The sequence below is a fragment of the Pantoea sp. SYBGC1 genome (genome assembly GCF_057197005.1).
Map to the genome: position 1 here is coordinate 283,179 of NZ_JBXUNM010000001.1, position 55,242 is coordinate 338,420.

General features: G+C 56.3%; 52 protein-coding genes, 1 tRNA gene, 1 other RNA gene and 1 other annotated feature (1 of these 55 cut by a window edge). Of the genes, 38 read left to right on the forward strand and 16 right to left on the reverse strand.

What is annotated here, in order from left to right:
• The 12 genes from AC2CF9_RS01365 to spy all read left to right on the forward strand — a co-directional run.
• On the forward strand, positions 1-936 hold the 3' portion of the coding sequence (locus tag AC2CF9_RS01365) for a methyl-accepting chemotaxis protein (RefSeq protein ID WP_484556432.1). The gene continues 744 nt to the left of window position 1, outside the view; only the last 936 of its 1,680 coding nucleotides appear in the window; its start codon lies off the left edge, out of view; its stop codon occupies positions 934-936.
• Between the two features lie 103 nt (positions 937-1,039).
• A complete protein-coding gene (cheR, locus tag AC2CF9_RS01370) occupies positions 1,040-1,915 on the forward strand; it encodes a protein-glutamate O-methyltransferase CheR (protein WP_039384010.1) in 876 nt (291 codons plus the stop codon).
• Positions 1,912-2,961: a protein-glutamate methylesterase/protein-glutamine glutaminase gene (locus tag AC2CF9_RS01375; protein ID WP_150017401.1), complete on the forward strand. Its 1,050-nt coding sequence runs from the start codon at positions 1,912-1,914 to the stop codon at positions 2,959-2,961. The genes cheR and AC2CF9_RS01375 overlap by 4 nt, the downstream gene beginning before the upstream one ends.
• 39 nt (positions 2,962-3,000) lie before the next feature.
• Positions 3,001-3,390, forward strand: a complete 390-nt coding sequence (cheY, locus tag AC2CF9_RS01380; RefSeq protein WP_039384013.1) for a chemotaxis response regulator CheY — start codon at positions 3,001-3,003, stop codon at positions 3,388-3,390.
• Between the two features lie 9 nt (positions 3,391-3,399).
• Positions 3,400-4,041 carry a protein phosphatase CheZ gene (cheZ, locus tag AC2CF9_RS01385; protein WP_150017402.1) on the forward strand — a complete coding sequence of 214 codons (642 nt, stop codon included), beginning with the start codon at positions 3,400-3,402 and terminating at the stop codon, positions 4,039-4,041.
• Positions 4,042-4,212: 171 nt separating this feature from the next.
• Complete coding sequence (locus tag AC2CF9_RS01390) at positions 4,213-5,634, forward strand: YchO/YchP family invasin (RefSeq protein WP_150017403.1); 1,422 nt, start codon at positions 4,213-4,215, stop codon at positions 5,632-5,634.
• Between the two features lie 371 nt (positions 5,635-6,005).
• On the forward strand, positions 6,006-7,226 hold the full coding sequence (locus tag AC2CF9_RS01395) for a bifunctional succinylornithine transaminase/acetylornithine transaminase (RefSeq protein WP_484556080.1): 1,221 nt from the start codon (positions 6,006-6,008) through the stop codon (positions 7,224-7,226).
• Positions 7,223-8,254, forward strand: a complete 1,032-nt coding sequence (gene astA, locus AC2CF9_RS01400; RefSeq protein ID WP_150017405.1) for an arginine N-succinyltransferase — start codon at positions 7,223-7,225, stop codon at positions 8,252-8,254. Before AC2CF9_RS01395 ends, astA begins: the two co-directional genes overlap by 4 nt.
• Complete coding sequence (astD, locus tag AC2CF9_RS01405) at positions 8,251-9,729, forward strand: succinylglutamate-semialdehyde dehydrogenase (RefSeq protein ID WP_484556081.1); 1,479 nt, start codon at positions 8,251-8,253, stop codon at positions 9,727-9,729. Before astA ends, astD begins: the two co-directional genes overlap by 4 nt.
• Positions 9,716-11,044, forward strand: a complete 1,329-nt coding sequence (gene astB / locus AC2CF9_RS01410) for an N-succinylarginine dihydrolase (RefSeq protein WP_484556082.1) — start codon at positions 9,716-9,718, stop codon at positions 11,042-11,044. Before astD ends, astB begins: the two co-directional genes overlap by 14 nt.
• Before the next feature lie 26 nt (positions 11,045-11,070).
• Positions 11,071-12,060, forward strand: a complete 990-nt coding sequence (gene astE, locus AC2CF9_RS01415) for a succinylglutamate desuccinylase (protein ID WP_484556083.1) — start codon at positions 11,071-11,073, stop codon at positions 12,058-12,060.
• A gap of 308 nt (positions 12,061-12,368) precedes the next feature.
• Positions 12,369-12,860 (forward strand): ATP-independent periplasmic protein-refolding chaperone Spy, encoded by a 492-nt coding sequence (gene spy, locus AC2CF9_RS01420; protein ID WP_039384024.1) that lies wholly within the window; start codon positions 12,369-12,371, stop codon positions 12,858-12,860.
• Positions 12,861-12,941: 81 nt separating this feature from the next.
• On the opposite strand, the gene cho is transcribed toward spy, so the two are convergent.
• The 3 genes from cho to AC2CF9_RS01435 all read right to left on the reverse strand — a co-directional run bounded on the left by cho (position 12,942) and on the right by AC2CF9_RS01435 (position 16,049).
• On the reverse strand, positions 12,942-13,802 hold the full coding sequence (gene cho / locus AC2CF9_RS01425; RefSeq protein ID WP_150017410.1) for an excinuclease Cho: 861 nt from the start codon (positions 13,800-13,802) through the stop codon (positions 12,942-12,944).
• Between the two features lie 111 nt (positions 13,803-13,913).
• Positions 13,914-14,741 carry an ammonia-dependent NAD(+) synthetase gene (nadE, locus tag AC2CF9_RS01430; protein WP_150017411.1) on the reverse strand — a complete coding sequence of 276 codons (828 nt, stop codon included), beginning with the start codon at positions 14,739-14,741 and terminating at the stop codon, positions 13,914-13,916.
• A gap of 117 nt (positions 14,742-14,858) precedes the next feature.
• Positions 14,859-16,049: a multidrug effflux MFS transporter gene (locus AC2CF9_RS01435; protein ID WP_484556084.1), complete on the reverse strand. Its 1,191-nt coding sequence runs from the start codon at positions 16,047-16,049 to the stop codon at positions 14,859-14,861.
• Positions 16,050-16,230: 181 nt separating this feature from the next.
• Between AC2CF9_RS01435 and osmE the strand changes: the two genes are divergently transcribed.
• Positions 16,231-16,566: an osmotically-inducible lipoprotein OsmE gene (gene osmE / locus AC2CF9_RS01440; RefSeq protein WP_150017413.1), complete on the forward strand. Its 336-nt coding sequence runs from the start codon at positions 16,231-16,233 to the stop codon at positions 16,564-16,566.
• Positions 16,567-16,631: 65 nt separating this feature from the next.
• Here osmE and AC2CF9_RS01445 read toward each other — a convergent pair whose 3' ends face one another.
• The 3 genes from AC2CF9_RS01445 to hxpB all read right to left on the reverse strand — a co-directional run bounded on the left by AC2CF9_RS01445 (position 16,632) and on the right by hxpB (position 19,577).
• Positions 16,632-18,023 (reverse strand): L-cystine transporter, encoded by a 1,392-nt coding sequence (locus tag AC2CF9_RS01445; RefSeq protein ID WP_071668767.1) that lies wholly within the window; start codon positions 18,021-18,023, stop codon positions 16,632-16,634.
• A gap of 157 nt (positions 18,024-18,180) precedes the next feature.
• Positions 18,181-18,768: a metal-dependent hydrolase gene (locus AC2CF9_RS01450; protein ID WP_150017414.1), complete on the reverse strand. Its 588-nt coding sequence runs from the start codon at positions 18,766-18,768 to the stop codon at positions 18,181-18,183.
• A 140-nt stretch (positions 18,769-18,908) separates the two neighbouring features.
• A complete protein-coding gene (gene hxpB, locus AC2CF9_RS01455; protein ID WP_484556085.1) occupies positions 18,909-19,577 on the reverse strand; it encodes a hexitol phosphatase HxpB in 669 nt (222 codons plus the stop codon).
• A 145-nt stretch (positions 19,578-19,722) separates the two neighbouring features.
• On the opposite strand from hxpB, the gene AC2CF9_RS01460 reads away from it, so the two are divergent.
• The gene (locus AC2CF9_RS01460; protein ID WP_484556086.1) at positions 19,723-20,259 is read left to right on the forward strand and encodes a YniB family protein; all 537 of its coding nucleotides are present in this window, start codon (positions 19,723-19,725) and stop codon (positions 20,257-20,259) included.
• Between the two features lie 4 nt (positions 20,260-20,263).
• Here AC2CF9_RS01460 and AC2CF9_RS01465 read toward each other — a convergent pair whose 3' ends face one another.
• Entirely contained in the window at positions 20,264-21,157 is an 894-nt protein-coding gene (locus tag AC2CF9_RS01465) for a fructosamine kinase family protein (RefSeq protein WP_150017417.1), read from the reverse strand.
• Between the two features lie 77 nt (positions 21,158-21,234).
• The gene (gene ghoS / locus AC2CF9_RS01470; RefSeq protein ID WP_150017418.1) at positions 21,235-21,525 is read right to left on the reverse strand and encodes a type V toxin-antitoxin system endoribonuclease antitoxin GhoS; all 291 of its coding nucleotides are present in this window, start codon (positions 21,523-21,525) and stop codon (positions 21,235-21,237) included.
• Positions 21,526-21,840: 315 nt separating this feature from the next.
• On the opposite strand from ghoS, the gene AC2CF9_RS01475 reads away from it, so the two are divergent.
• From AC2CF9_RS01475 to AC2CF9_RS01545, 15 genes are all read left to right on the forward strand, one after another.
• Positions 21,841-22,602, forward strand: coding sequence for a DUF481 domain-containing protein (locus AC2CF9_RS01475; RefSeq protein WP_150017419.1), 762 nt, complete (start codon positions 21,841-21,843; stop codon positions 22,600-22,602).
• 241 nt (positions 22,603-22,843) lie between these two features.
• Positions 22,844-24,772 (forward strand): threonine--tRNA ligase, encoded by a 1,929-nt coding sequence (thrS, locus tag AC2CF9_RS01480; protein WP_039384058.1) that lies wholly within the window; start codon positions 22,844-22,846, stop codon positions 24,770-24,772.
• Between the two features lie 4 nt (positions 24,773-24,776).
• Positions 24,777-25,328 carry a translation initiation factor IF-3 gene (infC, locus tag AC2CF9_RS01485; RefSeq protein ID WP_039384061.1) on the forward strand — a complete coding sequence of 184 codons (552 nt, stop codon included), beginning with the start codon at positions 24,777-24,779 and terminating at the stop codon, positions 25,326-25,328.
• Between the two features lie 98 nt (positions 25,329-25,426).
• On the forward strand, positions 25,427-25,624 hold the full coding sequence (gene rpmI, locus AC2CF9_RS01490; protein WP_010275699.1) for a 50S ribosomal protein L35: 198 nt from the start codon (positions 25,427-25,429) through the stop codon (positions 25,622-25,624).
• 85 nt (positions 25,625-25,709) lie between these two features.
• The gene (rplT, locus tag AC2CF9_RS01495) at positions 25,710-26,066 is read left to right on the forward strand and encodes a 50S ribosomal protein L20 (RefSeq protein WP_039384062.1); all 357 of its coding nucleotides are present in this window, start codon (positions 25,710-25,712) and stop codon (positions 26,064-26,066) included.
• A gap of 116 nt (positions 26,067-26,182) precedes the next feature.
• Positions 26,183-26,308, forward strand: a sequence feature (Phe leader region).
• On the forward strand, positions 26,188-26,232 hold the full coding sequence (gene pheM / locus AC2CF9_RS01500; RefSeq protein ID WP_139074214.1) for a pheST operon leader peptide PheM: 45 nt from the start codon (positions 26,188-26,190) through the stop codon (positions 26,230-26,232). Its footprint overlaps the feature before it by 45 nt.
• Positions 26,309-26,378: 70 nt before the next feature.
• The gene (gene pheS / locus AC2CF9_RS01505) at positions 26,379-27,362 is read left to right on the forward strand and encodes a phenylalanine--tRNA ligase subunit alpha (protein ID WP_484556087.1); all 984 of its coding nucleotides are present in this window, start codon (positions 26,379-26,381) and stop codon (positions 27,360-27,362) included.
• A 14-nt stretch (positions 27,363-27,376) separates the two neighbouring features.
• Positions 27,377-29,764, forward strand: coding sequence for a phenylalanine--tRNA ligase subunit beta (pheT, locus tag AC2CF9_RS01510; protein ID WP_150017421.1), 2,388 nt, complete (start codon positions 27,377-27,379; stop codon positions 29,762-29,764).
• A gap of 4 nt (positions 29,765-29,768) precedes the next feature.
• Positions 29,769-30,071, forward strand: a complete 303-nt coding sequence (ihfA, locus tag AC2CF9_RS01515) for an integration host factor subunit alpha (RefSeq protein WP_021506246.1) — start codon at positions 29,769-29,771, stop codon at positions 30,069-30,071.
• A 124-nt stretch (positions 30,072-30,195) separates the two neighbouring features.
• Positions 30,196-31,179 (forward strand): vitamin B12 ABC transporter permease BtuC, encoded by a 984-nt coding sequence (gene btuC / locus AC2CF9_RS01520; protein ID WP_150017422.1) that lies wholly within the window; start codon positions 30,196-30,198, stop codon positions 31,177-31,179.
• A gap of 38 nt (positions 31,180-31,217) precedes the next feature.
• The gene (locus AC2CF9_RS01525; RefSeq protein WP_150017423.1) at positions 31,218-31,763 is read left to right on the forward strand and encodes a glutathione peroxidase; all 546 of its coding nucleotides are present in this window, start codon (positions 31,218-31,220) and stop codon (positions 31,761-31,763) included.
• A gap of 1 nt (position 31,764) precedes the next feature.
• Positions 31,765-32,514: a vitamin B12 ABC transporter ATP-binding protein BtuD gene (gene btuD, locus AC2CF9_RS01530; RefSeq protein ID WP_484556088.1), complete on the forward strand. Its 750-nt coding sequence runs from the start codon at positions 31,765-31,767 to the stop codon at positions 32,512-32,514.
• Between the two features lie 63 nt (positions 32,515-32,577).
• A complete protein-coding gene (locus AC2CF9_RS01535) occupies positions 32,578-33,036 on the forward strand; it encodes an NlpC/P60 family protein (RefSeq protein WP_150017425.1) in 459 nt (152 codons plus the stop codon).
• Positions 33,037-33,348: 312 nt separating this feature from the next.
• Positions 33,349-34,092, forward strand: coding sequence for an EAL domain-containing protein (locus AC2CF9_RS01540; protein WP_150017426.1), 744 nt, complete (start codon positions 33,349-33,351; stop codon positions 34,090-34,092).
• A gap of 97 nt (positions 34,093-34,189) precedes the next feature.
• Positions 34,190-35,629 carry a protein adenylyltransferase SelO gene (locus tag AC2CF9_RS01545; RefSeq protein ID WP_484556089.1) on the forward strand — a complete coding sequence of 480 codons (1,440 nt, stop codon included), beginning with the start codon at positions 34,190-34,192 and terminating at the stop codon, positions 35,627-35,629.
• A gap of 2 nt (positions 35,630-35,631) precedes the next feature.
• Here AC2CF9_RS01545 and AC2CF9_RS01550 read toward each other — a convergent pair whose 3' ends face one another.
• Together AC2CF9_RS01550 and ppsR are read right to left on the reverse strand one after the other, a co-directional pair.
• On the reverse strand, positions 35,632-36,678 hold the full coding sequence (locus tag AC2CF9_RS01550) for a 3-deoxy-7-phosphoheptulonate synthase (protein ID WP_150017428.1): 1,047 nt from the start codon (positions 36,676-36,678) through the stop codon (positions 35,632-35,634).
• A gap of 133 nt (positions 36,679-36,811) precedes the next feature.
• A complete protein-coding gene (ppsR, locus tag AC2CF9_RS01555; RefSeq protein WP_484556090.1) occupies positions 36,812-37,639 on the reverse strand; it encodes a posphoenolpyruvate synthetase regulatory kinase/phosphorylase PpsR in 828 nt (275 codons plus the stop codon).
• Positions 37,640-38,079: 440 nt separating this feature from the next.
• Here ppsR and ppsA point away from each other — a divergent pair, with 440 nt between their 5' ends.
• Positions 38,080-40,470 carry a phosphoenolpyruvate synthase gene (gene ppsA, locus AC2CF9_RS01560; protein WP_484556091.1) on the forward strand — a complete coding sequence of 797 codons (2,391 nt, stop codon included), beginning with the start codon at positions 38,080-38,082 and terminating at the stop codon, positions 40,468-40,470.
• Between the two features lie 162 nt (positions 40,471-40,632).
• Here ppsA and rprA read toward each other — a convergent pair.
• Both rprA and ydiK read right to left on the reverse strand, forming a co-directional pair.
• Positions 40,633-40,741: antisense sRNA RprA (gene rprA, locus AC2CF9_RS01565), an RNA gene on the reverse strand.
• A gap of 250 nt (positions 40,742-40,991) precedes the next feature.
• On the reverse strand, positions 40,992-42,101 hold the full coding sequence (gene ydiK / locus AC2CF9_RS01570) for an AI-2E family transporter YdiK (protein WP_484556092.1): 1,110 nt from the start codon (positions 42,099-42,101) through the stop codon (positions 40,992-40,994).
• Between the two features lie 202 nt (positions 42,102-42,303).
• On the opposite strand from ydiK, the gene ydiJ reads away from it, so the two are divergent.
• Positions 42,304-45,357: a D-2-hydroxyglutarate dehydrogenase YdiJ gene (gene ydiJ, locus AC2CF9_RS01575; RefSeq protein WP_484556093.1), complete on the forward strand. Its 3,054-nt coding sequence runs from the start codon at positions 42,304-42,306 to the stop codon at positions 45,355-45,357.
• A gap of 30 nt (positions 45,358-45,387) precedes the next feature.
• Here the strand turns inward: ydiJ and AC2CF9_RS01580 are convergent, their stop codons facing one another.
• A complete protein-coding gene (locus AC2CF9_RS01580) occupies positions 45,388-45,792 on the reverse strand; it encodes a hypothetical protein (RefSeq protein WP_150017432.1) in 405 nt (134 codons plus the stop codon).
• 387 nt (positions 45,793-46,179) lie between these two features.
• Here AC2CF9_RS01580 and sufA point away from each other — a divergent pair, with 387 nt between their 5' ends.
• The 7 genes from sufA to AC2CF9_RS01615 are packed head-to-tail and all read left to right on the forward strand — an operon-like array spanning position 46,180 to position 52,782.
• The gene (gene sufA, locus AC2CF9_RS01585; protein ID WP_150017433.1) at positions 46,180-46,554 is read left to right on the forward strand and encodes a Fe-S cluster assembly scaffold SufA; all 375 of its coding nucleotides are present in this window, start codon (positions 46,180-46,182) and stop codon (positions 46,552-46,554) included.
• Between the two features lie 7 nt (positions 46,555-46,561).
• The gene (gene sufB, locus AC2CF9_RS01590; RefSeq protein ID WP_039384104.1) at positions 46,562-48,055 is read left to right on the forward strand and encodes a Fe-S cluster assembly protein SufB; all 1,494 of its coding nucleotides are present in this window, start codon (positions 46,562-46,564) and stop codon (positions 48,053-48,055) included.
• Positions 48,056-48,094: 39 nt separating this feature from the next.
• A complete protein-coding gene (gene sufC, locus AC2CF9_RS01595) occupies positions 48,095-48,841 on the forward strand; it encodes a Fe-S cluster assembly ATPase SufC (RefSeq protein WP_039384106.1) in 747 nt (248 codons plus the stop codon).
• Positions 48,816-50,093: a Fe-S cluster assembly protein SufD gene (sufD, locus tag AC2CF9_RS01600; protein ID WP_484556094.1), complete on the forward strand. Its 1,278-nt coding sequence runs from the start codon at positions 48,816-48,818 to the stop codon at positions 50,091-50,093. Before sufC ends, sufD begins: the two co-directional genes overlap by 26 nt.
• Positions 50,090-51,310 (forward strand): cysteine desulfurase SufS, encoded by a 1,221-nt coding sequence (sufS, locus tag AC2CF9_RS01605; protein ID WP_484556095.1) that lies wholly within the window; start codon positions 50,090-50,092, stop codon positions 51,308-51,310. The genes sufD and sufS overlap by 4 nt, the downstream gene beginning before the upstream one ends.
• 20 nt (positions 51,311-51,330) lie before the next feature.
• The gene (gene sufE, locus AC2CF9_RS01610; protein WP_484556096.1) at positions 51,331-51,747 is read left to right on the forward strand and encodes a cysteine desulfuration protein SufE; all 417 of its coding nucleotides are present in this window, start codon (positions 51,331-51,333) and stop codon (positions 51,745-51,747) included.
• Between the two features lie 60 nt (positions 51,748-51,807).
• A complete protein-coding gene (locus AC2CF9_RS01615) occupies positions 51,808-52,782 on the forward strand; it encodes a L,D-transpeptidase family protein (RefSeq protein WP_484556097.1) in 975 nt (324 codons plus the stop codon).
• An 88-nt stretch (positions 52,783-52,870) separates the two neighbouring features.
• Here AC2CF9_RS01615 and AC2CF9_RS01620 read toward each other — a convergent pair whose 3' ends face one another.
• The 3 genes from AC2CF9_RS01620 to AC2CF9_RS01630 all read right to left on the reverse strand — a co-directional run bounded on the left by AC2CF9_RS01620 (position 52,871) and on the right by AC2CF9_RS01630 (position 55,242).
• Positions 52,871-53,107: a major outer membrane lipoprotein gene (locus tag AC2CF9_RS01620; RefSeq protein WP_039384115.1), complete on the reverse strand. Its 237-nt coding sequence runs from the start codon at positions 53,105-53,107 to the stop codon at positions 52,871-52,873.
• 302 nt (positions 53,108-53,409) lie between these two features.
• On the reverse strand, positions 53,410-54,822 hold the full coding sequence (gene pykF, locus AC2CF9_RS01625) for a pyruvate kinase PykF (protein WP_039384119.1): 1,413 nt from the start codon (positions 54,820-54,822) through the stop codon (positions 53,410-53,412).
• Between the two features lie 343 nt (positions 54,823-55,165).
• A tRNA-Val gene (locus tag AC2CF9_RS01630) sits at positions 55,166-55,242 on the reverse strand.

Below are 55,242 nucleotides of genomic sequence, written 5' to 3' on the forward strand. Positions count from 1 at the left end.
GTGGGCGAACTGCTCAGTTCGCTGGCAGAGATGCAGCAGGAGCTGGCGCGCACGGTGCGTACCGTACGCGATGGATCCGACGCTATCTATACCGGCGCGAGTGAAATCGCGATGGGCAATAACGACCTCTCTTCACGTACCGAACAGCAGGCGGCTTCGCTGGAGCAGACGGCTGCCAGCATGGAGCAGCTCACCGCCACGGTGAAGCTGAATGCAGAAAATGCACGTCAGGCATCGCAGCTGGCGCTTAACGCCTCAGAGACCGCGCAGCAGGGCGGCAAAGTGGTCGATGGCGTGGTAAGCACCATGAAAGATATCGCCGGCAGCTCGAAGAAAATTGCGGACATCACCAGCGTGATTGACGGTATCGCATTCCAGACCAATATCCTGGCGCTGAACGCTGCCGTGGAAGCGGCACGCGCCGGTGAACAGGGACGCGGGTTTGCGGTGGTGGCAGGTGAAGTGCGCAGTCTGGCACAGCGCAGTGCTCAGGCGGCCAAAGAGATCAAAGCGCTGATTGAGGACTCTGTCAGCCGCGTCAATACCGGCTCGGTGCTGGTCGAAAGCGCAGGTGAAACCATGAGTGAGATCGTCAGCGCCGTGACGCGTGTGACCGATATCATGGGTGAAATCGCTTCCGCCTCCGATGAGCAGAGCAAAGGTATCGATCAGGTAGGCGTGGCCGTGACGGAAATGGACCGGGTAACGCAGCAAAACGCCGCGCTGGTTGAAGAGTCTGCGACGGCCGCTGCCGCACTGGAAGAGCAGGCCAGCCGCCTGAAACAATCCGTTGCCGTGTTCAATATTGGTAAAGAATTTGTCGCGCAGGCCGTTAACGTATCTACAGCGTTAAAAAAGGTATCGCCGGTTGCGCAAAAAGCGCTGGCACCCGCTACTGGCGCACGCGGCGCTGATGATAACTGGGAAACCTTTTAATGCCGCCGGGCCGCTTTGGGCGGCCCGCTTACCCGGTAAGAACCGGCAGCAGTGTAGCAATCAGAGCACTATCACTTAACAGTTTGTTGCCGGATGGCCCGAGATGAAGAAATCGACGTTCCTCGATCAAAATGAGCCGACCACGCTGCTTGCGCAGATGGTGCAGCGTCTGCCGCTTTCCGATACGCACTTTCGCCGTATCAGCCAGCTGATCTATCAGCGCGCGGGTATTGTCCTGGCCGATCATAAGCGTGAAATGGTCTATAACCGCCTGGTTCGCCGGCTGCGGACGCTGAATATCGACGATTTTGGCCGCTATCTGGCGCTGCTTGAACAGGATCCAAACAGCGCAGAGTGGCAGGCGTTTATCAATGCGCTGACCACTAACCTGACCTCGTTTTTTCGCGAAGCGCATCATTTCCCGATCCTGGCAGAGCACGCCCGGAAACGCAGCGGCAGCTACAGCGTCTGGAGTACCGCCGCGTCAACCGGAGAAGAGCCCTATTCGATTGCGATGACGCTGGCTGAAACGCTGGGCACCGGGCCGGGCAAATTTCAGGTTCACGCCAGCGACATCGACACGCAGGTACTGGAGAAAGCGGTAGCGGGCGTCTATCGCCAGGAGGAGCTGCGCACGCTGTCGCAATCGCAGCTGCAGCGTTTCTTTCTGCGTGGCACCGGCCCGCATGAAGGCATGGTGCGCGTCCGCCCTGAACTGGCAGGTATGGTGCACTACTCGCAGCTTAATCTGCTGGCTAATGAGTGGGCGCTGCCTGGCCCGTTTGACGCAATTTTTTGCCGCAACGTAATGATCTACTTCGATAAAGAGACTCAGGAAAAAATCCTGCGCCGTTTTGTTCCGCTGCTGAAGCCGGGCGGAGTGCTGTTTGCCGGGCATTCAGAAAACTTCAGTCAGATCAGCAAAGAATTCTGGCTGCGCGGGCAGACCGTGTATGGGCTGACTAAGGAAAGACGATGAGCAAAATCACCGTGATGTGCGTGGATGACTCGGCGCTGATGCGCCAGCTGATGACGGAGATCATCAACAGCCATCCCGATATGGAGATGGTCGCGACGGCACCGGATCCGCTGGTGGCGCGGGATTTAATCAAACAGTACAACCCGCAGGTGCTGACGCTGGATGTCGAGATGCCACGCATGGATGGCCTCGACTTTCTGGAAAAACTGATGCGTCTGCGGCCGATGCCGGTGGTGATGGTCTCCTCTCTCACCGGTAAGGGATCGGAAGTCACGCTGCGCGCGCTGGAGCTGGGCGCGGTGGATTTTGTCACGAAACCGCAGCTGGGGATCCGTGAGGGGATGCTGGCTTACAGCCAGATGATCGCCGACAAAATCCGCGGTGCGGCACGGGCGAAGCTGCATACGCGCGCCGTGTCGCCGGCGCCGGTCACGCTGAAAGCGGGTCCGCTGCTCAGCAGTGAAAAGCTGATTGCGATCGGCTCCTCCACCGGCGGTACGGAAGCGATCCGCCATGTACTGCAGCCGCTGCCGGCGACCAGTCCGGCGCTGCTGATCACGCAGCATATGCCGCCGGGATTTACCCGCTCGTTTGCCGAGCGGCTGAACAAGCTCTGCCAGATCACCGTGAAAGAGGCGGAGGATGGCGAACGTATTCTGCCGGGCCACGCCTACATCGCGCCAGGCGCGATGCATATGGAGCTGGGGCGTAGCGGAGCGAACTACATTGTAAAACTCAATGATGGCCCGCCGGTTAACCGGCACAAACCCTCCGTGGATGTGCTGTTTCGCTCGGTGGCCGTCAATGCAGGACGAAATGCAGTGGGTGTCATTCTGACCGGGATGGGAAATGATGGCGCGGCCGGGATGCTGGAAATGCATCGCGCAGGTGCCTGGACCATCGCGCAGGATGAAGCCAGCTGTGTGGTATTTGGCATGCCGCGCGAAGCAATAGCGATGGGCGGCGCCAGCGAAGTGGTCGATCTGGGCCACATTAGCCAGCATATGCTGGCAAAAATTAGCGCCGGACAGGCATTGCGAATTTAACGAGCCCGTCCTGCCGGACGAGACAACACAGGAGTAGATATGGCTGATAAAAATATGCGCTTTTTGGTAGTGGACGACTTTAACACCATGCGTCGTATCGTCCGCAACCTGCTGAAAGAGCTGGGTTTCAATAACGTTGAAGAGGCCGAAGATGGCGTTGATGCGCTGAATAAACTGCGCGCAGGCGGCTTCGACTTCGTGGTCTCTGACTGGAACATGCCAAACATGGATGGCCTGCAGCTGCTGCAGACCATTCGCGCCGACGCCACGCTAAGCAAGCTGCCGGTGCTGATGGTGACGGCAGAAGCGAAGAAAGAGAATATTATTGCTGCCGCTCAGGCTGGCGCCAGCGGCTACGTGGTGAAACCTTTCACCGCCGCCACGCTGGAAGAGAAGCTGGGTAAAATTTTCGAAAAACTGGGCATGTAAGGAGATGTGATGAGCGACCTTCCGAAATCAACTGAAGAAGCCTCGGCACACGACATCATTGCCCGAATCGGCTCGCTGACGCGTATGCTGCGCGACAGCCTGCGTGAACTCGGGCTGGATCAGGCGATTGCCGAAGCCGCAGAAGCGATCCCGGATGCCCGCGATCGTCTGGATTATGTAGTACAGATGACGGCGCAGGCAGCAGAACGCGCGCTGAATAGCGTGGAAGCGTCACAGCCGCATCAGGATAAGATGGAAGCGGGCGCCACGCAGTTAAAAGGGCGCTGGGATGCGTGGTTTGAAAACCCGATTGAGCTTGCTGATGCGCGCGAGTTGGTTTCGGATACGCGTGAGTTTCTCGCTGAGGTACCGCAGCACACGTCATTCACCAACAAGCAGCTGCTGGATATCATGATGGCGCAGGATTTTCAGGACCTGACGGGTCAGGTGATCAAGCGCATGATGGATGTCATCCAGGAAATTGAACGGCAGCTGCTGATGGTGCTGCTGGAAAACATGCCGGAGGCAAACGCGGCGGCGCGCAAAGAGGCCACCAGCCTGCTGAACGGTCCGCAGATCCACGCCAATGCCCCTGGCGTGGTCTCCAGTCAGGATCAGGTTGATGACCTGCTGGACAGCTTAGGTTTTTAACCGCAGCGCAGAGACAGGCAGCCGGTCTGTCTCTGCACTGCTCTGCCCTACGCCCGCACCGCTTTTCGTAAATCCTCCTAAATTGCCTGCAGAATCAGCAGAGTGTGATAAGGTTAGATCTGCAGTTTTGTGATCGCCGTCTACTTTATTACCGAAACGATAGCTGATTTTATGTTGCCACTGCTTATCCGCACACTTCTGCCACTCTGCCTGACTGGCGTAGCGCTGCCTGCGCTGGCGCTGACGACCGCTACCCGCGTGGATGATGCCCCCTTTACCGATCCCGCTCACTTCCGGCAAATGGCCGATAACCTGCCGGCGCTGGGCTATCACGCCGATACTGACCTCTTCAGTAAAAAACTGGCGACCATTGCAAAGAGCATTGGCGAAGCGAGCCAGAACGGTGACAGTGAGACGTCGCTCGGACAGCAGGCCGGGATCTGGGCGTTTAATCACTTTCGCGATGAGGTGGCCACCCGGGTAGCGGATGAAGGTCAGCTGCTGCTGTCGCCCTACGGGCAGGCGCAGATCGATCTGAATGTCGACATGGAAGGCAACTTCAGCGGCAGCGGGGCGTCGCTGCTGACGCCATGGGCCGATCGCTATAACTATCTGACCTTTAGCGAACTGGGCGTGCATCAGACGGATGACGGGCTGATTGGTAATGCCGGTCTGGGTCAGCGCTGGGTGGCGGGCAACTGGCTGCTCGGTTATAACGGATTTGTCGATCGTATGTTTGACAGCGGACTGCAGCGGGCATCAGTGGGTACGGAAGCCTGGTCTGACTTTTTACGCTTTTCAGCCAATTACTACACGCCGCTCTCAGGCTGGCGCAACCGCAATCCGTTTCAGCAGCAGCGGCTGGCGCGCGGCTATGACGTGACCACGCGCGGCTATCTGCCGTTTTATCGTCAGCTGGGCGTCTCCGTCAGCTGGCAGCAGTACCTGGGCAACAACGTGGATCTGTTTAACTCCGGCAACACGTATCACAACCCCTCTGCGCTGACGCTGGGCCTCTCCTATACGCCAGTGCCGCTGGTCACCGTTTCCGCCAGCCACAAAACCAGCAGCGAAGGGGAGAGTCAGGATCAGCTCGGGCTGCATCTTAACTACCGCTTCGGCGTGGCGCTCAGTCAGCAGCTCAGCCCGGATAACGTTGCAGCCACCCGTTCGCTGCGCGGCAGCCGCTATGATACGGTGACGCGCAGCTCGACGCCGGTTCTGGCTTTTCGCCAGCGAAAAACCTTCTCTGTTTTTCTCGCCACGCCGCCGTGGCAGCTGAATCCTGGTGAGAGTCTGCCGCTGAAAGTGCAGATCCGCAGCGCGAATCCGGTACGTAAAGTAAGCTGGCAGGGCGACACGCAGGCGCTGAGTCTGACGCCGGGGACCCGGCCTGACGATCCGCAGGGCTGGAGCATTATTATGCCCGCCTGGGACAATTCGCCAGGCGCAACAAATCACTATCGTCTGTCGGTGACGGTTGAAGACAGCAAACAGCAGCGGGTGACGTCAAACTGGATCGATCTTCAGCTGCAGCCGCCGGTAGCACTGGAGCCACAAAACCAGGACAGCTTCGATATCATGGCGCCCTGATCGTACCCGGGCGCGAAAGCGCGTTTTCGCACCACGATAGCGCGTGCTGCGCTGCCAGCGCGCGCCACCTGCCCTGTTATGGCGAAATATTTGCTGTGCGATCACAAAAGCAACATTTCCTTCCATAAATGCATAAATCCGCTAAATAATTTGCTGCCTTAGCGGCGGCGCAACCAAAATATTCACTTTTTATGCAAAATAAGTGAATAGCAACCTGACGTAACCCATTGAAATTTCGTTGCTGACTCCCTTTTATGCATTATGCCCTCTGGCTGGCACGCTTGCTGCACCTTATAGTCGGGCTGCTGATTACGCACTCTTAACAATTTTAAAACAATAGCTTCACCCGGGGTGAGGCAGGAGATCCGGCTATGTCACTGCAGGTTACACGTCACGATTTTGATCAATGGATGATGCCGGTCTATGCACCAGCAACCTTTATACCGGTACGGGCTGAAGGATCGCGGTTGTGGGATCAACAGGGCAAAGAGTATATCGATTTTGCTGGCGGGATCGCAGTGAATGCGCTGGGTCATGCTCACCCGGCGCTGCAGCAGGCGCTGACAGAGCAGGCGGCAAAGCTGTGGCATACCGGCAATGGCTATACCAACGAGCCGGTATTGCGGCTGGCAAAGCAGCTGATTGATGCCACCTTTGCCGATCGCGTTTTCTTCTGCAACTCCGGCGCTGAGGCGAATGAAGCTGCGCTTAAGCTGGCGCGCAAAGTGGCGCACGACCGTTTCGGCGATCAAAAAAGCGGCATTGTGGCATTCACCAACGCTTTTCATGGCCGCACCCTGTTTACGGTGTCGGCTGGCGGCCAGCCCGCCTATTCGCGCGACTTTGCACCGCTGCCGCCGGCCATTCAGCACGCGCAGTTTAATAACCTGGAATCGGCCGCCGCGCTGATTAACGACAGCACCTGCGCCGTGATTGTTGAGCCGATTCAGGGCGAGGGCGGCGTCTTGCCTGCCGATGCAGCCTTCCTGCGCGGCCTGCGGGAGCTGTGCGATCGCCATCAGGCGCTGCTGATTTTTGATGAGGTGCAGAGCGGTGTGGGACGCACCGGATCGCTTTACGCCTATATGCACTATGGCGTTACGCCGGATGTACTGAGTACCGCAAAAGCGCTGGGCGGCGGCTTCCCGATTGGTGCCATGCTGACGCGTGAGGATCTGGCGCAGGTGATGGGGGTGGGCACACATGGTACGACCTATGGCGGTAACCCGCTGGCAGGCGCGGTAGCGGGTAAAGTGCTGGAGCTGGTCAACCAGCCCGCTTTCCTCGCTGGCGTGACCGAGCGGCATCAGTGGTTTGTTGATCAGCTTCAGGCGATTAACCAGCGACTGCCGGTGTTTAAAACCATCCGCGGCCTCGGGCTGCTGATTGGGGCTGTGCTCAACGACGATTTCGCCGGAAAAGCCAAACAGTTCAACCTGACGGCCGCCGAAGAGGGCGTGATGGTCCTGATTGCCGGTGCCAGCGTCGTGCGCTTTGCGCCCGCGCTAAACATCAGCCAGGAGGAGGTGCAGCAGGGGCTGGCACGCTTTGAGCGCGCCTGTGAACGTATTCTCAGAGGAGCCACATCATGATGGTGATCCGCCCGGTTGAACATGATGACCTGGCGCAGCTGCTCCTGCTGGCGGGCAAAACCGGCGGCGGGCTTACCTCGCTGCCGGAAGACAGCGCCACGCTGCAGGCGCGTATTGAGCGTTCACTGCTGACCTGGCAGGGGGCGCTGCCGCGCGCTGAACAGGGTTACGTCTTTGTGCTGGCCGACAGTGACGATAACCGGGCCGTGGGGATCTGCGCGATTGAAGTGGCGGTCGGGTTGCAGGAGCCGTGGTACAACTTCCGGGTTGGCACGCAGGTACACGCCTCCAGAGAGCTGAACGTGTATGCCAGTCTGCCGGTGCTGTCGCTCAGCAACGATCACACCGGCAGCAGCGAGCTCTGTACGCTGTTTCTCGATCCCGACTACCGCGACGGCAGAAACGGCTATTTACTCTCTAAATCACGCTTTCTTTTTATGGCGAACTTCCGCGATCGCTTTATGCGCAATGTAGTGGCAGAGATGCGCGGCGTCAGCGATGACAGCGGCCATTCTCCTTTCTGGGAGAGCGTGGGCAGCCATTTCTTCTCTATGCCCTTTCGCCAGGCTGATTTTCTTAGCGGTACCGGTCAGAAAGCGTTTATCGCAGAGCTGATGCCAAAACATCCGCTCTATATTCACTATCTCAGTGAGGCGGCGCAGCGCGTCATTGGTGAAGTACACCCGAAAACGGCGCCGGCGCGCGCGGTGCTGGAAGCGGAAGGTTTTCGCTATCAGAACTATGTCGACATCTTTGATGGTGGCCCGACGCTGGAGTGTGAAATTGATCGTATCCGGGCCATTCGCAAAAGTACGCTGCTGCCGGCAGGCGCCGGTGATGCGCAGGCGCACTGGCCGCTCTGCCTGGTCGCTAACAGCAACTATCAGCAGTTTCGCGCCACGCTGCTGCCGGTCGATATCGCCGCCGGTCACGTCTGTCTCAGTGAGAGCCAGCGTCAGGCGCTGTGCTGTGAATATGGTGATGCGCTACGGGTTGTAACACTCTGCCGTGAGGAGAAACAGGCATGACGCACTTTATTAATAATCAGTGGCTGCGCGGCGATGGTGACGCCTTCACGAAAGCCGATCCGGTCTCCGGTGAACAGCTGTGGCAGGGCAATGCCGCCTCTGCGGCTCAGGTCAGCGCCGCCTGTGCGGCCGCCCGCGCCGCGTTCCCGCACTGGGCGCGCCTGCCGTTTACGGCACGTCAGGCAGGGATTGAAACCTTTGCCGCGCTGCTGGAGCAGCATAAGGTGGAGCTGGCGGAGATCATCTCTCAGGAAACCGGTAAGCCGCGCTGGGAGACGCTGACGGAAGTGCAGGCGATGATCAATAAAATTGCCATTTCAGTAAAAGCGTATCACGCCCGTACCGGCGAACAGCAAACGGGTGAAAGCGCACTGCGCCACCGTCCGCACGGCGTACTGGCGGTGTTTGGTCCCTATAATTTTCCGGGACATCTGCCAAATGGCCACATTGTGCCCGCGCTACTGGCAGGAAACTGCGTGGTGTTTAAGCCGAGCGAGCTGACGCCGCTGACTGCGGAACGCACCGTGCAGCTCTGGCAGCAGGCAGCGCTCCCGGCGGGGGTGATCAATATGGTGCAGGGCGGACGGGAAAGCGGCCAGGCGCTGGCACAGGCAGAGCAGATTGACGGCGTCCTGTTTACCGGCAGCGCGGCTACCGGATATCACCTGCACCGGCAGTTTGCCGGCCAGCCGGAGAAGATGCTTGCGCTGGAGATGGGTGGCAATAATGCGCTGATTGTGGAGGATCCGGTGGATATCGATGGCGCCGTACATATCGCCATTCAGTCAGCGTTTATTTCTGCCGGGCAGCGCTGCACCTGCGCGCGTCGCCTGCTGGTAAAACGTGGCGCGGCGGGCGACGTGTTTCTGCAGCGGCTGGTGGCCGTCAGCGCCCGGCTGCAGCCCGCGGCGTGGAATGCGGAGCCACAGCCATTTATGGGCAGCGTCATTTCGCCTGCTGCCGCCGGACAGATCTATCAGGCGTGGCAGCAGCGCGTGGCGCTGGGCGGGGAAGTGCTGCTGAATATGCAGTGGCCGGATCGCCAGCGCGCACTGATTACGCCAGGCATTATTGATATGACCCACGTCAGTGCGCTGCCGGATGAAGAGGTGTTCGGACCGCTGCTGCAAATCATCCGTTATGACGACTACAGTGAGGCGATTACGCTGGCTAACGCCACGCGCTATGGCCTCTCATGCGGTCTGATCTCACCGCAGCGGGCGCAGTTTGATCAGCTGCTGCTGGAGGCGCGCGCCGGTATTGTCAACTGGAACAAGCCGCTTACCGGTGCGGCCAGCACCGCGCCGTTTGGCGGCATTGGCGCCTCCGGCAACCACCGCGCCAGCGCCTGGTACGCAGCGGATTACTGCGCCTGGCCGATGGCAACCCTGGAGAGCAGCAGCCTGGCCCTGCCCGATACGCTCTCGCCGGGTCTTGATTTCTCTGCTCAGGGAGCGCGCCATGAACGCAGCTGAAGTCAATTTTGATGGCCTGGTCGGCCTGACGCACCACTACGCAGGCCTCTCATTTGGTAATGAGGCGTCAACCCGCAATCAGCTGCAGCCCTCTAATCCCAGGCTGGCGGTGCTGCAGGGACTGCGCAAAATGAAAGCGCTGGCCGATCTCGGCTATCTGCAGGGCGTGATCCCGCCGCACGAGCGGCCTAATCTGCCGCTGCTGCGCCAGCTCGGTTTTCACGGCAGTGACGCGCAGGTGCTGGCGCGCGCTGCGCAGCAGGCGCCGCAGCTGCTCTCAGCCGCCAGTTCAGCCTCGGCGATGTGGGTTGCTAACGCGGCCACCGTTTCGCCATCGGCGGACAGCGGTGACGGACGCGTTCATTTTACCGTTGCCAATCTGAATAATAAGTTTCACCGGTCCATTGAAGCCCCGGAAACGGCTGACCTGCTGCGGGCGATCTTCCGCGATCCGCAGCGCTTCTGCGTGCATGACGCGCTGCCTCAGGTGGCGCTGTTTGGTGATGAAGGAGCCGCGAATCACAACCGCTTCGGGGCGCACTACGGCGACGCCGGCCTGCAGCTGTTCGTCTATGGGCGCGAAGGACAGCACGCCGGCATCACGCCGGAACGCTATCCGGCGCGCCAGACGCTGGAAGCGAGCAGGGCGGTCGCGCGTCTGCATCAGCTTGATGAGGCGCGCACGCTCTTCGTACAGCAGAATCCGGCGGTGATCGATCAGGGCGTTTTCCATAACGACGTGATTGCCGTCAGTAATCAGCAGGTGCTGTTCTGTCACGAAGAGGCTTTCGTCAATCAGCCTGCGTTGCTGGAGCAGCTGGCAGAGCGGGTGCCGGGGTTTACCGCCATCGTGGTGCCGCGCGCGCGCGTATCCGTCAGCGATGCGGTGGCGACCTATCTCTTCAACAGTCAGCTGCTGCAGCACCCCGATGGCGGTATGCGGCTGATACTGCCCGAAGAGGCACGACAGCATCCGGGCGTCTGGGCTTATCTGACGGAGCTGGCAGAGAGCGGCGGACCGATCCGCGAACTCACGGTGTTCGATCTGCGCGAAAGCATGTGCAACGGCGGCGGGCCAGCCTGTCTGCGCCTGCGGGTTGTATTGACGGCAGAGGAGCAGCGGGCGGTCAACCCGGCGGTAATGATGAACGAGCAGCTGTTTACGCAGCTCAGCCAGTGGGCAGAGCGTTACTATCGCGACTATCTCACGCAGGCAGATTTGGCCGATCCGGCGCTGCTGCAGGAGGGGCGCGACGCGCTGGATGCGCTGACGCAGCTGCTGAAGCTGGGCAGCGTCTACGCCTTTCAGCGCTGAGGCTGAGGCAGGATTAAGGAGAAAACATGCGCAGTTTTTTGCAGCAGACGCTGGCGGGCACGCCGCCTGCCGTCACGCAGGGCGAGACCGCTTATCTGCGCTGGCAGTGGCAGGCGGAAGGGATCCTCTCGCTGACGCCGCTGACGCACTGCGACCGGGCGCTGGTGCTGTCCGCCGGGATCCACGGCAATGAAACCGCGCCGGTGGAGATAGTGGAGCAGCTGCTGGCGCCGCTGCTTAGCGGAGAAAAACCGCTGGCAGTGCGGCTGCTGGTGATACTGGGTAATCCGGCGGCGCTGCGCAGCGGCCGTCGCTATCAGCAGTACGATCTTAACCGGCTGTTTGGTGGCCGCTGGCAGCGGGTCAGTGAAACCAGTGAAGCACAGCGCGCCCTGCAGCTTGAACAGGTGATGGAGTGCTTCTGGCGCAGCTGCCACAGGCAGACGTCGCGCTGGCATCTTGATCTGCATACCGCTATTCGCGGCTCTTATTATCCGCGCTTTGCCGTTATGCCCGCGAATGTGCGGCCATGGCCGGATACGTTTATGCAGTGGCTGGCCGCAGCTGAGCTGGAGGCGCTGGTTTTTCATCGTGCGCCGGGCGGCACCTTTACCCACTACAGCTGCGAGCATCATCACGCGGCGAGTTCGACGCTGGAACTGGGTAAGGCGCTGCCGTTTGGTGAAAACGACCTCACGCAGTTCAGGGCGGTGCAGCGGGCGCTTGCTGCGCTGCTGGAGGGAGAAACGTGGCCGCAGCCGCATACGCAGCCGCGGCGTTATCACGTTTCACAACAAATCACCCGTCAGGGGGAGGGGTTTACGCTGCATATGAGCGCGGACACGCTGAATTTCACCGCGTTTCCTCAGGGCACGCTGCTGGCAGAAGAGGGCGACACGCGCTATTACGTACAGCAGGCGCAGGAGTATGTGCTGTTTCCTAATCCGCAGGTGGCACCGGGATTACGCGCCGGGCTGATGCTGACGGAAGAGAACGCACAGAGGCCGGCGCAATAAACGGCTGCAGCATGGCTGATGCCTGATGGCGTCAGCCCGCTGACAGCGATCGCTTAACATTTTGCTTTCCCGGCGCGGGCAAACTCATTACACTCCTCCTTAATTCCTGCCATTTTCCCGCTATTGTCATACTTCCTTGCATTTTCTCACGTAATTCTTCGCAATCTCTCCACGATCGCACGATATTTATCTTCTATGCTTTCAGGGCTTTACTCAGGTTCTGAGTAGTTGACGTTCAGCGTCGTATGCTTGTTTCCGAAGACGCGACACAGGCTGTCGTCATATAACTGACAAGAAAGGACAATATTATGCGTAAACTGACTTCTGTTTTTCTGGCTACCGCAATGGCACTGGGTGCCGCCAATATCGTCCACGCTGCGGCCGATAACCTGACGCCACCGCCGGCTGGCACTGAAAAGCCGATGCATAAGCCGATGCGTCATCACGGTATGGAGATGTTTAAAGGCATCACTCTGACCGATGCGCAGAAAACACAGATCCGCACCATCATGCAGGATGGCCATAAAGAGATGCAGCGTCCGTCGCCGGAAGCGCGCCGCGCGAACCATGCCATTATTGCCGCCGACAGCTTCGATCGCAGCAAAGCGGAAGCACAGGCTGAGAAGATGACCGCAAACGCCAAAGAGAATGCGGTACGCATGATGGAAACCCAGAACAAGATCTACAACGTACTGACGCCGGAACAGAAAAAGCAGTACAACGCTAATTTCGAAACGCGCCTGACGGAAAAAGCGCCACACGATGGTAAAATGCCACCACCGCCTGCTGACGGCGAGTAAGCACACCGTAACCGATCCGGATTAAGACCGCCGGCGCTGTTCAGGACAGAGTCCCGCCCTGAACAGCGTCGGCGGTTTTTTTTATAGCTCTATCAGCGGGAACTCGCCGGAAAGTAGCGGACGGCAGAGAATTTTATAGCCGTCGTGATCAAACCCCTGGCGCGCGCGCTGCAGCTGGCGCGCTTCCGCTTCAGTGGCGACGGAACCCAGCCAGAACCAGTGATCGATCACATGGATTTGTGTCATCTCAGCGCCGCGCTCCACCATGCCAACCGGGCCTTCCCACGGCCAGCACACTACGCGAAAGCGTTCCAGCCCCTCGCGGAGCCGCTGCTGGTGCGCTTCGACACTCTCTTTTCCGCAGCAGGCGCCGGCACAGCGCTTCAGCGCTGCGCGAAAGCAGCCGCGCCCCGGCCGCAGGCTCTCCAGCCCAAGCAGGCCGTGACAGAGCTGCAGCTCATCGGCCATGCTTTTGAGCTTCTCCAGCGCGGCAAAACGGCTGCGAAACAGCCCGTAGAGATCGGGTGAACGAGAGAAATCGACATCTTTTGCATAGACGACTTCCGGCGCGCCTTCTCCCAGCTGCAGTGAGCAGAGCTGACGATTTTTACGCAGGCGCTTATTAAATAACGGCTGCTGCGTTTTGATCATCTGCGCTTCCAGCAGCTGCGCGCCAATATCGCCGGCGGTGGGGATCCAGCTTACGCGCCGCGCCTGACGCAGCATGCTCGCTTCATCCGTGGTGCGAAAATGTGCCATCACCCGGCTGCGCAAATTAATGCTTTTGCCGATATAAAGAGGCAGATTTTCACTCTCGCCGTGAAAGGTATAGACGCCGGGCACTTTAGGCAGCCCTTCAAGCCACTGGCGCAGGTGTTCGGGATATTGATAGATTGCCGCCGCGTCAAAGTCGAGGCGATGGCTGATTGCTCGTCTGACCAAAGAATGCTCCGCTTACTGGTTTTGTATACAGTGTATCAGCGTGCTGCTTTTATCGCCAGTGGCAAGCGAGGCGCGACTCTCCCTCTGCAGAGAGAGAGTCGCAGGGAGGGGCTACTTTTTCCAGTAATCGTCAAACACCGTTACCGGCATACGGCGTTTATGCTCGGTTTTGGTGTACCAGCCCTCAATGATTTTCGCCGATTCGGCATCGATGGTTTTGCCTTCCAGATAATCATCGATTTGCTGATAGGTTACGCCAAGCGCCACCTCATCCTGCAGGCCGGGACGATCGTCTTCAAGATCGGCCGTGGGATGTTTCATCCAGAGGTGATCCGGGCAGCCCAGCGCCTTCAGCAGCTGTTTCCCCTGGCCTTTATTGAGGCGAAAAATCGGGTTCACGTCGCTGCCGCCATCGCCATACTTGGTATAAAAACCGGTCACCGCTTCCGCCGCGTGATCGGTGCCCAGCACGATACCTTTGGTCATGCCGGCGATGCTGTACTGTGCCTTCATGCGTTCGCGCGCCTTTTCATTACCGCGGACAAAATCTGACAGCGCAATACCCGCTTCCTGCAGTGCGCGCTCGCTCGCCAGCACCGCCTCTTTGATATTGACCACCAGGGTACGATCGGGCTGAATAAACGCCAGCGCATCCTGACAATCCTGCTCGTCGGCCTGTTTACCGTACGGCAGACGCACGGCAATAAAGGTGTACTCTTTATCGCCGGTCTCATGACGCAGCTCGCTGACCGCCGTCTGCGCCAGCTTACCGGTCAGCGTTGAGTCCTGCCCGCCGCTGATGCCCAGCACCAGCGTTTTCAGAAAAGGATGCGCTTTCAGGTACGCTTTCAGGAAATCGACGCTGACGCGGATCTCCTGCTGCGGATCGATAACGGGTTTAACACCAAGGGCCTGAATAATTTCCTGCTGCAGTGACATGAACCTCTCCTCAAGTCAGAAGCCTGACGGCATGATGCGTAACATCAGCTAAAGCTAACGCCTTGGCCGCAAAACAACAAGCCAAACGGCGATCGGCGCAGACGGTTTGCTGCTGAATCAGGCGCTTTCAGGCCGCTGCGCCAGCAGGGTAAACATCAGGATTGCCAGCATAAAGCAGCCGAAAATCGTGGCGCTCATGCTGATAACCGAGGTCCCGCCCACGCCGCTAACCGGCACGCTGATGGCGCCCAGCGTAAACATGGTGACGCCGATAACCGCAGAAGCACTGCCGGCGCGATGTCCCTGACTCTGCATCGCCAGCGACGCGGCGGTAGTGGCTATCACACCATTACTGGCGATAGAGAAAAACAGCGCCACCAGAATAACCGGCAGGGCAGCGTCGCTCAGCGCGGCGGTCAGCAGCGTGGCGGAGGCGATAAATGCCAGCGTCAGCCCGCCCTTAAGCACCCGGTATTCGCCCCAGAGCGGGCAGAGTCGTGCGCTGGTCTGTGAGGCGATAATCAGGCCGCACCCGTTGGCCGCAAAGCAGAGGCTGAACGCCTGAGGTGAGAGGCCGTAGATCTGCTGCAGCACAAACGGCGAGGCGCCGATATACGCAAACATGCCTGACATCATAAAGCCCTGCGTCAGGCAAAAACCCATAAAGGGTCGATGCGTGATGACCTGGCCCAGCGCCGCCCAGGCGGAAAAAAGCGAGCCCTGGCTACGGCGTGCAGGCGGCAGCGTCTCATGCAGCTGCCAGCGCGCCAGCAGAATCAGCAGAATGGCGATCGCCGCCAGCACGATAAAAATGCCGCGCCAGCTCATGATTGTCATCAGCGCGCCGCCCAGTACCGGTGCCCCTACCGGTGCAAGGCCGTTGACCAGCATCAGCAGCGCAAAAAAACGTGTCAGCTCGTGTCCGCTATACATATCCCGGGCGATAGCGCGCGACAGCACGGCACCGCCAGCGCCGGCCAGCCCTTCAAACAGGCGGGCAATCAGTAGCGAATGGATATCTTTTGCCAGCGCGCAGCCGACAGAGGCAATAAACAGCAGCAGCAGCGACAGCAGCAGGGGCCGGATGCGGCCAAACTTATCGCTCATGGGACCAAACAGTAGCTGTCCCGCCCCGAGGCCCAGCAGGCCGGCGGTCAGACTGAGCTGAGCGGTGGAGGTCGGCGTGTGCAGATCGTAGGCCAGTTCAGGCAGCGCGGGGAGATAGAGGTCGATACAGAGCGGTCCGAGCGCCGCCAGGAGTCCGAGCGTGATAGCGTAAACCAGCCGGTTAGGGTGTGCAGATGTCATGGGGCCTCTGAGTCGGGTAAAAAGTTAACCGCGCGATTATACGGAGCAGGGCGCCGCAGCACAGCTTTTTTACCCCGGATATATTGCGATGAGCGCACCTAAAAGCTTCGCCACCGGGTTGATAAATCTGAATTTGTGTTCCAGGCTTATTCGGACATGGACAAAGTATGAGGAACAAAAAATGAATAAAGTGCTGGGATGTATCGCTGCCGCTATGACGCTGGCTGCTCTGTCTGGTTGTACCACTTACGATCGCGCGGAAAGTTATGTCACCAAACCGGTGGTAAAAGATGTTAAAAAAGGCATGACGCGTGAACAGGTGCGTCAGATTGCGGGTCCGGCTTCGACCGAAGTGACCATGGCGCACGCGCGCGGCACCTGCCAGACTTATGTTATCGGCGAGCGCGATGGCAAACTGCAGACCTATTTTGTCAGCTACAACGACACCGGTCGCGTGATGAACTACGGCTTCCAGAGCTGCAAAGAGTACGACACCGATCCGCAGGTTGCGCAGTAACGCTTTTTCGCAGAATAAAAAAGGGCCCGTCTGAGACGGGCCCTTTTTCATGCTGAAGTCAGCGCTTAGCGATGCGCCAGTTCGGCGTGCTCATCGCTCTCCAGAATTTTTTTGTCGGTCTGACCCAGCCAGCGGCTGGTCAGCGAACCGGCCGTCATTGAACCGTTCACGTTGAGCGCGGTACGGCCCATATCAATCAGCGGCTCAATGGAAATCAGCAGCGCGACCAGCGTCACCGGCAGCCCCATTGCCGGCAGCACAATCAGCGCAGCAAAGGTAGCACCGCCGCCCACACCGGCTACGCCAGCGGAACTCAGGGTAACGATCCCGACCAGCGTGGCGATCCAGACCGGATCAAACGGGTTGATGCCGACGGTAGGTGCAACCATCACGGCCAGCATTGTCGGATAGAGTCCGGCACAGCCGTTCTGACCGATTGTGGCACCGAAGGAGGCGGAAAAGCTGGCAATCGCTTCCGGCACGCCGAGACGGCGCGTCTGCGTTTCCACATTCAGCGGAATGCTGGCCGCGCTGGAGCGGCTGGTGAAAGCGAAGGTGATCACCGGCCATACCTTACGGAAGAAGCGCAGCGGATTGATGCCGTTGATCGACAGCAGCAGCGCATGCACGCCAAACATAATCGCAAGACCAAGATACGAGGCGAGTACAAAGCTGCCCAGCTTAACGATATCGTGCAGGTTAGAGCCGGCGACCACTTTGGTCATCAGCGCCAGTACGCCATACGGCGTCAGCTTCATGATCAGGCGCACCAGCTTCATCACCCATGACTGCAGCGTATCAATCGCGGCCAGTACGCGTTCACCTTTCACTTTATCATCGCGCAGCAGATGCAGCGCAGCGACGCCGAGGAAAGCAGCAAAGATAACGACACTGATAATGGAGGTCGGGTTCGCGCCTGCCAGATCGGCAAACGGGTTTTTAGGGATGAAAGAGAGCAGCAGCTGCGGCGTGCTGAGATCGGCGACTTTACCCGCATAGTTGCTCTGAATAGCATTCAGACGCGCGGTCTCCTGCGCACCCTGTACCAGACCTTCAGCGCTGAGGTGGAAGAGGCCGGTCACCATCACGCCGACCAGCGCGGAGATAGCCGTGGTAAACAGCAGTACCCCGATGGTCAGCACGCTGATTTTGCCCAGCGAGGAGGCGTTATGCAGACGCGCCACCGCGCTCAGTATTGAGGCGAATACCAGCGGCATAACAATCATCTGCAGCAGCTGTACATAGCCGTTACCGACCAGATTAAACCAGCCGATCGAATCCTTGACCACTGCGCTGTTTTCGCCATAAACCGCCTGAAGCGCCAGGCCAAACAGCACGCCCAGCACCAGGCCGGTCAGCACGCGCTTTGACAGGCTCCAGCTCTGGTTGCCAATGCGGTTAAGCAGCACCAGCAGAGCGGCAAAGACCACTATGTTAATAATAAGAGGGAAATCCATACTTAACTCCAGAAAGATGCCGCCCTGCAAAGTGCAGGCGGCATAGCGTAACGTAAATTTCTATCAGAGAATGTCAGGGATGTTAGCAGTACAATGAAGTGCAGCCTTATACCCAAAAAGTATGGATTATAACTTTTCGTTTGATATAGCGTGCTTTTTAGCCATTTAGCGGGTTAATTAGCCGGTTTACGCTGGATTGCAGCGTATCAAACAGCTGCTGCGGCCAGCCGTTTGCACCAAAAGCAGGCATACCAGCCGGAAACCAGAGTGCTGCAACCACCAGTCCCAGACAAAGCATCCGCTCCAGCTGATTACCGCTCTGGCTTCTGAGAATGGGCAGGCGAAAGCGCCAGCGGCAGGGCCACAGCAGCGGAACGCCTGCCGGCGTCAGCATGTCAGCAACGATATGGCTCAGGTAGCCCAGCGTCAGTCCCTGCAGGACATCCGCCGGCAGAAACCAGTCTGCCGGCACGTTCACTTTAAACAGCCACAGGCTGATAGCTACTGCCAGCAAACTGTGGGTAAAGCCGCGATGTCCAAACGCCCGCGCGATGGGCTGGGAGAGCCAGCGAAAACGCTGACCCAGCGTGGATCGGGGGTGGTCAATATCCGGCAGCAGGCAGGTCAGCAGCGTAGCGGGCACCAGATGCCACCAGTCCGCTGCAGCCAGAACCGGTGTCAGCTCAGCGCGCTTGGCAAAAATAGCGCTGGCGATAGCAAAAATTATATGGCCTTCGGCCGTCATGATTAAACCCGGATACAAAACTGTCAATGCATCCAGTATAGGGATTTATCCAGTAAATGAGAACGGTGACGCTGTAACGAACAGTGAATTATTTTCGCGCTGGCTGCCTGCTATATCAGACAGCGCCAAACACTATGCGGTCAGTCAGACAGATGCTCTGCGCGTAACTCTGTCAGGCTCGGCAGCTGCACATCTGCCAGTGCCCAGCGGGCATCCGCGTAATGTGCAGCTGCAGGCACTACGATAGAACGCATGCGCGCCGCTTTACAGGCGATCATGCCGTTGAACGAGTCTTCCAGCGCCACACAGTTAAGCGGGTCGATATCAAGCGCCGCTGCCGCATTCAGATAGACCTGCGGATGAGGTTTGCTCAGCGGCAGCGCTTCAGCTGAGGCGAGGGCAGAAAAGAAGGGCCGCAGCCGGAACATCTCCAGCACTCGCTCCAGCATGGCCAGCGGCGAAGCGGAAGCGAGCGCAATCCGCAGCCCCTGCTGCTGACAGAGTTGCAGCGCCTGACTGACGCCGGGCAGCAGCGGCTGCTGCGCTTCTATCAGCGATAGCGTGCGGTCGATAATACGCGCCGTGACGTCGGCCTGAGTCGCACCCTGCCACGGCTGTGCCTCATACCACATGCGTACGGTCTGATCGATGCGCAGGCCAAGCGTGTCAGGCAGCTCCGCGCGACGACTGACGTCAACGCCAAGGCTTGCCAGCACCTCCATCTCAGCCTGATCCCACAGCGGCTCAGAATCAATCAGTAAACCATCCATATCAAAAATAGCGGCGTACACCGGACGACGATAGCGCATGACAATATCCTTTTTAGCGGTTTGCGCCACCTTATCACGCCAGAGAGTGAAAACCAGCACGCGACAGGTAACGCATTTTTCAGGAAAAAATCGCCGACTGCAGGTAGACTTAGGGCAAAATAATTATCTGTATAGGGAAGTCTGCATGACATACCAACAGGCTGGCCAAATCGCCATCCTTAAGCGCGTGGCTGGCTGGATCATTTTCATTCCGGCACTGCTGTCGACAATTGTTTCCATGCTCGGTTATTTATATCAGCACAGCGTAAAGCAGCCCGGACTGGATGCCGTATTACTGGATTTTATCCATGTCATGGTGGACATGCTTAAATTTAATACGTCGTTTCTCAATCCGTTCTGGCATAACTCGCCGGTGCCCGATTTTCACGGCGGGGCAAATATCGGTTTCTGGATTGTTTATGCGCTGATTTTCATCGGCATGGCTTTACAGGCATCGGGTGCGCGCATGTGGCGCCAGTCGCGGCATGTTAAAGAAGGCATTGAAGATCAGCTGATTCTGGAGCAGGCAAAGGGCAGCGAAGGCCGCACGCGCGCGCAGCTTGAGGAAAAAATTCGCGTCCCGCACCACACTATTCTGCTGCAGATTTTTCCGCTCTATATCCTGCCAGTGATTATTGCTGTTGCCGGCTACTTTTTACTGACGCTGCTGGGCATGCTTTAAATCATCAGGCCGGTCGGGCCCGATCCTGCGCCAGTTTGTCGTCGCTGAGCAGCTGACTGACGGCAAACTGCGCCTCCTCCTGCCACTGGCCGGAAAAAACGTTCGCGCGGTTCAGCAGGTAATAGAGCTGATACACAGGCTGACGTTGCGAAAATCCCTCGGCCAGCGGCCACTCTGCGTGATAGCCCTGCATGATCTCACGCGGCAGCTCATGATGATAACTCAGCATCGCCAGGTCGCACTCGCGGTCGCCCCAGTAGCAGGCAGGATCGAAAATCCATGGCCCGCTGCTGCTATCTGCACAGTTGGCGGGCCAGAGATCGCCATGCAGCAGCGAAGGTTGCGGATGATGATGAGCCAGCGCCTGCTGAACGCTGTCAATAATCTGATTCATGTCACCATAGGTTACACCGCGTTCCGCTGCCAGCTGCAGTTGCCAGCCGATACGCTGCTCCGCAAAAAACAGCGACCAGCGCCGCAGCCAGCTATTGGGCTGCAGGGTAGTGGTAATATTATTATCGAAATCGAGTCCAAACTGACGCTGCTCACTCCATTGATGCAGGCGCGCCAGCTGCTGCCCGAGCTGATAACCCGCTTCCGCGCTAAGCGGCTGCGGCGGAATATATTCCAGCAGCAGAAAACTGGCGTCGCGCGTGCTGCCGACGCCGTAGACGGCCGGCACCCGGACTGTCTGCGTGCGCGCCAGTAAACTGAGCTGATCGGCTTCCCAGCGGAACAGATCCAGCCGGTCATGGGTGTTGCACTTGACGAAGACATCCAGATCGCCATAGCGGATACGCCAGGCGGGATGGATATCCCCGCCGGGCAGGGATTGGCGCTGCGTAATCTCTGCTGGCTGAGTCTGTTCGCTTAACAGGCGGCTAATGGCTGACCACATGGCGGGCTCCTCGTTAATCGCGATATCGCTGCAATTACAGCGCGCAAAAAATAGGTAAAACCAGTCTTGCCGGGGTATCAGGCAGGGTTCTGCAAAAATTGCTGCAGCGTTGTGACCTTTGTCTGCGGAGACTGATGTAACGCAACCTCTGCGATACGCGCTGCCTGCTCTGAAACCGCTTCAGGGGCCAGCGTACTGACAATGCCGAAGCTGTTGGTTCCCAGTTCATGCGGATGTCCATCAGCATCGTGCAGGGTGGTGCTAAATCCGCTATTGACCATAGCACTGGTCAGCGACTGCAGGTCGCCCAGTCCCGACTCCTGATAGTGAAAAGTGACAACGTAACTCGTAACGTCCAGCGTGCTCATTTTCTCACCTCACTGTAACCAAACAGATTTCAGCGTAGTTCACCACGCCCCTCAGAGCGAATTTTGTTCAGTTGCGGCGTAAAGCTGTGTCAGCAGCGATAAAATTCATAGTGGTTGCGGGCTGTTATTTCTCTGAACGGCACCTATAATGCGCGCCGTTAGTGAACGCGTCTGCAGTGTATAAGCTGGCTGGTACAGGTAACAGCCTGAGGCTGTCTCATAATTTTTTACAAAACTTACAGTAAATTGCATTGATTGTCGGTAAAAACGCTGCAGACTCACCTGTTTTTAAATTGCCGCACGGATCACCCCTTAATGAAAGTTCTTAATAAGCTGTCCGCTATTTTCCTGCTCTCTGCCGGAGCATTTTGTCACCAGGCTTTTGCTGATAATGCTGTTTTTACCTCAATGGATGATCCTTCAACGGCCAAACAGCCGTTTGAAGGCAGCGCATCAGCCGGTTACCTGGCGCAGACCGGTAACACTACCAGCTCTTCGCTGACGGCCTCAACCAGCATGACCTGGTATCAGACCTCAACGGCTTACAGTCTGTGGGGCAACGCGGCTAACACCTCATCCAACGATGAGCGTTCATCTGAAACCTACAATATCGGTGGCCGCAGCCGCTACAACATGAACAGCGCTGATTATCTGTTTGGTCAGGCCAGCTGGCTGAGCGATCGTCTGAATGGTTATGATTCCCGCGACGTGCTGACGGCCGGTTATGGTCGCCAGCTCCTCAACGGTCCGGTGCACTCTCTGCGCGCGGAATTTGGTCCGGGCGTACGCTACGACGACTTCCACGACGGCGGGCATGAGACCAAAGCGCTGGGCTATGGTGCAGTCAGCTATCAGTGGCAGCTGACGGATACCACGAAATTCATTCAGGGCGTATCCGTGCTGAGCAGCTTCGGCGAAGATACTACGGTGAACTCAGAAACGGCCCTGCAGGTCGCCATCAATGAGCACTTTGCGCTGAAGATGGGCTACAACGTGACCTGGAACAACAATCCGCCGGAGTCTGCGCCCGATCGTACCGATACCAAAACCACGATTCAGCTCTCCTACGCAATGTAACTGCCATATCAGAAAACCGCCGTCCGGCTCAGGCTGCACGGCGGTTTTTTTTCGTGTTTGCTTAGACTTAGCCAGCAGGGCGGGTTTTGCTGCAGGGTGAAAGCTGTTATCATATTGGCCGCTTTATGCGCCCGGCGTCATTCCGACAATGTGGGTCTGACATCACGCCGGGTACACACACCAAACACAGTGTTGCATGTAGGCTTTCGTGTGGCTTACCACTGCAATTTAAGGATATAAAATGCCAGTAATTACTCTTCCTGACGGCAGCCAGCGCGTTTTTGACCACCCGGTCAGCGTAATGGATATTGCGCTGGATATTGGTCCCGGCCTGGCGAAAGCCTGTATCGCCGGTCGCGTAAACGGTGAGCTGGTGGATGCGGTTGATCCCATCACCGACGACGCTCAGGTAGCAATCATCACAGCAAAAGATGAAGCGGGTCTGGAAATTATCCGTCACTCCTGCGCGCACCTGCTGGGCCATGCTATTAAACAGCTGTGGCCTGATACCAAGATGGCGATTGGCCCGGTCATCGATAACGGCTTCTATTATGATGTCGATCTCGACCACACGCTGACGCAGGAAGATCTGGAACAGCTGGAAAAGCGTATGCACCAGCTGGCTGAAACCAATTACAACGTGGTAAAGAAAAAAGTCAGCTGGCAGGAAGCGCGCGACGTCTTTGCTGCGCGTGGCGAAAGCTATAAAACCACAATCCTTGATGAGAATATCAGTCACGACGATCGTCCTGGCCTCTATCATCATGAAGAGTATGTGGATATGTGCCGCGGTCCGCATGTGCCGAACATGCGCTTCTGCCACCATTTTAAGCTGCAGAAAATTGCAGGCGCCTACTGGCGCGGCAACAGCGATAACAAAATGCTGCAGCGTATTTACGGCACGGCCTGGGCAGACAAGAAGCAGCTGTCAGCCTATCTGCAGCGCCTGGAAGAGGCAGCAAAGCGCGATCATCGCAAAATTGGTAAACAGCTCGATCTCTACCATATGCAGGAAGAGGCGCCGGGCATGGTGTTCTGGCACAATGACGGCTGGACGATTTTCCGCGAGCTGGAAGTTTTTGTCCGTACCAAACTGAAAGAGTATGATTACCAGGAAGTAAAAGGTCCGTTTATGATGGACCGCGTGCTGTGGGAAAAAACCGGCCACTGGGAAAACTACAAAGAGGCGATGTTTACTACCTCTTCAGAAAACCGCGAATATTGCATTAAACCGATGAACTGCCCGGGTCACGTGCAGATCTTCAATCAGGGCCTGAAGTCCTATCGCGATCTGCCGCTGCGTATGGCAGAGTTCGGTAGCTGCCACCGTAACGAGCCATCGGGTGCGCTCCATGGTCTAATGCGTGTACGCGGCTTTACGCAGGATGATGCTCACGTATTCTGTACTGAAGATCAGGTGCGCGACGAAGTAAACAGCTGTATTCGTATGGTGTACGACATGTACAGCACGTTCGGTTTTGAAAAAATCGTCGTGAAGCTCTCTACCCGTCCGGAAAAACGCATCGGTACTGATGAGATGTGGGATCGCGCAGAGGTTGACCTGGCCGAAGCATTGAAAGAGAATGATATCCCCTTTGAGTATCAGCCGGGTGAAGGGGCATTCTACGGCCCGAAAATCGAGTTCACCCTGTATGATTGTCTCGATCGTGCCTGGCAGTGTGGTACGGTTCAGCTAGACTTTTCTCTGCCAAAACGTCTTGATGCCACCTATGTGGGTGAAAACAACGACCGTCAGACACCGGTGATGATTCACCGTGCGATTCTGGGCTCTATGGAGCGTTTTATCGGTATTCTGACTGAAGAGTTCGCTGGTTTCTTCCCGAGCTGGCTGGCACCGGTACAGGCTGTAGTGATGAATATCACTGACAGTCAGGCAGAATATGTCAGTGAACTGACAAAGAAACTGCAAAATGCTGGCATTCGTGTCAAAGCAGACTTGAGAAACGAGAAGATAGGCTTTAAAATCCGCGAGCACACATTGCGTCGCGTCCCTTATATGCTGGTTTGCGGTGAGAAAGAGGTGGAAGCAGGCAAAGTTGCCGTGCGCACCCGCCGTGGTAAAGACCTCGGGAGCATGGACGTAGATGTGTTTGTTGAGAAGCTGCAACAAGAGATTCGCAGCCGACATCTTCACCAATTAGAGGAATAAGGTTATTAAAGGCGGAAAACGAGTACAACCGACGCGTCCAAACCGTATTAACGGCGAAATCCGAGCCACCGAAGTGCGCCTCACTGGCGTTGACGGCGAGCAACTTGGCATTGTCTCTCTACGCGAAGCGATTGAGAAAGCTGAAGAAGCTGGCGTAGATTTAGTTGAAATCAGCCCGAACGCCGAACCGCCGGTATGCCGTATTATGGATTACGGCAAGTTCCTTTATGAAAAGAGTAAGTCTTCTAAGGAACAGAAGAAGAAGCAGAAAGTTATCCAGGTTAAGGAAATTAAATTCCGTCCTGGTACCGATGATGGCGACTATCAGGTAAAACTCCGCAGCCTGATGCGCTTTCTGGAAGAGGGCGATAAAGCCAAAATCACGCTGCGTTTCCGCGGTCGTGAGATGGCGCACCAGCAGATCGGTATGGAAGTGCTTAACCGCGTCCGTAAAGATCTGTGTGAAGATATCGATCTGGCAGTGGTCGAGTCCTTCCCTTCGAAGATCGAAGGCCGCCAGATGATTATGGTGCTCGCACCTAAGAAGAAACAGTAGGCTTTCAAGTAATGATGCCGCGCAGCGTTCGCGCTGTGTGGGATTTATTCGCCTGTCTGGTTCATTTTTTTAACAATGCGAAGTGGATATTTGTAAAAATGCCAAAGATTAAAACTGTACGTGGCGCGGCTAAGCGCTTCAAGAAGACCGCCTCTGGCGGCTTCAAGCGTAAGCACGCAAACCTGCGTCATATTCTGACCAAAAAGTCTACCAAGCGTAAACGTCACCTGCGTCCAAAAGGCCTGGTGTCTAAAGGCGATCTGGGTCTGGTTATTGCCTGCCTGCCGTACGCATAAGTAAATTTTTTTAATTCGCCTGTCGCGCTGTAAGGCTTATCGCCAGCAGAGCACCGGCAAAACAGAATATGATTAAGGAGAGCTCATGGCTCGCGTAAAACGTGGTGTAATTGCTCGCGCACGTCACAAAAAAATCTTAAAACAAGCTAAAGGCTACTACGGTGCACGTTCACGTGTTTACCGCGTTGCTTTCCAGGCTGTTATCAAAGCTGGTCAGTATGCTTACCGCGACCGTCGTCAGCGTAAGCGTCAGTTCCGTCAGCTGTGGATCGCGCGTATCAACGCAGCGGCGCGTCAGAACGGTATGTCTTACAGCCGTTTCATCAATGGCCTGAAAAAAGCGTCCATTGAGATTGACCGTAAAATCCTGGCTGACATCGCTGTATTCGACAAAGCAGCCTTCGCTGCTCTGGTAGAAAAAGCGAAATCAGCTCTGGCGTAAGTCAGGTAAAAAAGGGAGCTTGCTCCCTTTTTTATTACCTGCAACTCACGCAAAAGATTGACATTTTCGCCGCCGGGCATTTCAATAGGGCGGTTTTTAATTTTCTCAAGGTAATGCAAGCATGCACGCTGCTCTTTTCCGTTTCTTTTTTTACTTTAGCGCCTGAACATCAGGGGCTTGTGCGCATAAGAAAAGAAACGAAAAATCGCGCTGAAAGCCTCCCTCGTGGAGGCTTTTTTGTTTCTGGCGAGACTTAATCGGATCCCGGATCCCAACAAGAACTGACCAGCCCGGCTGGAAGAAGAGGAAATCATGTCCCAACTCGCAGACCTGGTGGCCCGTGCCACGGCCGCCATCGACGAGGCGTCGGATATCGCCGCTCTGGACGCTGTACGCGTCGAATTTCTGGGTAAAAAAGGGCACCTTACCCTGCAGATGACCACCCTGCGTGAACTGCCGGCTGAAGAGCGCCCGGCGGCAGGTGCGGTGATTAACGAAGCAAAACAGCAGGTACAGGATCATCTTAACGCCCGTAAAAATACGCTGGAGAGCGCGGCGCTGAATGCGCGCCTGGCGGCAGAAACGATTGATGTCTCACTGCCCGGACGCCGCAGCGAAAATGGCGGTCTGCATCCGGTAACGCGTACCATCGACCGTATCGAAAACTTTTTCGGCGAGCTGGGTTTCGCCGTGGTGACCGGACCGGAAATTGAAGATGACTATCATAACTTCGACGCGCTGAATATTCCGGGTCACCACCCGGCTCGCGCCGATCATGACACCTTCTGGTTTGATGCCACGCGCCTGCTGCGTACGCAGACCTCAGGCGTGCAGATCCGCACCATGAAAAATCAGCAGCCGCCTATCCGCATTATCGCGCCGGGCCGCGTTTACCGTAATGATTACGATCAGACCCACACGCCAATGTTCCACCAGATGGAAGGCCTGATTGTCGATAAAGACATCAGCTTTACCAACCTGAAAGGAACGCTGCACGATTTCCTGAACAACTTCTTTGAAGAGAATCTGCAGATCCGCTTCCGCCCGAGCTACTTCCCCTTTACTGAACCTTCAGCGGAAGTGGATGTAATGGGCAAAAATGGCAAATGGCTGGAAGTACTGGGCTGCGGCATGGTGCATCCGAATGTACTGCGTAACGTCGGCATCGATCCGGAAGTTTACTCCGGCTTCGCCTTTGGTATGGGCATGGAACGTCTGACCATGCTGCGCTATGGCGTCAGCGATCTGCGTGCTTTCTTCGAAAATGATTTACGTTTCCTCAAACAATTTAAATAAGGGCAGGTTATCCAATGAAATTCAGTGAACTCTGGTTACGCGAATGGGTAAATCCAGCCCTGGACAGCGCTGCGCTGTCTGAACAGATCACCATGGCGGGCCTTGAGGTTGATGGTGTTGACCCCGTTGCCGGCGCGTTTCATGGCGTAGTGGTGGGTGAAGTGGTGGAGTGCGGCCAGCACCCGAACGCGGATAAACTGCGCGTAACCAAAATTAATGTCGGCGGCGATCGCCTGCTGGATATCGTCTGCGGCGCGCCTAACTGCCGCCAGGGGCTGAAAGTGGCAGTGGCTACCGTGGGTGCCGTACTGCCGGGTGACTTCAAAATCAAAGCGGCCAAACTGCGCGGCGAGCCTTCTGAAGGCATGCTCTGCTCCTTCTCAGAGCTGGGTATTTCCGACGATCACAACGGTATTATCGAATTGCCAGCCGATGCGCCAGTAGGATGCGATATTCGTGACTACCTGAAGCTGGATGACAATACTATCGAGATCAGCGTGACGCCAAACCGTGCGGACTGCCTGAGCATCGCCGGCGTGGCGCGTGATGTGGCCGTGGTTAACGGACTGCCGCTGACGGCGCCTGCAGCAGAACCGGTTGCGGCGACCATTACTGATACATTCCCGATTCGCATTGATGCTACCGACGCCTGTCCGCGCTACCTGGGACGCGTAGTTAAAGGCATCAACGTCAAAGCTGAAACGCCGCTCTGGATGCGTGAGAAACTGCGCCGCTGCGGCATTCGCTCAATTGACCCGGTGGTCGATGTCACTAACTATGTGCTGCTTGAGCTGGGTCAGCCGATGCACGCCTTCGATCTCGACCGCATCAGCGGCGGCATTGTGGTACGTATGGCGCAGGAGAATGAGACGCTGACCCTGCTGGATGGCACCGAGGCAAAATTGCAGAGTGACACGCTGGTTATTGCCGATCATCAGCAGGCGCTGGCGATGGGCGGTATTTTTGGCGGTGAGCACTCAGGCGTAAATGAAGCAACGCGTAACGTGCTGTTTGAGTGCGCCTACTTCGATCCGCTGGCCATTACCGGCCGCGCACGCCGCCACGGACTGCATACTGATGCGTCACATCGCTATGAGCGTGGTGTCGACCCGGCGCTGCAGCATACAGCGATTGAACGCGCGACCCGCCTGCTGCTGGATATCTGCGGTGGTGAAGCCGGCCCGGTTATCGATCAGACCGATGACAGTAAACTGCCGCCGCGCGCCACGATTACGCTGCGCCGTACAAAACTCGATCGCCTGATTGGCCACGTTATTGCCGACGATCAGGTGACAGATATCCTGACCCGTCTCGGCTGCGAGGTGACGCAGGGCGAAGGCGAGTGGAAAGCGGTGGCACCGACCTGGCGTTTTGATATGGCGATTGAGGAAGATCTGGTTGAAGAGGTGGCCCGCGTCTACGGCTACAACAACATCCCTGATGTGCCGGTAAAAGCCAGCCTGATTATGACGCAGCATCGCGAAGCCAGCCTGTCACTGAAGCGGGCGAAAACGCTGCTGACGGACAAAGGCTACCAGGAAGCGATCACCTACAGCTTTGTCGATCCTAAAGTGCAGCAGCTGCTGCATCCGGGGGAAGAGGCGCTTATCCTGCCAAGCCCTATCTCCAGCGATATGTCAGCGATGCGCCTGTCACTCTGGACCGGTCTGCTCAGCGCAGTAGTTTATAACCAGAATCGCCAGCAGGGGCGTGTGCGCCTGTTTGAGAGCGGTCTGCGCTTTGTACCTGATACACAGGCCGATCTCGGCATTCGCCAGGATCTTATGCTGGCGGGCGTAATCAGCGGTCATCGTGACGAAGAGCACTGGGATCTGGCGCGTCAGCCGGTTGACTTCTATGATTTGAAAGGCGATTTAGAGTCGCTGCTGGAATTAACCGGCAAATCTGAAGCGATTTCATTCCGCGCGGCTGCCAATCCGGCGCTGCATCCCGGACAAACAGCGGCTATCTGGCTGGACAATGAACAAATCGGATTTATCGGGGTGGTTCACCCGGAGCTGGAACGCAAGCTGGATCTCAACGGTCGTACCTTAGTGTTTGAACTGCTTTGGAATAAGGTTGCAGACCGCGTCCTGCCTGACGCGCGTGAGATTTCACGCTTCCCGGCTAACCGCCGTGATATCGCTGTTGTGGTGGCAGAAAACGTCCCTGCAGCAGATATCATCGCAGAGTGTAAGAAAGTTGGCGTAAATCAGGTAGTTGGCGTAAACTTGTTTGACGTGTACCGTGGTAAAGGCGTGAACGAAGGCGAAAAGAGCCTTGCGATTAGCCTGATTTTGCAGGATACCAGCCGGACACTCGAAGAAGAGGAGATTGCTGCGACCGTTGCCAGATGTGTAGCAGCATTAAAAGAGCGATTCCAGGCAACCTTGAGGGATTGAACCTATGGCGCTTACAAAAGCTGAAATGTCAGAATATCTGTTTGAAAAACTCGGGTTGAGCAAACGCGACGCCAAAGAGTTGGTCGAGCTTTTTTTCGAAGAAGTTCGCCGCGCGCTGGAAAATGGAGAACAGGTTAAGCTGTCCGGATTTGGTAACTTTGATCTGCGCGACAAAAACCAGCGTCCGGGCCGTAACCCGAAAACGGGAGAGGATATTCCTATCACCGCGCGCCGTGTGGTGACCTTCCGTCCGGGACAAAAGCTGAAAAGTCGCGTTGAAAACGCGTCACCGAAGGATGCTGACTGATTTCAGTATGATAAAAAGGCCGCTCAGCGGCCTTTTTTATTGCTGCGCCAGCCTGCAGGGGATAGCTTTCTTTTTGCCATAATCCCTCTACAATCGTGACATTCTCCTGTTTACTGCCTCGCTTATGACTCTGCTCGATCAACTTGCCCGCCAGACCGGTCGCCGCAGCCGGCGTACTCTGTTGCTGCTCGCCACGCTGCTGCTGCTGCTCAGCCTGTTCAGCCTGTGCGCCGGCGAGCGCTGGCTGCTGCCTGCCGAATGGTTTACCCCGCAGGGCGAGCTGTTTGTCTGGCAGATCCGTCTGCCGCGTACGCTGGCTGTTATTGCGACAGGCGCCGCGCTGGCGCTCTGCGGTACCGTTATGCAGGCGCTGTTTACGAATCCGCTGGCTGAGCCGGGACTGCTCGGCGTCTCTAACGGCGCCGGTGTGGGAGTGGTACTGGGCGTGCTGCTCGGCGGCGGCTCCCTGTGGAGTCTGGCGCTGGCGGCGATGGCTGGCGCCCTGACGATTACGCTGATCCTGCTGCATTTTGCCCATCGTCAGCTTGCCAGCAGTCGCTTACTGCTTACCGGTGTGGCGCTGGGTATTATCTGCAGCGCGGTGATGACATGGGCGGTCTACTTCAGTACCACGCTCGACCTACGTCAGCTGATGTACTGGATGATGGGAGGCTTTGGCGGCGTTGACTGGCGCTATGGCTGGCTGATACTCAGCCTGATACCGGTAATCGCCGCGCTGCTGTGCAGTGCGCGCACGCTGAATCTGCTGGCGCTGGGCGAGACGTCTGCGCGGCAGCTCGGCTTACCGCTGCAGCTGTGGCGTAACCTGCTGGTACTGGCCATGGGCTGGCTGACAGGCGTCAGCGTGGCGCTGGCGGGGGCGATCGGCTTTATCGGGCTGGTTGTCCCGCATCTTTTGCGGTTAAGCGGCATCAGCGATCATCGCTATCTGCTGCCTGCAGCGGCACTGGCGGGGGCGGCAGTGCTGCTGGCGGCGGATATTCTGGCGCGGCTGCTGCTGACCTCTGCTGAGCTGCCGATAGGCGTGGTGACCGCGACGCTGGGCGCACCGCTGTTCATTCTGCTTTTAGTGAAATCTTCACGCTAGCTGCGGCTGGCGTTATCTGACGGACACAGGAGAACACCATGACGTTGTATCAGATCCCGCTGAAAACCCTTGACGGTACTGCCACTACGCTGGAGGCCTGGCGTGACCGCGTACTGCTGGTCGTGAACGTCGCCTCCCGCTGCGGACTGACGCCGCAGTATGAGCAGCTTGAATCGCTCCATAAAGCGTTTCAGGCGCGGGGCTTTAGCGTGCTGGGCTTTCCCTGCAACCAGTTTCTGGAACAGGAGCCGGGTACTAACGAAGAGATCCGGACGTTTTGCAGCACCACGTATGGCGTGACGTTTCCTCTGTTTGATAAAACAGACGTTAACGGCGCGCAGCGCCATCCGCTCTATCGCACGCTGATAAGCGCACAGCCGGAAGCTGAACGTCCTGAAGACAGCGGTTTTCTTGAGCGTATGATAGCGAAAGGCCGGGCGCCGGCAGCACCGGGCGATATCCTGTGGAACTTCGAGAAGTTCCTGATCGATAAACAGGGTAACGTTATCGCCCGTTTTTCACCCGATATGGCCCCGGATGCGCCGCAGGTGCTTAAGCGTATTGAGCAGGCGCTGACCGCCTGACATGCTGCTGACGTGTCACGGTCTGAGCTGCCCCGGCCGGCTGGCGCCGCTGGATATTGCTCTCGCGCGCGGGGAGTGGGTGCATCTGGTAGGCACTAACGGCGCCGGAAAGAGCACCCTGCTGGAGGCGCTCAGCGGTCTTGCGACGCCGCGCGGAGAGCTGCGGCTTAACGGCACCGCTGTTGCTGCGCTGTCAGGCGAGGCGCTGGCTCAGCAGCGCGGCTGGCTGCCTCAGCAGCAGCCTGCGCCCGGCGCGATGCCGGTCTGGCACTACCTGCAGATGCATCTGCCGCGTGGTGCTGGCACAGAGCTGAATAGCGTTCTGGCACGTCTGCTGTCGCAGCTGAGTCTGCGCCACAAACTGGAGAGCTATCTGACGCAGCTCTCCGGAGGGGAGTGGCAGCGGGTGCGCCTGCTGGCGGTGATACTGCAAATCCATCCTGACATCAATCCGCAGGGCAGCCTGCTGCTGCTCGATGAGCCGATGAGTGCGCTGGATGTGGCGCAGCAGCAGGGAGTCACCCGGCTTCTGCAGCAGCTGTGCGCCGCCGGCATCGGCGTGATCACCAGCAGTCATGACCTGAATCATACGCTGCGCTACGCAGATCGAGTCTGGTTACTGCATCAGGGAGAGCTGAAATATCAGGGCGGGGCGCATGAGGTGCTGACGGCCGCCCGGCTTGCGCCGCTGTATCAGACAGAGGTGACAGAGGTGGATACGCCGCAGGGGCGCCTGCTGCTACTCTCCTGACTTGCGCACCGCGCGCGTTTACGGCTACAGTGTCTGCCGGATCGGGCTGACAGGGAACAGGCTATGCGGTTACTTATTCTGCTATTTGTGCTGATGGTCACAGGGTGCAGTCATCATGCGCCTCCGCCTGATTCCCGTCTCTCAGATCCGGCCGCCGTGCAGACCCGGCTTAACTATCAGCTCAGCCGCTGGCAGGGCACGCCATACCGCTATGGTGGCCTCAGTCCGCGTGGGATCGACTGCTCCGGATTTGTCCTGCTGACGTTCCGCGATCGCTTTGACATCGCGCTGCCACGCTCCACGCGTGCTCAGACAAAAATCGGCAACCGTATCGATCCGCGCGATTTGCTGCCTGGCGATCTGCTGTTTTTCAAAACCGGCAGCGGCGAAAACGGGCTGCATGTCGGTATTTATGCCAGCAACAATACCTTCATACACGCCTCTACCAGCAAAGGCGTTATTCGCTCTTCACTCAATAATGTTTACTGGCAGCGGGTGTTCTGGCAGGCGCGCAGAATATGACAAGTTGCATTCTGAATGAATGAAATAGCGCGGTGAAAAGAGGCGTTAATTCGCGCCAGGGGTTCTTTTTTTGCTGAAATAAAGCTCTCATTAAAATTGGTACTTTACCACCTGACAAATTGATACTAAAAATAGAGCTAAAGATTTTATCAGTGTGGATATTAACCCGGCGTATTTGGCTTAAGTATAATTTAATGATTAATAGCTTGCATTAGGCGTTAAAACACCTTCTCTTCCGGCGTTTGGTGCTATTGCCTGACTCTTTTCATTGATATACGATGCGTCCATTGCCACTGCCTCTGGCTGTAAAAAATGAAAGTCCATATTTCGGCCGACTATCAGTCGGAAACCTGGTTTTATCCGGCTTATACGCTGGAGGGCCAGCTCACTGCGGTTGAGCTGGTTACACAGTTTGTTCATGACAGTGCGCCAATTACGTTGCCACAGGATTTACTGTTGCCGCAGCTCGATGCAAATCAGCAGTTAAGGCTGCTGCAGGCTCAGCTTTCAATCCTGGAAAAGCACCGCGCTTTCTTTGAGCGTAATCATGTTGATGCGCTAATGAGAATTGATGAATCGCTGGCTGAAACGCTGCTGGAGAGTGAACTTCTGTTAAGGAAATTTAAACAGCTGCCATTTATCGTAATGGAGATCAGCGAAACGTTTCCGCAATTATCTGCCGGCAAAGCGCATCCGGTTTTATCCCGACTTAATCATCAATTCCGTTTATCGCTTTCACAATTTGGAGCTGGCAAAGCCCCGGCAACGGCGGTCTATGATTCGCTGTTTAGCGTCCTGAAGCTGGATAAACTATTTATCCAGAATCTGGCGAAGCGCGCCTCCTTTATCCCTTTTATGCAGACGGTTATCGATAATTTCAGCGGCTATACGCAGCAAATTATTATTTCTGGTATCGATGATGCGCTCCTGCTGAGCAAAGTCAGCGATCTGACCGGCGTGCACATTCAGGGTAACGTGTTCCCGGTGGTTAAAGCGGAACGGTTAGAAGATCTCATCACTCCTTTTCTGACGCAGACCACGCCCTCGCAGCAGTAATTCAGGCGCTGTTTTTCCCGGGCGCCCCGTGCCAGACTATCCTTTACTCTCTACACGCTATCCTGGTGCTGCATTATTAAGCACCTCTGGAGTATATATGCAATTTATCAATAGCTGGCAGCAGGAGCTGACCGGATATTACACATCGCTGCAGCCCACGCCGCTGACGGGAGGACGTCTCCTTTATCATAATGCGCCGCTGGCGGCGGAAATGGCGCTGGATGCGGAGCTGTTTGCCGGCGACGGTCACGGCGTATGGAGCGGTCAGGCGCTGCTGCCAGGCATGGCTCCGCTCGCCCAGGTATATAGCGGCCATCAGTTTGGCGTCTGGGCCGGGCAGCTGGGTGACGGACGCGGCCTGCTGCTGGGTGAGCAGCAGCTGGAAGATGGACGCAAGCTGGACTGGCATCTGAAAGGCGCAGGCTTAACGCCTTATTCCCGCATGGGAGATGGACGGGCGGTGATCCGCTCAAGCGTGCGGGAGTTTCTCGCTTCAGAAGCGTTACACCATTTGGGTATCCCCGGGACGCGCGCCCTGGCGCTGGCCATCGGTGACGAACCGGTGCTGCGCGAAACGCAGGAGCGCGGTGCGATGCTGATGCGTATTGCGGAGAGCCATCTGCGTTTTGGTCATTTTGAACACTTCTATTACGCAGGGGAGACGGATAAGGTCCGCCAGCTGGCGGACTATGCGATTCGTCATCACTGGCCGCACCTTCAGGCGGAACCGGATCGCTATCTGCTGTGGTTCACGGATGTGGCAGAACGTACCGCCCGCCTGATCGCACTGTGGCAGAGCGCAGGCTTTGCTCACGGAGTGATGAACACGGATAATATGTCGATTCTCGGCCTGACGCTGGATTACGGTCCCTACGGCTTTCTCGATGAGTACGATCCCGCCTTTATCTGTAACCACAGCGACTATCAGGGCCGCTATGCCTTCAACAATCAGCCAACGATTGGCCTGTGGAACCTCAACCGGCTGGCGCATGCGCTGTCGGGATTGCTGACCACGGAGCAGCTGAAGCAGGCGCTGAGTCACTATGAGCCTGAACTGATGCGCGTCTGGGGAGAGCGCATGCGGGCGAAACTTGGCCTGCTGACGCCGCAGGCAGAGGACAATACGATTCTGAGCAACCTGCTGGCGCTGATGAGCAATGAGCACAGCGATTACACCTTTACGTTTCGTCAGCTCAGCTATACCGAACAGCAGGAGGGGCGCTCGCCGCTGCGCGATGAGTTTATCGATCGCGACGCGTTTGATCGCTGGTATAGCAGCTATCAGCAGCGGCTGCTGCAGGATGAGGCCAGCGACAGCGAGCGACAGGCGGTGATGCAGGCGGCCAACCCGGCGATCGTGCTGCGCAACTATCTCGCCCAGCAGGTGATTGAAGAGGTGGAGCGGGGCAAGACTGCGGCCCTTAAAGAGCTGCATCTGGCGCTCCAGCGCCCCTTTGATGAAGCGGCCAGCAGCGCGGCGTTGCGCCAGCGGCCGCCGGAGTGGAGCAAAACGCTGGAGGTCAGCTGCTCCAGCTGATATCAGAAACGGCTGTCGACGGCGGCAGCCAGCTCTGCCAGTACCGCCGCGCTATCGTCCCATCCGAGGCAGGGATCGGTAATCGACTGGCCGTAAACCAGCGGCTGACCAGCCACCACTTTCTGATTTCCTTCCTGCAGAAAACTCTCAATCATAACGCCCGCTACCGCTCGCGAACCGGCGCGGATCTGCGCGGCGATATCGCGCGCTACATCACGCTGGCGACGATGCTGCTTAAGGCAGTTGCCGTGACTGAAATCGATCACCATCTGCTCAGACAGGCTGAACTCACGCAGGCTGGCCGCCGCCGCCGCCACATCTTCCGCATGATAGTTTGGCTGACGCCCGCCGCGCAGGATCACATGTCCGTGCGGATTGCCGCTGGTCTGATAAATGGTCATCTGGCCCGCTTTATCCGGCGAGAGGAACATATGGCTGGCGCGGGCAGCACGAATGGCGTCAACGGCGATCTGTACGTTACCATCCGTGCCGTTCTTAAACCCTACCGGGCAGGAGAGCGCAGAGGCCATTTCGCGATGGATCTGGCTTTCAGTGGTGCGGGCGCCAATGGCACCCCAGCTGATGAGATCGGCTATAAACTGGCCGATGACCATATCAAGAAATTCAGTCGCCGTTGGCAGACCCAGCGCATTGATATCCAGCAGCAGCTTACGCGCAATAGCAATGCCGCGATTTACGTCAAAGCTGCCATCAAGATCGGGATCGGAAATCAGTCCTTTCCAGCCCACCACGGTACGCGGTTTCTCAAAGTAGGCGCGCATGACAATTTCCAGCCGATCCTGATACCGCTCGCGCAGCTGCTGCAGGCGTGCCGCATAATCCAGCGCAGCGCGCGGGTCATGCAGCGAACAGGGTCCGATTATCACCAGCAGTCGCGGATCTTCGCCGGTCAGAATGCGCGCAATACGCTGGCGCGCGGCCGTAACGCTCTCTGCGATGTCAGACGATAGCGGGTGCTGGCTGGCCAGCGCGGCGGGCGTAATCAGGCTGCCAATTCGCGCCGTACGCAGTTCATCAGTTTTATTCATAGTGGCTCTCAAACAGGTTCTTCGCAGCGGTGATATACCGGGAAGTGATGAGGTTCACAATAAACCAATGCGTCCTGAATTCAACCAGCAAAATCACAGAGATAGTAAATACGCAGGTCGCTTAGCGCGTCAGTCAGTACATATGTCGCTCCAGCCCCATAATGTCGAGGATTTTGGTGGCGATCTCCTCGACCGAGTAGTTGGTACTGTTGAGGTAGCGAATCTGATGCGTACGGAACAGCGCTTCCACTTCACCCACTTCCAGCCGGCACTGGCGCAGCGAGGCGTAGCGGGTATTCTCCGCCCGCTCCTGGCGAATAGCCGCCAGCCGTTCCGGATCGATGGTCAGCCCGAACAGCTTGTGCTGATGCGCGCGCAGCGCAGGAGGAAGCTTAAGGTTATCCATATCATCGGCAATAAAGGGGTAGTTGGCTGCGCGAATACCAAACTGCATGGCAAGATAGAGGCTGGTCGGGGTTTTGCCACAGCGCGAAACGCCCAGCAGGATCACCTGAGCATCTTCGAGTCCGCGCAGTGAGATCCCGTCATCATGCGCCAGGGTGTAGTCAATCGCAGCGATACGCGCATCATACTTACCCAGGTTATTCGCGGTCAGCCCGTGAGTGCGGTGCGCCACCGGCATAGAGGAGATGCCCAGTTCACTCTGCAGGGGAGCCACCAGCGCCTGCACAATATCCTGACAAAACCCCTCACTCTCCAGAATGATGTCGCGAACTTCAGGCGTAACGATGGAAAAAAAGACCAGCGGCCGTACGCCGCTGCGCTGCCAGAGCGCGTTAATCTGCGCTTTTACCGCCTGGGCCCGCTGCACGTTTTCTACAAACGGCAGAGTAACGCTGTGTGTATCGACCGGAAACTGCGAGAGCACCGCGTGACCCAGCACTTCTGCTGTAATGGCGGTGCCGTCTGAAATATAAAACACGCTGCGTTCAGTGCTCATTAAAAAATGCTCTCTGGATGAATAGTGAATTAACTAATTTCATTTCAAATTAAATCGAAATGAAATATCCATATACCGCCGTGCTCCGACCGGAATAGGGTCATACCTGACGTTAATAGCATCGTAAAGAAAAAGCGATAAATAAACGCCAGCGCCCGCCACAGTTTCATAAATGACGCGCAGACTCTGACTGATGTCGTTTGCGCAACAGCAATCTGCTGATAATGCTATAAAAATGGAAAATTCATTATTGCAGCAAGCTGTTAGCAATAATAGCGCCGTTTGCGCAACGTCAGCCCCGGCAGGTAATAGTCTGATTTTGTCTCTCTTTTTTTGCTTTAACGATTCAACACTTAGTCTTTATAACCCAGTTATGCCAGGCTGCTGTGGCGAATAGCAAAATGTTCCATGTGCCTTAATCATTTAAAAGGATCATCTCAATGTCCAATCAAGACCAACAATCGCTAGTGCTCTGGTATAACCAGCTTGGCATGCATGATGTTGATCGGGTGGGAGGCAAAAATGCCTCTCTTGGAGAAATGATTACCAATTTGTCGTCGCTGGGCGTATCCGTCCCGAACGGCTTTGCCACGACGTCTGACGCGTTTAATCAGTTTCTCGACCAAAGCGGACTGAACCAGCGCATTTATGCACTACTGGATATCACGGATATTGATGACGTGGCGGCGCTGGCCCAGGCGGGCAAGCAGATCCGCCAGTGGGTCGTGGACACGCCGTTTCAGCCGGCGCTGGAAGCGGCTATTCGTACTGCTTATGAGCAACTTTCTGCTGATGATGCCGACGCCTCTTTTGCCGTCCGCTCATCCGCAACTGCCGAGGATATGCCTGACGCCTCATTCGCCGGGCAGCAGGAGACCTTCCTCAACGTGCAGGGGTTCGATGCCGTGCTGGTGGCGGTTAAGCACGTATACGCCTCGCTGTTTAACGATCGGGCTATCTCATACCGCGTGCATCAGGGCTACGATCATCGCGGCGTGGCACTCTCGGCCGGGGTGCAGCGTATGGTTCGCTCAGATCTCGCCGCCTCGGGCGTGATGTTTACTATTGATACTGAGTCTGGTTTTGATCAGGTCGTCTTTATCACTTCAGCCTGGGGGCTGGGTGAGATGGTGGTACAGGGTGCAGTCAACCCGGATGAGTTTTACGTGCATAAACCGACGCTGGCGGCAAACCGCCCGGCAATTGTCAGGCGGACGATGGGGTCTAAAAAAATCCGCATGGTATATGCCGATTCTCAGACGCATGGCGAGCAGGTACGCATTGAAGATGTGGAGCAGGCGACGCGCGATCGTTTCAGCCTGACCGACGATGAAGTGCAGGCGCTGGCACGCCAGGCGGTGCTGATTGAACAGCACTACAAGCGTCCAATGGACATCGAATGGGCAAAAGACGGGCATACCGGCAAGCTCTATATCGTACAGGCGCGACCGGAAACCGTACGCTCGAATGGTCAGGTGATGGAGCGCTACAGCCTGCAGGGCACGGGCCAGGTGCTGGTTGAAGGACGCGCCATCGGCCACCGTATCGGTGCGGGTGAAGTCAAGGTGATCCACGATATCAGCGAAATGCACCGCATTGAGAAGGGCGACGTGCTGGTCACCGATATGACAGACCCGGACTGGGAACCTATCATGAAAAAGGCGTCGGCTATCGTGACCAACCGCGGCGGACGCACCTGCCATGCGGCGATCATTGCACGTGAGCTGGGGATCCCGGCGGTGGTGGGATGTGGTGATGCCACCGATCACCTGCGTGACGGGCATAAAGTGACGGTTTCCTGCGCCGAAGGCGATACCGGCTACGTCTACAATGACCTGCTCGATTTTGAGATCGCCAGCTCTCAGGTCGACTCAATGCCCGAACTGCCGCTTAAAATCATGATGAACGTCGGTAATCCCGATCGCGCGTTTGACTTTGCCTGTCTGCCCAATGAAGGCGTGGGCCTGGCGCGGCTGGAGTTTATTATCAACCGCATGATCGGCGTGCATCCTAAAGCACTGCTGGAGTTTGATCAGCAGACGCCGGAGCTACAGCAGCAGATCCGCCAGATGATGAAAGGCTTTGACGATCCGGTTGAGTTCTATATCGCGCGTCTGACAGAGGGGATTGCTACCCTGGGCGCCGCCTTTGCGCCGAAGCGCGTCATTGTGCGCCTGTCCGATTTTAAATCGAACGAGTACGCCAATCTGGTCGGCGGAGAGCGCTATGAGCCGGAAGAAGAGAACCCGATGCTTGGCTTCCGGGGTGCCGGGCGCTACGTTGCCGACAGCTTCCGCGACTGTTTTGCGCTGGAGTGCGAAGCCGTGAAGCGGGTGCGCAATGAGATGGGGCTGAGTAACGTTGAAATCATGGTGCCTTTTGTACGCACTGTTGATCAGGCGGAGGCGGTCGTGGCTGAGCTGGCGAAACACGGGCTGAAGCGCGGTGAGGCGGGTCTGAAGGTGATTATGATGTGTGAAATCCCGTCAAACGCGCTGCTGGCAGAGCAGTTCCTGCAGCACTTCGACGGTTTCTCCATCGGCTCCAACGATATGACGCAGCTGGCGCTGGGGCTGGATCGCGATTCTGGCGTCGTTTCTGCTCTGTTTGATGAGCGCAATGAAGCGGTGAAAGCGCTGCTCTCAATGGCGATTCAGGCAGCAAAAAAACAGGGCAAATATGTCGGTATCTGCGGACAGGGTCCCTCAGATCATCAGGATTTTGCCGCGTGGCTAATGGATCAGGGCATTGACAGCCTGTCGCTTAATCCGGATACCGTGGTGGAAACCTGGCTGAGCCTGGCTGAGATTGAATCCGCTCAGCGCGCTTAACCTCTGAACATGGCGCGTAGGGTTATACTGTACGCGCCATGATTAATGCAGGCTTAAGCTGCGGATGAGCCGCTGTTTCAGCACAATAACCCTGAGTTTTAGTCGCTAAGCGTCCCGCCTGTTCAGACAGCACGCACTGCTACAGCAAGAGCTGAATACAGGCCAAAAAAAAGCCCATCACAGGGGATGGGCAAAGACTACACACAGCAATTCTTTTACGTTACTCAGGGGAAAAAGGTTGTTTAAAAATCAGTAGGTTGATTTCCAACATGAGAAACATATTATTTATTGCGCCTGCTATAGTCTTTAAGAATCCTCTTATTAGTTTAAAGCTGATAATCTTTTGTCGCCTTTTTTGCCCGCTGCACCGGACAATTCAGTATGAAAAATAATCATTTCAGCCAGGGAAACGGCGTCAGGCGCTAAAAAGCACGTTTTTTCTTAAAAACCGTTTATGAAAAACAGCGTGCCTGAAAAATGCCCGGGCATGAATGTTCAGGCCGATGCGACCATCCAGCTTATCAGAGCAGCTCTTCATGTTCTGTCAGCGCTTCAATTGCCGTTTCCACATCATCATCCGGCGCCGGGGCTTCATGCATCCAGACTGAAACCAGGCGATAAGAGACCGCCAGCACGACCGGGCCGATAAACAGGCCAATCATGCCAAAGGCGATCAGGCCGCCGATCACACCTGACAGGATCAGAATCATGGGTAAATCGGCACCCATGCGAATCAGCACCGGACGTAACACGTTGTCGAGCGTGCCGACAATACAGCTCCAGACCAGCAGCACCGTGCCCCATGTCGTATCACCGCTCCAGTAGAGCCAGATAATGGCGGGTACCAGAACAATCAGCGGACCCAGCTGGACCAGACAGGTCAGGATCATCAGCACCGTCAGCAGCGTGGCATAAGGTATACCCGATATCGCCAGTCCGATCCCGCCTAATACCCCCTGCACCAGCGCCGTGACGACAACACCCAGCGCAACGGCCCGTATCGCCTGTCCAGCCAGCAGCACCGCAGCATCGCCACGGGGTCCCCCCATACGGTAGGCGAAGTGGCGAATACCCTGTCCAACCTGCTCACCGCGCCAGTAAAGCAGCACGCTGAATAACAGCATCAGCGCCAGATGCAGCATAAAGCGGCCAAAATGTCCCGCCTGTGCGACAAAAAAGCCCGTGGTGCGGCCAATATAGGGCTGCACCTGACGCATGATGGCTGAACCGCCGCCATCTACCAGCTTATGGTAACTGACATAAAGTTTGCTGCCGACATAAGGGATCTCCCGCAGCCAGGCGAATTCCGGCATCAGCAGATGGCGCTGGGTAGCCCAGGCGATAACCGGGGCGCTGTTGTCAATCAGGCTGCTGACCAGCAGCGCAATCGGAATGATAAACAGCAGCAGCAGCAGAATTGTCATGGCGATAACGGCCAGGGAGCGGCGTCCCCACAGCAGATGCTGCAGGCGAATCATAAGTGGCCAGGTTGCGATAACAACCATGCTTGCCCAGGCAAAGCCCAGAATAAAAGGTTGTACCACCCAGAGACAGGCGATAATCATCAGCAAAATAAACATCAGTGAGAACAGCAGTTGCGGCAGATCCACACCGCGTTGCAGGCTTTTCATAACAGCGATTTAACCTCAGTTAATCCTTCAGGAAGGGCCCCTGGCCCGGGATCATCATGCGCTATTTCCTGAAAATTAAACAGGAAAAGCAGGGCCACAGAAGCGGGGGAAGGGAAATGCCAGCAGACAGGAAAAAAATGTGATACAACCAGACGTTAAAAAATTACTACGCAAACGTTTACAACATCCCGGTCACGACACCATGATCCCACAAATTCCGCAGGCTCCTGGCCTGGTTCAGCAAGTTCTCGCCTTTTTGCAGGCGCTTAAAGAGCAGGGTTTTACCGGCGATACCGCTACCAGCTATGCCGACCGTCTCTCACTCTCCACGGATAACAGCATCTATCAGCTTCTGCCGGATGCGGCACTGTTTCCGCGTTCGACCGCAGATATCGCCCTGATTGCGCGGCTCGCCGGTGAGGACGCTTTTGCCAGCCTGACGTTTACACCACGCGGCGGCGGCACCGGCACCAATGGACAGTCGCTGAATCAGGGCATTGTGGTTGATATGTCGCGCTACATGAACCGCATTCTGGAGATCAACACCGAGCAGGGCTGGGTGCGGGTTGAGGCAGGAGTGGTGAAAGATCAGCTCAACGCCTGGCTCAGGCCATACGGTTTCTTCTTTTCACCGGAGCTCTCCACCAGTAACCGCGCCACGCTGGGGGGGATGATCAACACCGATGCCTCAGGTCAGGGATCGCTGGTATACGGTAAAACCTCCGATCATGTTGAGGGGTTACGCGCGGTGCTGCTGGGCGGCGATATCCTTGATACGCGCGCCATACCGGTGGCGCTGGCGGAGCAGCTCGCTGCAACGCCGACGCCTGAGGGTCGTATCTACCAGACGGTACTGCAAAGCTGTCGTGAGCAGCGTGCGCTGATCCTGGAAAAATTTCCAAAGCTTAATCGCTTTCTGACCGGTTACGATCTGCGCCACGTCTTCAGTGATGACATGCAGCAGGTCGATCTCACGCGGCTGTTGTGCGGCGCCGAGGGCACGCTGGCGTTTATTACGGAAGCGCGTCTGGATATCACGCCAATCCCCAAAGTCCGTCGTCTGGTCAACGTCAAATATGAGTCATTCGACTCCGCGCTGCGCAACGCATCATTTATGGTAGAAGCACAGGCGCTGTCAGTAGAGACGGTGGATTCTAAAGTGCTGAATCTGGCGCGGGAGGATATTGTCTGGCACTCCGTTAAGGAGCTGATCACCGATATCCCTGATAAAACGATGCTGGGACTGAATATCGTGGAGTTTGCCGGCGATGACGGCGCACTTATCGAACAGCAGATCGCCCGTCTCTGCGACCGGCTGGATACGCTGATGGCTGAGCGGCAGGGGGGCGTTATAGGTTATCAGATCTGTAATGAACTGGCTGAGGTCGAGCGTATTTACGCGATGCGCAAGAAGGCAGTTGGCCTGCTGGGCAATGCGCAGGGGCGTGCCAAGCCGATTCCGTTTGTGGAAGATACGGCGGTGCCGCCGGAGCAGCTGGCCGATTATATTGCTGAGTTTCGCACGCTGCTGGATAGCCACGGCCTGAGCTACGGTATGTTTGGCCATGTTGATGCGGGCGTGCTGCACGTGCGTCCGGCGCTGGATATGTGCGATCCGCAGCAGGTGCTGCTGATGAAGCAGATTTCAGATGAAGTGGTCGCGCTGACGGCCCGGTACGGCGGGTTACTGTGGGGGGAGCATGGCAAAGGTTTCCGCGCGCAGTATAGTCCGGCTTTTTTCGGTGAAACGCTGTTTACTGAGCTGCGTCGTATTAAACGCGCGTTCGATCCCGCTAACCGGCTGAATCCGGGTAAAATCTGCACGCCGCTGGAGAGCGATGCGCCGATGATGCAGGTGAATGGCGCGATGCGCGGCGATCTGGATCGTCAGATTCCGCTGACGGTACGCACCAGCTGGCGCGGCGCGATGGAGTGCAACGGCAACGGCCTCTGCTTCAATTTTGATGTGCGCAGCCCGATGTGTCCGTCGATGAAAATCACCCGCAATCGTATTCACTCGCCGAAAGGACGCGCAACGCTGACGCGTGAATGGCTGCGCCTGCTGTCGGAGCAGGGCGTTGATCCTGACCAGCTTGAGCAGGCGCTGCCGCAGCAGGGCGCCAGCCTGCGTATGCTGATTCAGCGTACGCGTAACAGCTGGCACGCTAACCGCGGAGAGTACGATTTTTCCCATGAGGTAAAAGAGGCGATGTCGGGCTGTCTGGCCTGTAAAGCCTGTTCGACCCAGTGCCCGATTAAAATCGATGTGCCCGATTTCCGCGCGCGCTTTTTACAGCTTTACCATACGCGCTATCTGCGTCCGGTCAGCGATCACCTGGTGGCCAGCGTAGAGAGCTATGCGCCGCTGATGGCCAAAGCGCCAAAGGTGTTCAATTTCTTCCTGCAGCAGCCGTGGATGCGCGAATTCAGCAAAACGCATATCGGTATGGTGGATTTGCCTCAGCTCTCCGCACCTAACCTTAAACAGCGTCTCAGCGGGCATCCGGCAATGAACCTGACGCTGGAGCAGCTGGAAGCGATGGATAGCGCGGCACGGCAGCAGTGCGTGCTGGTGGTGCAGGATCCGTTTACCAGCTACTACGAAGCGCAGCTGGTGACCGACTTTATATCACTGATTGAAAAACTGGGTTACCGTCCGGTGCTGCTGCCTTTCTCTCCCAACGGGAAAGCGCAGCATGTTAAGGGGTTTCTGCAGCGCTTCGCCCGTACCGCGGCGAAAACCGCCGAACTGCTTAATCGGGTGGCAAAACTGGGGATCCCGATGGTCGGGGTCGACCCTGCCACGGTGCTCTGCTATCGCGATGAGTATCAGCAGGTCCTGAAAAACAAGCGCGGTGATTTCAGTGTGCTGCTGGTGCATGAGTGGCTGCAGCAGGCGCTGGCTGATGGCGTAAATCAGCCGGTCAGCGGCGAGCCCTGGTATCTGTTTGCGCACTGTACGGAAGTGACCGCACTGCCCGCTACGCCGGATCAATGGCAGAAGATATTTGCCCGTTTCGGTGCCCGGCTGGAAAATATCAATACCGGCTGCTGCGGCATGGCGGGGACATATGGCCACGAGGCGCAGCATCTGGAGAACTCGCTCGGCATTTATGCGCTCTCCTGGCATCCGCAGCTGCAGCGGCTGCCGCGCCAGCGCTGTCTGGCGACCGGCTTTTCCTGTCGCAGCCAGGTGAAACGCGCCGAAGGCAACGGCATGCGTCATCCTTTACAGGCGCTGCTGGAATTGATGTAAACAAAATGTAGGAGCCGTCACAAAGCTGGATTAGAATATCCAGCCAGCGTGGCGAACAAAATCACGCTGCAGGTCCGTTATCTGGTCCCAGTCGCCGCTTTGTGCGAGCTTTTGGCACAAATGCGTCAGCGACTGGCGGGCGAACTGATACGCCTGCAGGCGAAACAGCCGGTCACGGTCATCGTTGCCCATCTCCTGAATCAGGCGATGGTGCAGTTTGCCTATGGCGTGCAGATAGCTGCGATCGTCGCCGTTGATATCGCAGATTTCCGCCATATCCAGGCAGGTATCGTTAAACCGGCGCAGCTGCTCCAGTGAGCACTCTGGCCGGTTGAGTCTGGCTTCGGCCAGATAAAAATCTACGGTGATGTCGCGCACGGCAAATCGGTAGTCGCTGATTTTGTGTTGTAACCAGGCTGAAACGGTACGTGTCATAGCGCCGCCTAAATAGTTAATGATAATCATTATCATATTAAACTGCGTCAGGAATGCAATTCCCGCTAAAGAAATATATTGATGTCTGTAACCTGTTACTAAAATCGGCAATAACAATCTCTTTACATTCGGTAAAGGCGTAACCTGTATACAGGTTAATTGCTTTAAGGCCGGTTTTTATAAAATGTTATGATATCAGTAGGTTGTAATATTTGTCCCGGATGAAAACTGTCTGCTACAGGCCGTACTAAAGGGACTATGCTTAATAATTAAGCAGAAAAAACAGCACGAGATGATTATCCCTGCAAAACAAGAGGTTGAAGTGATAGGCGATATCACTACCATAGGGGGATAGCCTGAGAAGGTCCAGACTTGCGAGGTACAACGATGTCATCAGTAAATGCCGCGTCCTTTTCTCCTGACGATTTTGTCTGGAAAGGACTTACGCTGACCGAGTCGGCAGCGAAACAGATTCTGACTCTGGCTGAACAGGACCCGGAAGTAAAGGGTCTGAAGCTGAGCGTGAAACAATCTGGCTGTGCCGGTTTTGGTTATGTCATGGATCTGGTAAAAGAACCAGCCGATGACGATCTGCAGTTTGAGCAGTTTGGCGCAAAACTCTTTGTGCCGCTTCAGGCAATGCCGTTTGTCGACGGCACTGAGCTGGACTATGTCCGTGAAGGCCTGAACCAGATCTTTAAATTCAATAACCCTAAAGCTCAGCACGCCTGCGGGTGCGGTGAAAGCTTTGGCGTCGAGTAAGTGAAATATGTCACGACATAGCGAAGCATCTGATGATGTACAGACCTGGGAAGGCAAGCTCAACTATAAAGAGGGCTTCTTTACCCGGTTACAAACCGATGAGCTGGCACACGGCATTAATGAAGATGTCGTGCGTGCGATCTCGGCTAAACGCAATGAACCAGAGTGGATGCTTGAGTTCCGGCTCAAGGCTTTCCGTGCCTGGCTGGAAATGGAAGAGCCGCACTGGTTAAAAGCGCACTATGACAAGCTCGACTACCAGGATTACAGCTACTTTTCTGCGCCGTCATGCGGGAACTGCGACGACAGCTGCGCGTCTGAGCCGGGTGCAACCCAAGCGTCGGGCAGCGTGGCCTCCAGTGACTACCTGACTCAGGAAGTGGAAGACGCGTTTAATCAGCTGGGTGTTCCGGTGCGTGAAGGTAAAGAGGTCGCTGTCGATGCGATTTTCGATTCCGTGTCGGTCTCAACTACCTACCGCGACAAGCTGGCCAAACAGGGCATTATCTTCTGCTCATTTGGTGAAGCGATCCATGACCATCCGGAACTGGTACAGAAGTATCTGGGTACCGTCGTGCCACACAACGATAACTTCTTTGCTGCGCTTAACTCAGCGGTCGCCTCCGATGGCACCTTTGTTTATATCCCGAAAGGGGTACGCTGCCCGATGGAGCTGTCGACCTATTTCCGCATCAACGCGGCGAAAACAGGTCAGTTTGAGCGCACCATTCTGATTGCAGATGAAGACAGCTATGTCAGCTACATTGAGGGCTGCTCGGCGCCGGTGCGTGACACTTATCAGCTGCACGCAGCGGTCGTTGAAGTCATCATCCATAAAAATGCTGAAGTAAAATACTCCACGGTACAGAACTGGTTCCCTGGCGGTGAAGGTGAGGGCGGTATCCTCAACTTCGTTACCAAGCGCGCCCTGTGCGAAGGCGATCACAGCAAGATGTCCTGGACGCAGTCTGAGACCGGCTCTGCGATTACCTGGAAATATCCAAGCTGCATTCTGCGCGGTGACTACTCCGTAGGTGAGTTCTACTCGGTTGCGCTGACCAGCGGTCGCCAGCAGGCGGATACCGGGACCAAGATGATCCATATCGGTAAAAACACCAAATCGACCATTATCTCTAAAGGGATATCGGCGGGTAAAAGCCAGAATACCTACCGCGGTCTGGTGAAAATCATGCCGACGGCAACCAATGCGCGTAACTTTACGCAGTGTGACTCGATGCTGATTGGTCCCGATTGCGGTGCGCATACTTTCCCGTATGTGGAAACGCGCAACAACACAGCGCAGCTTGAGCATGAAGCCACCACGTCACGTATTGGCGAAGATCAGATGTTCTACTGCCTGCAGCGCGGCATCAGCGAAGAAGATGCGATCTCTATGATCGTCAACGGCTTCTGTAAAGATGTTTTCTCCGAGCTGCCACTGGAATTTGCCGTGGAAGCACAAAAACTGTTAGCGATCAGCCTTGAGCACAGTGTCGGCTGATGCCACACGCGTTGCCGGAAGCAATGTGAAGGAATAAGTATGTTAAGTATTAAAGATTTACAGGTTAGCGTTGAAGATAAAGAGATTTTGCGCGGTCTGAACCTGGAAGTTAAACCAGGTGAAGTCCACGCCATCATGGGCCCGAATGGCTCAGGCAAAAGTACGCTTTCAGCAACGCTGGCGGGTCGCGAAGATTACGAGATCACCGGTGGCTCCGTCACCTTTAAAGAGAAAGATCTGCTGGCGCTGGAACCTGAAGAGCGTGCCGGAGAAGGCATCTTTATGGCGTTCCAGTACCCGGTAGAGATCCCGGGTGTCAGCAACCAGTTTTTCCTGCAGACCTCTGTTAATGCGGTACGCAAATATCGCGAGCAGGAAGAGCTGGATCGCTTCGACTTCCAGGATTTTATCGAAGATAAGATCAAGCTGCTGAAAATGCCGGAAGATTTGCTGACGCGTTCAGTTAACGTCGGCTTCTCCGGTGGTGAGAAGAAGCGTAATGATATTCTGCAGATGGCGGCGCTGGAGCCGGAACTCTGCATTCTCGATGAGACCGATTCGGGTCTGGATATTGATGCTCTGAAAATCGTGTCTGAGGGCGTTAACAGCCTGCGCGACGGTAAGCGCTCTTTCATCATCGTAACGCACTATCAGCGTATCCTGGATTACATTAAGCCGGATCACGTGCACGTTCTTTATCAGGGTAAAATCGTTAAGTCTGGCGACTTTTCACTGGTGAAACAGCTGGAGGAGCAAGGCTATGGCTGGCTTACCGACGAAGAGTGATAATGCCCTGCAGCAGTGGCACCATCTGTTTGAGTCTCGCGGCGAGCAGCGCTCGCTGCAGGCGCAACAGCACTGGCAGCAGCTGATGCGTGAAGGCTTGCCTACCCGCAAGCATGAAAACTGGAAATATACGTCGCTGGAGAGCCTGCTGGGACAGCACTTTGTGCTGCCTTCCGCGCAGAGCCTCAGCCGCGAGCAGGCGGATGCGCTGGCGCTGCCGCTGGATGCGGTACGACTGGTATTTGTTGATGGCCGCTTCCAGCCTGCGCTGAGCAGCACGGAAACCGATCTGTTTGAGATCCAGCACGTTCAGGCAGCGGAGCGTCGCGATTTGCCGGCGCCGGTACAGCCGGAGATTTTCCTGCATCTGACGGAGAGCCTGGCAGAAGAGGTGACGACAGTTCGTCTGGCGCGCGGCAAAGCAGCTACCCGCCCACTCTACCTGCTGCATATCACCAGCGGTCAGGCAGATGCGCTTAATACCGTGCACCATCGTCATCATGTAGAGCTGGAGCAGAGTGCGGTAGCGGAAATCGTTGAGCACTATGTCACGCTGAATGACGCGGCGCACTTTACCGGCGCACGAATCACCTTTGCCGTGGCGGATAATGCGCAGCTGAAACATACCAAGCTCGCCTTTGAAACCAGCAGCAGCTATCACTTTGCGCATAATGACATTGTGATGGGGCAGGATGCGCGCGTCAGCAGCACCAGCTTCCTGCTGGGCGCAGGTCTGTCACGTCATAACACCAGCACCCAGCTGAATGGCGAAAACAGCGAGCTGGCAATGAACAGCCTGGTTCTGCCGGTGGGCAGCGAAATCGCAGATACCCGCAGCTATCTGGAGCACAACAAAGGCCACTGCCTGAGTCGTCAGCTGCATAAAACCATTTCGCGCGAAAAGGGCCGTGCCGTCTTCAATGGTCACATCAAAGTGGCACAGCACGCGCTGAAAACCGATGGCCAGATGACCAACAACAATCTGCTGCTGGGCCGGCTGGCTGAAGTCGATACCAAGCCACAGCTGGAGATCTACGCCGATGACGTTAAATGCAGTCATGGTGCCACCATCGGCCGTATTGATGATGAGCAGATGTTCTATCTGCGCTCGCGCGGTATCGCTGAAGAAGCGGCGCAGCAGATGATCATCCACGCTTTTGCCGCCGAACTGACCGAAACGCTGGATGATGACATCCTGCGTCAGGCGGTGCTGGCACGCATCTCACAGCGTTTCCCTGGAGTACATTCATGAGTTTCGATTCCGAACGAGTCAGAGCGGAGTTTCCGATCCTGAGTCGTGAGGTCAACGGACACCCGCTGGCCTACCTTGACAGCGCGGCCAGCGCACAGCGTCCGCTCGCGGTAATCAACGCGGAAAGTCATTTTTATCAGCACGGCTATGCCGCCGTGCATCGCGGCATCCATTCGCTGAGTGCCCAGGCCACCAGCGATATGGAAGCGGTACGTGCGCAGGCCGCGGCATTTCTGAATGCGGCTTCGCATGAAGAGATTATCTTTGTTAAAGGCACTACCGAAGGCATTAACCTGGTAGCCAATAGCTGGGGCGGCAGTCAGCTGCAGCCCGGTGACAATCTCATCATTACCGAGATGGAGCACCACGCTAACATCGTGCCGTGGCAGATGGTGGCACAGCGCACCGGTGCTGAGATCCGCGTCCTGCCGCTCAGCGACAGTGGCGAACTGGCTACAGAGCAGCTTGCTTCGCTCATCGACAGCCGCACCCGGCTACTGGCGGTCACGCACGTCTCTAACGTGCTGGGCACCGTTAACCCGGTTAAGGCGCTGGTCGCTCAGGCGAAAGCAGCCGGCCTGGTCACACTGATTGATGGCGCACAGGCGGTGATGCATCACGCCGTTGACGTGCAGGATATCGACTGTGATTTCTACGTGTTCTCCGGACATAAGATCTACGGTCCGACCGGTATTGGCGTGCTCTATGCGCGTAAAGCGCTGCAGGAGCAGATGCCGCCGTGGGAAGGCGGGGGTTCCATGATTGATCAGGTCATGCTGCCGGTGGGAACCACCTGGAACAGCGCGCCGTGGCGCTTTGAAGCGGGTACGCCTAATACCGGCGGTATCATCGGTCTGGGTGCCGCACTGAACTGGGTAAGTGAACTGAGTCTTGACGCTATTCATGCACGCGAAAGCGCGCTGATGCGTTATGCGCTGGACAAACTCGCTTCAGTACCGGACATCGTGCTTTATGGCCCTGCGCAGCGCAGCGGGGTGATCGCCTTCAACCTGGGTAAACATCACGCCTTTGACGTTGGCAGCTTCCTCGATCAGTATGGTATTGCCATTCGCACCGGTCACCACTGTGCGATGCCGCTGATGCGCCACTATGCCGTACCGGCGATGTGTCGCGCCTCCTTCGCGCTTTATAACACCGAAGATGAGGCGGATCGGCTGGCCGCTGGCCTGACGCGTATCCATCGCCTGCTGGGCTAAGCAGATTTCAGGAGTAACAGATGGCGAACCTGCCGGAAAAAGAGAAGCTGGTGCGCAACTTTAATCGTTGCGCTAACTGGGAAGAGAAGTACCTTTACATCATTGAGCTGGGTGCAAAATTACCAGAATCCTCTGAAATCCTGCATCAGCCTGAGCATGTCATTTCAGGCTGTCAGAGCCAGGTCTGGATCCGCATGACGCCGCAGGCGGACGGATCGATGGCGTTTGAAGGGGATAGCGACGCAGCTATTGTTAAGGGATTGATTGCAGTAGTATTTAGCCTTTATCAGGGGCTGAAACCGCAGGAGATCCTCGAGCTGGATGTGCGCCACTGGTTTGCGGAACTGGCGCTGACTCAGCATCTGACGCCAACGCGTTCTCAGGGGCTGGAAGCGATGATCCGCGCTATCCGTCATAACGCTCAGCAGCTCTGCTAAGGTACACTCTTCAGACCCCGGTTTAGCCGGGGTCTTTTCCATCCAGAAAGAGAAACCTGCATGAAACCTGCGTTACGTTTAGCTGGTGCACTGCTGCTGTCCTGCTTCGGACTCTCTGCACCTGCAATGGCTACTGAATATGCTCTCCCTGCCGACGACAGCCGCCTGATCGGCGAAAACGTTCTGACCACTATCTCTGATAACAAACAGCCGCTGGAGAGCGTGGCAGCGCGCTACAGCACGGGACTGCTCGGCCTGCTGGAAGCAAACCCCGGTGTTGATCCCTGGCTGCCGGCGGCAGGAACGCAGATCACCGTGCCGCTGCAGATGCTGTTGCCGGATGCGCCGCGCAAAGGGATTGTGGTGAATCTGGCTGAGCTGCGCCTCTACTACTATCCGCCGGGAGAAAACCGCGTGGTGGTCTATCCGATTGGCATTGGCCAGTTAGGCGCTGCCACGCCCGATATGGTGACGCGTATCAGCCAGAAAATTCCCAACCCCACCTGGACACCGACGCCAAATATTCGCAAGCGCTATGCGAAAGAGGGTGTGACGCTGCCGGTGACGGTTCCGGCCGGCCCTGATAATCCGATGGGACTGTTCGCCCTGCGTCTGGCGTATGGCAAGGGACACTACCTGATCCACGGCACTAACGCTGACTTTGGCATCGGCATGCGCGTCAGCTCCGGCTGCATTCGCCTGCGTCCCGCTGATATTGAAGCGCTGTTCAACAGCGTCCCGGCAGGCACGCGCGTTCAGATTGTTAATCAGCCGGTGAAGTACGCCATCGAACCAGACGGTAAACGCTATATTGAGGTTCATCAGCCGCTGTCGCGCAGTGAAAAAGATGATCCGCAGACGCAGCCGCTGGTGCGCAGCAACGCTCTGAAAGCCTTTAGCCGCAGTGCGAAAAGCGACAGTGCGCTGATTGAGGAGGCGATGACGCGCCGTTCAGGTATGCCGATGCTGGTCAGCAGCGGTGAGCCGGTTGCCGCTGAGACGGCAGAGCAGGGTGCAGCAGAGCCACAGGGCTGAGGTCAGCCGGTCAGACAGCGCCACCGGGCGCTGGAGTCAGGACAAAAAAAATGGTGCCACCAGGGCACCATTTTTCAAACCAGAACTCTTACTTACGGTAAGAGTGAGCCTGGTTGTCCAGACGCTGGTTAGCGCGAGCTGCGTCATCTTTAGCAGCCTGAACGTCAGAACGCACTGCGTTCACGTCGTTGCTCAGCTGGTCAACTTTAGCGTTCAGAGTCTGAACGTCTGAAGACAGCTGATCGATTTTAGCGTTGCTTGAGCAACCAGCCAGCAGAGTTGAACCCAGGATTACCGCGCCCAGTACCAGTTTAGTACGTTTCATTTTATACCCTCTAGATTAAGTTAATCTCCATGTAGCGTTACAAGTATTGCACAAAGCTTTTTAAGTTGAGAATAAATTTTTGATGAGAACATGCTTAAATTTGATCGTTCGCTCAAAGAAGCAGCATCTGGCAGAATATGATGAAAATATTTAGCGAAAACAGAGGGATTTAATCGGATTAACCTTAATTCCACAACATATTGAATAGTTATTTTCGATTTGAATTTTTCTGATTATAGATTAGCGATGGAATAAAAAAAGCGCCGGTTAAGGCGCTTGTTTAAATAAAGTGTGACGTTAAATCAAATCACATGCACGGAAGCAGTGTTAGTCGTTCCGCTTGGCACCAGGGCACCTGAAACCATCACGACCACATCGCCTTTCTGCGCGTAGCCGCTTTCCAGCGCCAGCTCTTTACCAATACGATAGAAATCATCGGTTGATTCAATGCGGGCAACCAGGCGAGTCTCGATACCTTTGCTCAGGATCAGCTGGCGGGCGGTTGTCTGGTTAGTCGTCAGTGCAAGAATGGTTGCGTCCGGGAAGTACTTACGTACTGATTTTGCTGATTTACCGCCCTCGGTGGCTACAACAATCAGTGGTGCTTCCAGTTTCTCTGCGGTCTCAACGGCACCACGGCAGACAGCTTCCGTAATACGCAGCTTGCGGGAATCTTTCAGCTCGTCGATGCGTGATTTCATCACGCGATCGGTACGCTCACAGATGGTGGCCATGATCGTGACCGACTCCAGCGGATAGCGGCCTTTGGCGCTCTCACCAGACAGCATCACGGCGTCAGTACCGTCAAGAATGGCGTTAGCCACGTCGCCCGCTTCAGCACGGGTAGGGCGCGGGTTTTTGATCATGGAGTCGAGCATCTGCGTGGCCGTGATGACCACTTTACGGGCTTTGTTGCACTTTTTGATCATCATCTTCTGCGCGAAGATAACCTCTTCGACCGGGATCTCTACGCCCAGATCGCCGCGTGCAACCATGATGCCGTCAGACGCTTCGAGAATTTCATCGAAGTTGTTAAGGCCTTCCTGGTTCTCAATTTTAGAGATGATCTGAATGTTCTCGCCGCCATGCGCTTTCAGATGTTCGCGGATCTCCAGCACGTCAGAGCGTTTACGAATAAACGACGCGGCGACAAAGTCCACTCCCTGCTCACAGCCAAAAATCAGATCGCGCTTATCTTTTTCTGCCAGTGCGGGCAACTGGATAGAGACGCCAGGCAGGTTAACGCCTTTGTTTTCGCCGAGGTCGCCGTTATTCAGCACTTCACACACTACGCTGTTTTCCGTGACTTCAGTAACGGTCATGCCAATCAGGCCATCGTCGACCAGAACCGTGTTGCCAATTTTCAGATCTTCAGTAAAACCGGCATAGGTAACAGCGACGCGCTCATGGTTACCAATCACTGACTGATCGGTGGTAAAGGTAAAGGTCTGGCCCGCCTTGAGTGAAACGTCGTTGCCACCCTCCAGCTTCATGGTGCGGATTTCCGGTCCTTTGGTGTCCAGCAGAATCGCGGCCTGATGCCCCGTTTTTTCCATGACGGCACGCATATTTGCGATGCGCTGACCATGTTCGGCGTAATCACCGTGCGAGAAGTTGAGACGCATAACGTTCATGCCTGCTTCCAGCAGCTGGGTCAGCATCTCTTCTGATTCGGTTTTCGGCCCGATAGTACAAACAATCTTGGTCTTTTTCATGTCAGATATCTGTATGTTGTGATGGATGATAAAGGTCGGTATCCGATGCGCGGAGCACCGAAGTGAAAATGTGACGATTGTGGCTACGGATAATACAGAAGTAAGAATAGGTGACAGGAACTGAGCGTGCAGGGAAGTTATGCGTTGCAGAAGCAGGCCGGCAGAGCGGCGTTGCGCAAATCAGAGACATTGATGGCATAGGCACGTCAGCGCTGAAACCTTTCAGGTGAAACAACGAGCCATAGTATAATCGCTAAGTATGCGAAAACCAATATAAAAGCAGCAGGGGATATCGACCTGGATCAGGGAAAGTGATGTTGCGCAAGAAGAGGATACAGCGAAGTGGTGCGCTCTAATGGACTCGAACCATCGACCCCCACCATGTCAAGGTGGTGCTCTAACCAACTGAGCTAAGAGCGC

What these genes read in the sequence shown, in the direction of transcription:
- cheR (WP_039384010.1), top strand. Translation starts at nt 1,040, where the DNA reads ATGAAGAAATCGACGTTCCTCGATCAAAATGAGCCGACCACGCTGCTT.
- AC2CF9_RS01375 (WP_150017401.1), top strand. Translation starts at nt 1,912, where the DNA reads ATGAGCAAAATCACCGTGATGTGCGTGGATGACTCGGCGCTGATGCGC.
- cheY (WP_039384013.1), top strand. Translation starts at nt 3,001, where the DNA reads ATGGCTGATAAAAATATGCGCTTTTTGGTAGTGGACGACTTTAACACC.
- cheZ (WP_150017402.1), top strand. Translation starts at nt 3,400, where the DNA reads ATGAGCGACCTTCCGAAATCAACTGAAGAAGCCTCGGCACACGACATC.
- AC2CF9_RS01390 (WP_150017403.1), top strand. Translation starts at nt 4,213, where the DNA reads ATGTTGCCACTGCTTATCCGCACACTTCTGCCACTCTGCCTGACTGGC.
- AC2CF9_RS01395 (WP_484556080.1), top strand. Translation starts at nt 6,006, where the DNA reads ATGTCACTGCAGGTTACACGTCACGATTTTGATCAATGGATGATGCCG.
- astA (WP_150017405.1), top strand. Translation starts at nt 7,223, where the DNA reads ATGATGGTGATCCGCCCGGTTGAACATGATGACCTGGCGCAGCTGCTC.
- astD (WP_484556081.1), top strand. Translation starts at nt 8,251, where the DNA reads ATGACGCACTTTATTAATAATCAGTGGCTGCGCGGCGATGGTGACGCC.
- astB (WP_484556082.1), top strand. Translation starts at nt 9,716, where the DNA reads ATGAACGCAGCTGAAGTCAATTTTGATGGCCTGGTCGGCCTGACGCAC.
- astE (WP_484556083.1), top strand. Translation starts at nt 11,071, where the DNA reads ATGCGCAGTTTTTTGCAGCAGACGCTGGCGGGCACGCCGCCTGCCGTC.
- spy (WP_039384024.1), top strand. Translation starts at nt 12,369, where the DNA reads ATGCGTAAACTGACTTCTGTTTTTCTGGCTACCGCAATGGCACTGGGT.
- nadE (WP_150017411.1), bottom strand. Translation starts at nt 14,741, where the DNA reads ATGTCACTGCAGCAGGAAATTATTCAGGCCCTTGGTGTTAAACCCGTT.
- AC2CF9_RS01435 (WP_484556084.1), bottom strand. Translation starts at nt 16,049, where the DNA reads ATGACATCTGCACACCCTAACCGGCTGGTTTACGCTATCACGCTCGGA.
- osmE (WP_150017413.1), top strand. Translation starts at nt 16,231, where the DNA reads ATGAATAAAGTGCTGGGATGTATCGCTGCCGCTATGACGCTGGCTGCT.
- AC2CF9_RS01445 (WP_071668767.1), bottom strand. Translation starts at nt 18,023, where the DNA reads ATGGATTTCCCTCTTATTATTAACATAGTGGTCTTTGCCGCTCTGCTG.
- AC2CF9_RS01450 (WP_150017414.1), bottom strand. Translation starts at nt 18,768, where the DNA reads ATGACGGCCGAAGGCCATATAATTTTTGCTATCGCCAGCGCTATTTTT.
- hxpB (WP_484556085.1), bottom strand. Translation starts at nt 19,577, where the DNA reads ATGCGCTATCGTCGTCCGGTGTACGCCGCTATTTTTGATATGGATGGT.
- AC2CF9_RS01460 (WP_484556086.1), top strand. Translation starts at nt 19,723, where the DNA reads ATGACATACCAACAGGCTGGCCAAATCGCCATCCTTAAGCGCGTGGCT.
- AC2CF9_RS01465 (WP_150017417.1), bottom strand. Translation starts at nt 21,157, where the DNA reads ATGTGGTCAGCCATTAGCCGCCTGTTAAGCGAACAGACTCAGCCAGCA.
- ghoS (WP_150017418.1), bottom strand. Translation starts at nt 21,525, where the DNA reads ATGAGCACGCTGGACGTTACGAGTTACGTTGTCACTTTTCACTATCAG.
- AC2CF9_RS01475 (WP_150017419.1), top strand. Translation starts at nt 21,841, where the DNA reads ATGAAAGTTCTTAATAAGCTGTCCGCTATTTTCCTGCTCTCTGCCGGA.
- thrS (WP_039384058.1), top strand. Translation starts at nt 22,844, where the DNA reads ATGCCAGTAATTACTCTTCCTGACGGCAGCCAGCGCGTTTTTGACCAC.
- rpmI (WP_010275699.1), top strand. Translation starts at nt 25,427, where the DNA reads ATGCCAAAGATTAAAACTGTACGTGGCGCGGCTAAGCGCTTCAAGAAG.
- rplT (WP_039384062.1), top strand. Translation starts at nt 25,710, where the DNA reads ATGGCTCGCGTAAAACGTGGTGTAATTGCTCGCGCACGTCACAAAAAA.
- pheS (WP_484556087.1), top strand. Translation starts at nt 26,379, where the DNA reads ATGTCCCAACTCGCAGACCTGGTGGCCCGTGCCACGGCCGCCATCGAC.
- pheT (WP_150017421.1), top strand. Translation starts at nt 27,377, where the DNA reads ATGAAATTCAGTGAACTCTGGTTACGCGAATGGGTAAATCCAGCCCTG.
- ihfA (WP_021506246.1), top strand. Translation starts at nt 29,769, where the DNA reads ATGGCGCTTACAAAAGCTGAAATGTCAGAATATCTGTTTGAAAAACTC.
- btuC (WP_150017422.1), top strand. Translation starts at nt 30,196, where the DNA reads ATGACTCTGCTCGATCAACTTGCCCGCCAGACCGGTCGCCGCAGCCGG.
- AC2CF9_RS01525 (WP_150017423.1), top strand. Translation starts at nt 31,218, where the DNA reads ATGACGTTGTATCAGATCCCGCTGAAAACCCTTGACGGTACTGCCACT.
- btuD (WP_484556088.1), top strand. Translation starts at nt 31,765, where the DNA reads ATGCTGCTGACGTGTCACGGTCTGAGCTGCCCCGGCCGGCTGGCGCCG.
- AC2CF9_RS01535 (WP_150017425.1), top strand. Translation starts at nt 32,578, where the DNA reads ATGCGGTTACTTATTCTGCTATTTGTGCTGATGGTCACAGGGTGCAGT.
- AC2CF9_RS01540 (WP_150017426.1), top strand. Translation starts at nt 33,349, where the DNA reads ATGAAAGTCCATATTTCGGCCGACTATCAGTCGGAAACCTGGTTTTAT.
- AC2CF9_RS01545 (WP_484556089.1), top strand. Translation starts at nt 34,190, where the DNA reads ATGCAATTTATCAATAGCTGGCAGCAGGAGCTGACCGGATATTACACA.
- AC2CF9_RS01550 (WP_150017428.1), bottom strand. Translation starts at nt 36,678, where the DNA reads ATGAATAAAACTGATGAACTGCGTACGGCGCGAATTGGCAGCCTGATT.
- ppsR (WP_484556090.1), bottom strand. Translation starts at nt 37,639, where the DNA reads ATGAGCACTGAACGCAGCGTGTTTTATATTTCAGACGGCACCGCCATT.
- ppsA (WP_484556091.1), top strand. Translation starts at nt 38,080, where the DNA reads ATGTCCAATCAAGACCAACAATCGCTAGTGCTCTGGTATAACCAGCTT.
- ydiK (WP_484556092.1), bottom strand. Translation starts at nt 42,101, where the DNA reads ATGAAAAGCCTGCAACGCGGTGTGGATCTGCCGCAACTGCTGTTCTCA.
- ydiJ (WP_484556093.1), top strand. Translation starts at nt 42,304, where the DNA reads ATGATCCCACAAATTCCGCAGGCTCCTGGCCTGGTTCAGCAAGTTCTC.
- AC2CF9_RS01580 (WP_150017432.1), bottom strand. Translation starts at nt 45,792, where the DNA reads ATGACACGTACCGTTTCAGCCTGGTTACAACACAAAATCAGCGACTAC.
- sufA (WP_150017433.1), top strand. Translation starts at nt 46,180, where the DNA reads ATGTCATCAGTAAATGCCGCGTCCTTTTCTCCTGACGATTTTGTCTGG.
- sufB (WP_039384104.1), top strand. Translation starts at nt 46,562, where the DNA reads ATGTCACGACATAGCGAAGCATCTGATGATGTACAGACCTGGGAAGGC.
- sufC (WP_039384106.1), top strand. Translation starts at nt 48,095, where the DNA reads ATGTTAAGTATTAAAGATTTACAGGTTAGCGTTGAAGATAAAGAGATT.
- sufD (WP_484556094.1), top strand. Translation starts at nt 48,816, where the DNA reads ATGGCTGGCTTACCGACGAAGAGTGATAATGCCCTGCAGCAGTGGCAC.
- sufS (WP_484556095.1), top strand. Translation starts at nt 50,090, where the DNA reads ATGAGTTTCGATTCCGAACGAGTCAGAGCGGAGTTTCCGATCCTGAGT.
- sufE (WP_484556096.1), top strand. Translation starts at nt 51,331, where the DNA reads ATGGCGAACCTGCCGGAAAAAGAGAAGCTGGTGCGCAACTTTAATCGT.
- AC2CF9_RS01615 (WP_484556097.1), top strand. Translation starts at nt 51,808, where the DNA reads ATGAAACCTGCGTTACGTTTAGCTGGTGCACTGCTGCTGTCCTGCTTC.
- AC2CF9_RS01620 (WP_039384115.1), bottom strand. Translation starts at nt 53,107, where the DNA reads ATGAAACGTACTAAACTGGTACTGGGCGCGGTAATCCTGGGTTCAACT.
- pykF (WP_039384119.1), bottom strand. Translation starts at nt 54,822, where the DNA reads ATGAAAAAGACCAAGATTGTTTGTACTATCGGGCCGAAAACCGAATCA.